We start from the raw sequence: 57,671 nt of genomic DNA on the forward strand, positions 1-57,671 counted from the left end.
TCCGACAGCCATGATCCGAGCGACGACGCCGACATGCCGTCCGACCCGGACTCCGATCCGACGGCCGACAGCGACGAAACCACGCAAACAGCCGGCACCGCGGCGAATATGGACGATGCGTCGGCGCGCCAACTGGCGTTCTCCGCGTACCCCCTGCCCGACTTCATGACAGACAACGCACACGGTCCGTCCCCCACGGAACTTGGCGTGGCCGTACACAACGCGCTCGAACTGTTCGACTGGAACACTCCCGCCGACGGCGACGCCTGCACGACGGAACTACACGGCGTGATCGACCGACTGGCCGATCAGGAGATCATTTCACGCGCCGCCGCGAAACGCATCCATGAAGGCCGACTGTTCGACGGCATGATATGGCTCGTTTCCGGCGACGAAAACGCCGACCCGTCCGAACCTGGCAACGGCGTGTTCGCGCACGGGGGCATACGCGGACATCGTGCGCGGCTGAAGCGCGAGGAGCCGTTCTCGCTGCTGGTCTCGGCTGGAGAACTGCGCGATTTGGTCGCGAACAGACCTGCCGATATCAGCGGCGTGGATGTCGAGTCCGCGGGGGAGCGGATCGTCGTGCGCGGCGTGATTGACGGCTACTACGTTGACGACGAAGCCAAGCGGATTGTGCTGTTCGACTACAAAACCGACGCCGTGCGCGACAGCGAACGCGCCGATGGCGAGGCTGGACTGGAACGGTGGAAGCGTCGGTTGCGCGACGACTACTACGGCCAGCAGGCGCTGTACGCCGAGGCGTTGCGGCGGCTGTACCCGGGATATTCGGTTGCGGAGCGCTGGCTGATCGGCCTTGCTGGGCAGCGGTTGATCGACGTGTCCGATGATGGTTCGGACGATCTCGCCGGTCCCGTATCGGGTCTCGGCGAGCCCGATGCTGCGTCGGACGGGGACACGACTGCGCGTGACCACGACACGCCGGATATAGATTGTCCGGTTATGAAGGGTGTCCTGGAAACGCCGGGACGCGACGGGCTAGGCATCCGGACGGACGCCGGAAAGCCCGATACGCAGGCCAGCATCTTGGAAAGGATCAGCGACATGGCAACCATGAACGACAATAACGACATCACCGGCAACGACGAGGCACAGGACGGCGTGATGATCCGCTTCGACAGCCCCGCCCGTCAGACGGTCGGCGGCATCACGAAAATCACTGGACTGGTGCGTGCCAAGTACCTCATCGGCATCATCGACAACCTCAACCTGCAAGCCAACCCGCGCAACGCGAAAACCGGACAGGTGACCAGCGCCATCCAGGACTCCATCGAGCATGATCCGATGCTGTTCCCGTTCAAGACCAAGGGTCTGCTGCTTGCAGCAAGCACCTACAAGGAATTGGAGCGAAACCGGTTCCTGCTCACCTTTGACGAACCGGACGTGGAGGGCATTCTCGACGGCGGTCACAATACGCTGGCCATTGGTCTGCTCATCCTTCGTCACGCTATGGAACATGCAGGCTTGAAGATGCCGCGCGGTGCAAAGACGTGGGCGGACTTCAAGCAACTGTGGTGGGACAACCGTTCCCTGGTTTCCGACTATCAGAAGGCTGCCAAGCAGGATCCGGCAGTGTTCAACGATCCGAACAGCCCGAACGGCGAACTGTCGTTCTACGTGCCGGTCGAGCTGCTGGTGCCCGCCGACCCGGACGACGAATTGTGCGTGGGTGACTTCCGCACCAACCTGCTGGAGATCTGCGAGGCCCGCAACAACAACGTGGAGCTGACCGCCGGCACCAAAGCCAATCAGAAAGGCTATTTCGACGATTTGGCCAAGTTGCTGGTGGAGGAGAACCTGCCGGTGGCCCAGCGCGTCGAATGGAAATCCAATGACGGCGGCGAAGTCAAGGTGCAGGACATCATCGCCCTGTCCTGGATCGTGCTCCGCCTGCTGACCCCGGTCACGGACCCTGACGGCAAGACCGTCGAGACTCCGGCACCCACCAAACTGTACAGCGGCAAGGGTGGATGTCTTGACCTATTCGTGCGGTTTATGAGCTCGCCGGAAGTCACCGCGTCCTCGTCCGGGGACTATCGCGCGGAAATCCGCAACGTGCGCGTGCATAAGGCCCTTGCCCTCGCCGTGCAGCTGCCGGCCCTCTACGATGTCATCTACGAGCGATTCCCGAAGCTGTACAACGAGGCCAACGGCAAGTACGGCCGCATCGCCGCGGTGAAGAACCTGAACAAGCCCACCAAGTCCGGCCTAGCCAAGACCACGCCGTTTGCCGGCAACACGGTCGACATTGCCAGTCCTGAAGGGTTCATCATGCCGCTCGTGTACGGGCTCACCGCACTGGTGAACCCGGACACCGTGGAATGGCGTGTGGATCCGAACGAATTCCTTGACCAATGGTTGCCGAAGATCGTGAAGAACTACGTGCAGGTGTTCTCCGCATGCAACTATGACCCTCAGAAAGTGGGCAAGGAGCCGCTGAGCTACACCACCGCGGAGACTGCGTACCGTATGGCGCTTGTGGGCATGCTGTCCTGATCTGCGTGGTGCGGTTCCCGCCGTCAGGTTCGGGTTCCGCCGTCCACCCTTTCCTTCGTTGTTCCGATCGCGCATGTGGCCGGAACGACGAAGGTGAGAGCGTGTTGTAGGCTCGTTACGGTTTTGACGGACGCGATGCGAATGAGGGGAGCGGCTCGATGGAACTGGCGCTGGAGAGCAATGCCTTCTTCATGGGGGTCGAATATCTGGCCGTCTTCTGCTGCGGACTTATGGGCGGATTGTGCGCGGTACGCAAGAACTACGACCTGATCGCCATGCTCATCACCGCATGGCTGACCGCGCTGGGCGGCGGCATCGTGCGCGACATCGTGCTCGGCTCGCTGCCGCCCGTCGGCATCTCCGACAAGGGATTCGTGATCACCGCGCTGGTTTCCGGACTGGTCGTGGCGGTGTTCCATCCTGAAGTCGACAAGCTCAAATGGTCGATGCTCACCATCGACGCGCTCTCGGTCGGCCTGTTCGCGGTCAACGGCACGTCCAAGGCCATGATCCTCGGGATGTCCGGCATGACGTCCGTGTTCCTCGGCGTGATCACCGCGTTGGGTGGGGGACTGGTTCGTGACATGCTGCTCAACGACGTGCCCATGTTCATCCGCGACAAGCACTGGTACGCCATCCCATCCGCGGTCGGCAGCGTGCTCACCGTATTCGTGTGCAAGGGTGTGCAGGCTCACGTGCTTAACTTTAACGCCGAAGTTGTGCTGGACGTGTCGATCGTCGTGCTCGTCGTCGTCATGCGACTGCTGTCCGTCAAATTCAACATCACCATGCCGGGTGCGATGGTGAGGCACGAGATCTTCCTACCAAGCCAGTCGAAATACCTGCAGCGGCCCGTCATCCACCCCCATGTGGAAGACGACGATCGGCGGGACGGTGGCGACTGACGGTCGTACAATCCAGTAGTAACAAAAATCCCCGCGAACCACGAACGGTTCACGGGGATTTCTCAAAACCCTAGCGGGCTATGATCACATGGCGTTGATCGCGACAGCCAGACCGGACTTGCGGTTCGCGGCCTGGTTCTTGTGGATCACGCCGGCGCCGGCAGCCTTGTCGAGCTTCTGGGCGGCGACCTTGTAGGCGGCCTCGGCAGCGGCCTTGTCACCGGAGGCGATGGCCTCGCGGGTGGCGCGGACGGCGGTCTTGAGGGCCGACTTGACGGCCACGTTGCGGATGTGCGACTTCTCGTTGGTCAGCACGCGCTTCTTCTGCGACTTGATGTTTGCCACATTTACTCCAAACGACGTTTGCTATAAGGACATACAAACGGTCATAATAACATGCCGTGCGGATAAAACACAGGCCGCTTCAGGAGTGTCGCCAAGAAAAATGCCGATAGGCACCGGTAGACTAGAGTATTTGGCGAACAGGACCGGCCAGCCGGTGCACATGCGTCGCGTGTATAAACGACGACGCGCCGAGTACGGACCGACACAGCCGGCCACGAATATACACGACGACCGTAAGGAGACGGATCAGGTGATCGAACCGAAGAACAAGCCCGGATATACCGACCAGTCGCTGATCCGCAACTTCTGCATCATCGCGCACATCGACCACGGCAAGTCCACTGTGGCCGACCGTATCCTCCAGCTGAGCGGCATCGTGCCCGAACGCGAGATGCGCGACCGCTTCCTCGACCGCATGGACATCGAGCAGGAGCGTGGCATCACCATCAAATCGCAGGCCGTGCGCGTGCCGTGGACGTTCGACGGCACCGAGTACACGCTCGGCATGATCGACACCCCCGGCCACGTCGATTTCACGTACGAGGTCTCCCGCGCGCTCGCCGCATGCGAGGGCGCGGTGCTGCTCGTCGACGCCACGCAAGGCATCGAGGCGCAGACCCTCTCCAACCTGTACATGGCCATCGACCACGACCTGACCATCATTCCCGTGCTCAACAAGATCGACCTGCCGAGCGCCGAGCCAGACAAGCACGCCGAGGAAATCGCCGGACTGATCGGCTGCGAGCCGAGCGACGTGCTGCGCGTGTCCGGCAAGACCGGCGAGGGCGTGGCCGAACTGCTCGACCGCATCGTTATGGAGGTGCCCGCGCCGCACGGCGACCCGAAGGCCCCGGCCCGCGCGCTCATCTTCGACTCCGTGTACGACTCGTACCGCGGCATCGTCACCTACATCCGCATGGAGGACGGCGAGCTGCACGCCCGCGAGAAGGTGCACATGATGGGTATTGGCATGACGCACGACCCGATCGAAATCGGCGTGATCAGCCCCGACATGATGCCCACCAAGGCGCTCGGCGCCGGCGAGGTCGGCTACATCATCACCGGTGCGAAGGACGTGAGCCAGTCGAAGGTCGGCGACACGCTGACCTCCGCCGTGCGTCCCGCCACCGAACCGCTGCCCGGCTACCGCGACCCGCAGCCGATGGTCTACGCCGGCCTGTTCCCGATCGACAACGCCCAGTTCCCCGACCTGCGCGACGCGCTCGACAAGCTCAAGCTCAATGACGCGGCGCTCATCTACGAGCCGGAAACGTCCGTTGCGCTCGGATTCGGCTTCCGATGCGGCTTCCTAGGGCTCCTGCACATGGAGATCGTTTGCGAGCGTCTCGACCGCGAGTTCGGCCTCGACCTGATCTCCACCGCGCCGAACGTGCCGTACGACGTGACCGCCGAGGACGGCAGCGAGCACCACGTGACCAACCCGAGCGAATTCCCTGACGGCAAGATCAAGAAGATCGTCGAGCCGATGGTCGCTGCCGACATCATCACACCGAAGGAGTTCATCGGCGCGGTCATGGATCTGTGCCAGGACCACCGCGGCATCATGGGCACGATGGAATACATCTCCGCCGACCGCGTGGAGATGCACTACCGCATCCCGCTTGCGGAGATCGTGTTCGACTTCTTCGACCAGTTGAAGTCCCGCACCAAAGGCTACGCGTCGCTCGACTACCACGAGGACGGTGAGCAGGCCGCCGACTTGGTCAAGGTCGATATTCTGATCCAGGGTGAGAAGGTGGATGCGTTCAGCGCGATCGTGCATCGCGACAAGGCGTACAGCTACGGCGTGATGATGACGAAGAAGCTGCGCGAGCTGATTCCGCGCCAGCAGTTCGAGATTCCGATCCAAGCGGCGATCGGTTCGCGCATCATCGCGCGCGAGAACATCCGCGCGCTGCGCAAGGACGTGCTCGCCAAGTGCTACGGCGGCGATATCTCCCGCAAGCGCAAGCTGCTCGAAAAGCAGAAGGCTGGCAAGAAGCGTATGAAGATGCTCGGCCACGTCGAGGTGCCGCAGGAAGCGTTCATCGCCGCCCTGTCCACCGGCGACGCGGGCAACGATCGCGACACCAAGGACAAGATCCGCGCCGCGCAGAAGACGGAAGGCTGATTTTTCTCTTAGCCCCCTCGGCTGAGGGGGCTGTCAGCAAAACTGACTGAGGGAGCGTCGAAGGTCGGAGTACGGAAATCTTTGACTGCTCTTCAACGTGTCGTGTCTGATTATTCCAAGTAGGTTGGCTCTCCGTTCCGCGGAGATCCGTTTGGATAACCGAGGAGAGTGCTGCAGAATGACCTACGAAATCTACATCCACGTTCCATTTTGCCTCCGGCGTTGCGGATACTGCGACTTCAACACGTATACGGCCGTTGACCTCGGCGCGGGCGCATCCCGCGGCAACTACGCCAACATGGTCATCCGCGAGATGGAGCTGACCAAGCGATGGCAGCTCGACCACGGCATCGAGGAGCCGGCGGCCGACACCGTGTTCTTCGGCGGCGGCACGCCCACGATCCTCTCCGCGGACGATCTCGTGGCCATACTGGACGCGATCCGCCGCATCTGGGGCATCACGCCGGGCGCGGAGATTACCACCGAAGCCAACCCGGACACCGTCAACGAGTATTACATTAACCGGCTTGCCGAAGGCGGCTTCACGCGCATTTCCTTCGGCATGCAGTCCGCCGTGCCGCATGTGCTGCGCACGCTCGACCGCACGCATACGCCTGCCAACGTGGCTGACGGCGTCGAGGCGGCGAACAAGGTTGGCCTGCGTTCCAGCGTTGACCTGATCTACGGCGCGCCGGGGGAGAGCCTCGACGACTGGCGCACCTCGGTGCGCACGGCCATCGACCTTGGCGTCAACCATATCTCCGCGTATGCGCTCACCGTCGAACCGACCACGAAAATGGGACGGCAGATCGCCGCCGGCACCCTGCCCAAGCCGGATGACGACGACGAGGCCGCAAAATACGAGATCGCCGACGACCTGTTCGAGGCCGCCGGCCTCGAATGGTACGAGGTATCCAACTGGGCGTGGCCGGGTTACGAGAGCCGACACAATCTCGGTTATTGGCGCAACGTCGACTGGGCCGGACTTGGCCCGGGCGCGCACTCGCACTACAACCACGTGACCAGCAGCGATGCAGATGATGCTACGAATGTCACAAACGATGCCACGGTCAGTGCTGCGGATTCGCATGACATGCACGGCCTGCGCAGCTGGGATATCACCCACCCGCGCCTATGGGGTACCGCCATCAACGAAGGCCGCATCCCGTGGGGCGGCAGCGAAACCATCACGCCTGGCGAAAACCTCGAGGAACTCATCATGCTCGGGCTGCGCCTGCGCGAGGGACTTGACCTGCACCGCATCAACCAAGCCGTCATCGAGGCCGAATCCAAGGGCACAACCGCGCCGTTCCGCCGCATTGACTTGACCGAACTCCAGCCGATGGTCGACGACGATCTCATCGTCATCGACCCCGCGGCTAACCGTGTCATCCCCACGCGCAAAGGCCGTCTGCTCAATGACGTCGTCATTGAACGCTTCTTCGATCTCGCCGGTGTCTGACGAGTACGGCACGCTTGCGTCGGCCGCATGCGGTCCGACGGAGCATTCGTCTGGGGGGAGCACGCGGATCTATTGGACATACATGGCGTTTTCGTCGATTCGGCGGGATAATAGGGTCGTAAGTGCATGGTTGCAATGCCTGCGGTGGTCCTCGTATCCGATACAGGTGCGAACTGTCGCCGCCCGGCGTCGGACACCGAATGCGGAAGGGGAACGCGATGATCATCGCAGGGTTGTTCATCGTCATCATCGTGCTGTACGCCATCATGCTGGCCGTCATGACGGTCGAGCTGCTGGCATTGGGGGTCGCCGCGGCGCTGGCGGTCGGCGCGGGAATCTGCCTCGGCATCGCCTTCGTGCTCGCCGTGGAAGGGGCGGCCATGCTCGCATGGCATGCCTGGCGTACACATCAGGGGAAAACCGTGGCGTCATGGTGCAAGCCGATCGGTACGGGTGTGGCCGTGGTGGGCGGCGTATGGTTCGTCGCCTCCTGCGCGCTGCTCATCCTGCTCACGACGCAGATGATCGGCCTGTTCGCCTGACGGTCATCGGGCGCAGGCGCCGGTCGGACGGTCTGGCGGCATGACCGTTATTATGCGTTCTGCCGGTGCGATCGATGCGTATGCGTTGGTTCGCTGTTGATGACGTCGACTTGCATTTTGCTAGGTACCTTGTATTATTTGCTAGGTACCTAGCAATTTTATGTTTATGGGGAGAAGGCGGCGAACCATGACGATGAGCGATCGGGAACTGGTGGAGCTGTTCCATGATGTGGCGCGCGTCAGCCATCAGAGGGAAGTGCGCAACAACGACACACTCGCGCATGGCAGCGGGCAGTCGCGTTGTCTGCTCACCCTGAGCGGTCTCGGCCCAGTCAGCCAGCGCAGGCTCGCCGCAATCCTAGACATACGTTCGGCATCGTTGAGCGAACTGCTCGGCAAGATGGAGGCGCGCGGCTGGGTCTCGCGCACCCCGCATCCGGAGGATGGACGCACCTACATGGTCGCGCTCACCGAGGAGGGCAAGGCCGAGGCGATGCGCCGACGGTCGGTCGGCAACGGCGCCTCCGGCGAACTACTCGCGGCGCTCACCGAAAGCCAACGCAAACAATTCGGCGAGATACTCGCCACGATCAAACGTCACTACCAAGAGCTTGACCAGAGCGATGCGCATCGGGCTGGCTTGCGATGATATGTCATTTCGACCGAGCTGCAGCGAGCGGAGAAATCTTTCCTATCGGTCTTTGCGTGTGAAAATTTCTCGACTCGGCTTCGCCTCGCTCGGAATGACATGGCAAACAGACGCGAGACGTCTCGTCGATTTCATGAACGGCTAGCAACAGGAAGCGTCAATCACATAAGGCAACAACCATGTCCAATTCCGTACAACTCTCATTCAACAATCGCCGTCGCGCACTCATCTTCGTCAACATCATGCTCTCATGCATCGCCACCACCATCATGGCGACTGCCCTCACCACGGCCCTGCCGCCCATCGTGGCCGACCTCGACGTCGACATGCAGACCGGCCAATGGCTCACCAGCGGCTACTCGCTCGCCATGGGCATCGTCATGCCGCTCACCGCGTTCCTCATCACCCGGTTCCCGACCAAACCGCTGTATCTTGCTGGCGCAGCATTGTTCATTGTTGGCTCGCTGGTCTGCGTGGCACCGGTGCCGTTCGCCGTCATTATGATCGGCCGCGTGATCCAGGCGTGCGGCAACGGGCTGCTCATGTCGATGGCGCAGGTCGTGCTCATGACCATCTATCCGGACAATCGCGGCACGATCATGGGCTGGTACGGCCTCGCCGTCGGCGTCACGCCGGTGATCGCGCCGACATTGTCCGGTCTGATGGTCGACGCGTTTGGCTGGCGGTCGATCTTCTATCTGGTGATCGCGGTGATGGCGATGTCGCTGATCGCGGCGTGCTTCGTGTTCGGCAACGTGCTCAAGACCTCGCGGCGGTCCTTCGACGTGCTGTCGTTCGCGGTGAGCATCGTCGCGTTCGGCGGCGTGACGCTCGGCGTCGGCAACATCGGCTCCATGCCGTTCGTAAACACAGCGGTGCTGCTGCCGCTGGTACTCGGCATTGTGGCCTCCGTATGGTTCGTGATATTGCAACTCAAGCGGGAACGTCCGTTCCTCGACGTGCGCATCCTGTGCAACCGTGGATTCGCGTTGAGCGTGATCGGCAGCATGCTGCTGTACTTCGCGATGATGGGCTCGTCGGTGATGCTGCCGCTCTACGTGCAGACCATCAAGGGAGGGTCCGCGTCGATGGCCGGCTTGGTGAGTCTGCCCGGCTCGCTCGCCATGGCGATCATCAGCCCGATGGCCGGCCGACTCTACGACCGGTTCGGCGTGAGGCGGCTGTTCCTCATCGGCGGCATCTGCCTGACTGCCAGCAACCTGTGCATGGGACTGTTGCCATTGGCGGCGTCGATCTGGGTGGCCGCCGTGATCAACGTGGCGCGCTCGCTCGCGATCGGCTGCCTGATGATGCCGTTGGTCACCTGGGGTACGAGCGCCGCGGGCGAGGGGCGACTGGCGGATGCGAACGCGCTGCTCACCGCGCTGCGCACCATCGCCGGCGCGATCGGTCAGGCCGTGTTCGTCGGGATGATGACCGCGCTGGCGGCCTCCGCGCACGCAGGTGGCATGGACGTGGCTGCGGCGAACATGCGCGGTATGAACCTGACATTCTTGGCAATGGGCGCGTGTGCGGTCCCGCTGATCATCATCCCGCTCGTCTTCCTTCGCGGCGACCGGATCGTGCGATAACGGAACCGTCCAGACGGTACGCGTCAAGAATCGTGGCGATTGACTTCGAGTGCTCGAAGTTGGTATATCTGCTGATGATGCAAGGCATTCACCAGGAGGTGGCCGGATGATATCCAATGAGAGCATAGATCACGGCGTCCCCTTTGATTGGGGACGCGTATCAGACGAATACGCGCGATATCGCGACATTTATCCGGCGCGGTTCTACCAGAAAATTCTTGACCGCGGTCTGTGCTGTGACGGGCAACATGTTCTTGATCTGGGCACCGGTACAGGTGTGATTCCGAGAGCGATGGCTCGATATGGGGCAACATGGGTCGGCGTCGATATCTCCGAACAGCAGATCGCTCAAGCGCGGCGGCTTTCCGAAGGTATGGGCATCGAATATCAGGCTATGCCGGCGGAGCATATCGATTTTTCCGATGGCGCATTCGACGTAATTACCGCGTGCCAATGCTTTTGGTATTTCGACCATGAGGCGATTCATGACATCTTGCATCGCATCCTTAAGCCGAATGGACGCATCCTTGTGCTGTATATGGCATGGCTGCCGTTCGAGGATCCGATCGCGGAGGCAAGCGAACGACTGATTCTGAAATACAATCCGAACTGGAGTGGTGCCGGGGAGCGCATGCATCCGATCGACATTCCTGCCTGCTATGCGGACGGCTTTGAACTCGTTCATCATGAGGAGTACCGGCTTGCCGTGCCGTTCACGCGCGAAAGCTGGAACGGACGAGTGAAGGCATGCCGTGGCATCGGCGCGTCTCTCCCGGTACATGAGATCGCTGCGTGGGAGCAGGAGCATAAGGCGCTGCTCGGCCGCATCGCTCCGGAACGGCTCGATGTGCTGCATTATGCTGCAATGGCGGAGCTGAAACGTATTTGAACGGCGATAATGGTCATAGATAAATCTGAAACGAATGGCGGCGACATCATGAACGAATCAGCATCAGCATCAGCGGCATCATCGACTACGTCGTCAAATCGTATGCTGCTCGATTGGGGCAAGGAATTGCAGGCTCTGGCCCAGACAGGGTTAATGTACAGTCGGGATCCGTTTGATCGGGAACGGTATGAACGGATACGTGCTATAGCGGTTGACATGCTCGCCCTGCAGACCGATATGCCGGCCGAACGCATACGCGGTCTGATCAACGCCGGATACCCGACACCGAAGCTTGACACCAGAGCCGTGATCTTCGATGCGGACGGTCGGATCCTGCTCACGCACGAAAACAGCGGCGAATGGTCGCTGCCCGGCGGCTGGGTCGATGAGAATCAGTCGGTGCGGTCCAACACGATCAAGGAAGTCAAAGAGGAGACCGGGCTTGACGTGACCGCCGACCGGCTCATCGCAGTGCAGGATTGCGCTAACCATAACGGCCTGTCCTTCCCGTACGGGGTGATCAAGTTCTTCGTGCTGTGCACCCGCATCGACGGGCGGTTCGAGCCGAACATCGAAACGACGGAGATCCGCTACTTCGACGAAGACCAGCTTCCCCGACTCTCCACCACGAGAAACACCTCGGAGCAGATCGCCATGTGCTTCGCCGCCCGCCGCGACCCCGACTGGACGACGCTGTTCGAGTAGAAGGTAATGGTGATGTGATTGATTTGGTGCAGGAAGGGCGGCTGATCGCGCGCCAACAAACCACGAACATGGGCATTATCGTCGGTGCGCACGCGCAAAGTGCTGAGGGTGTGCGACGCGCGCTCAAAGCAGGCGTGGATACGATCGAACATGGCAGCGAGCTGGATGATGAGCTGATTGAACTGTTTCGTCATAACCCCAATTCGTTGCGCGGATATTCGGCTTTGGTCCCTACCCTGTCTGCAGGGCTTCCGCTGACGATGATCGATCAGAAAACAACCGGCATCACGGACATCCAACTCGAAAACTCGAAGACCGTGGTCTCAGGCATGGTTGCTGGCGCGCGTCAGGCGTATAAGGCCGGACTGACAGTAGGCGTCGGTACGGATACGGACATGACGTTTGTGTCGCAATATGCTACATGGCGAGAACCGGCATTATTGGTGCGGTTTGCCGGTTTTACTCCCGCTCAGGCGATCCATGCGGCCACGCAAGTCAATGCGCGAATACTCGGCGTGGACGATGTCGCTGGATCATTGGAAGCTGGCAAATCTGCCGATCTGCTCGTTGTGGATGGTGATCCTCTGAAGGATCTGCGCACGTTGGAACGCCCAGCGTTAGTAGTAGTCGCGGGTCACCCAGTATTCCGTCCCAAAACAGAGCAGTTCCTTGAGATCAACGAGCTGCTCGACAGCGTAATTTCCTAACCGAATGTTTGACGGCCGGACGCGGCGGTCTCGTTGCGCTTGCGTTTGCGATAGACGAGCGGCGGCGCGCCGACGATCTTTCGGAATGTGCGCGAGAAGAACCCGGGGGAGTGAAAGCCGCTTCGGGAGGCAATCTCGGCGACTGGAAGATCGGTTTCGATCAGCAAGCTGACGGCCGCGCGGATGCGCACGTCGGTGACATATTCGATGGGTGATTGGTTGAGATAGTCGCGGAAGATCGACGCGCAGCTGCTGCGCCCGATTGAACCGGCGTTTGCAATATCGTCCAATGTCAGTGATTGCGTGAAGTGCTCCTGAATGAAGTCGATCATCGTGGTCAGCGAGACAATCCGATCGGTCGCATGATGATGTCGTCGTACGGAAGATACGTCTGCGCGTCTATGTTGCGCATCGCCGCAGGTGTCAACGGCGTCCATCATCGATATCAGTTGTCGAGCGATCGTATAGAGCCCGCTTAATGCCACTAGCGGTGCGGTTGGCTCCCCGTTCTTGCGTGCGGCCGCGATGTCGTTCAACGTATGCAATATCACGTTTGCATGAGCGTCGGTGCCATCAAGCAGCAGGTACGACGGCCGTGATGTGTCGCCGATCGGTAGCATGTATTTCTCCAGTATGTCCTTGGTTGCTCCCGCGCGCATCGGGTTAAGTAGTACACACAAGAATTCGCAATCCGAGCCGTCCGTGGAATATCCGTAATGCAGTCGTCGCGCGTTGACGAAAATCCCCTGACCTTCGTCAACGGTTACATGTTCGCCGTTCACGAAATATGCCAGATGACCCTGCTTGGCGACGAGAAACTCCCAATCGTCATGCCAATGGCATTGTGCGCGCATCAGCGGATAGGAAGAAAGTTTGCCCTGCCTCGCGTATGAGAACAGCGACGGATAGTCATATCGCACCCGTTCCGAGCCGTCCACGCGCACGATGGTCGGCCCTGCGGCTCCCGTATTGTCTGCATTCATGGCATCGCCACCCACGCAATCCATCTATTTGGTAAATAGTACAAAAATTAACGAATATTCTACCAGCAAGTATGTCTCGTACGGCATATGCGTCATGTGTAATGGACGATGACGAATACAGTTGCAAGAAGGAACGGGACGATCGCATGACGAGAGATACGACGATGGATACCGGCGCGGCCGACGACCGGTTGACGTTGCGCATGTTCATCTCGCAGCTGCGACCATTGGCTTTGCCGATCGCATTCCAGCAATTCGTATTGGTGTTGTCCAATGCATGTGATGTGTTCATGCTCGCGTCGGCTGATCAGAACGCGTTGTCTGCTGTATCGCTGGCCGCGCAGTTCCAGTTCGTGTTCGACTTATTTTTGCTCGCGTTCACGATCGGCGCGAGTACGCTCATCGCCCAGTATTGGGGCAGGGGTGATGCCGGTGCGGTTGGCCGCGTTATCTCGTTTGTGATGGGTTACACGGTGGTGCTATCCGTGATGTTCGTTCTGCTCGCTGCCGCGATTCCCATGATGCTGATGCGTGTCACTACGAATGATCCACTGTTAATCGACCTTGGAGCACAGTACCTATCAGCAGGTGCGCCGGCGTTCCTGCTGATAGGTATCAGTCAGATCAACCTGTGCTTGTTCAAGAACACTGGGCGCGCGTCGACCGGTACGTTAATCAGCGTGGCTGGCGTATTCGTGCATATCATGGCCAGCGCCATGTTCATCTTCGGTTTGCTCGGATTACCGCGACTTGGCGTGATGGGCGCCGCAATATCTACGCTGATATCGCGTGGCGTTGAATGCGCATGGTCCATGATCGTCGCCACGTCGGATGCTCGACGCCGGCGGGCGATGCCGAGCGTGCACTGGCGTTATATGAGACAGCCGGATCATGCGCTTATGCGCGACTATTGGCGTTACACGCTGCCAGTGCTCGGCAATGAAATCGCTTGGGGTGGAGGATTCGCTACATATACGATCATTCTGGGTCATCTTGGTTCGGCAGCGGTGGCTGCGAACTCTGTAGCGAACATTGTCAAGGATCTACTCGTCTGTTTCACCGCCGGGTTGGGAAGCGGCGGCGGCATTCTTGTTGGCGGCATGATGGGCGCGGGAATGCTCGACCGTGCACGCAAGGCCGGCGGCTGGCTCGTGCGCAGCGCGTTTGTGGCTGGTGTGGCGATCGGCGTCGTAATTCTCGCGATACGTCCGCTGGTACTGCACTGGTCCCAATTAGATGCGCGGGCAAACGCGTATTTGTCGCCGATGCTGATCGTGTGTGCGTATTACGTGATTGGCAAAGCGGTTAACTCCACGACTGTTGGCGGACTATTCCCGGCCGGCGGTGATGCACGGTTCGGCCTGATCTGCGACGTGGTGACGATCTGGCTGATCGTGGTTCCACTGGGTTTGTGTGCTGCGTTCGTCTGGCATTGGCCGGTGATGGCCGTGTACGTGCTGCTCAGCGCCGACGAGTTTATTAAGATGCCAGCCGTGTTCGCCCATTACCGCACCTACCGGTGGTTGAACAACGTGACGCATGACGAGCCGCAGTGACGGCCGCATTGCGTACGAGGTTTGCATCATGAAAACTGTGTGGAAAGGAAGTCCATTATGAAGGAAACCATGCGCCAACGCATCGCCGCGGGCAAGCTGTTCACCGATTATTGCGAAGGGTTGCCGGAGGATCGTCTCGCGGCCAAACGTCGCATGAAGCGATTCAACGAACTCGATCCGGGTGATACGAAAGGCCGCGCAGCTCTGATAGGAGAGATTCTCGGTGCGCCATCGGACGCGTGGATCGAGCCGCCGTTCTATTTCTGCTACGGTACGAACATCACGCTCGGTGCCGGTACATACATCAACGTCAACTGCTCGTTCATCGACGACGGTCGCATCACCATCGGCAAGCGCGTCATGTTCGGCCCGTCGGTGAACATCGCAACCGTCAGCCATCCGATCAACCCGGCCATGCGCGGATTCATGTTCGCCGATCCGGTCGCGATCGGCGACGACTGCTGGATCGGCGCGAACGTGACGATCTGCCCGGGCGTGACCATCGGCGAAGGCACGACGATCGGCGCGGGTTCGGTCGTCACGCATGACATCCCCGCGCACGTCGTCGCGGTCGGCGTGCCCTGCCGCGTACTGCGTGAGATCAACGAACGCGACATGGCCGAATACCGTCCCGGCATGACCTTCGCCGACGATGAACTCGTGTGCGAGACTCGCGGCAAGTGATCTCTGGTGTGGAGGAGAATGGCGTGATCTACGCGGCCTCCACGCCGCGCAGCAGGGTGTGCACGTAGTCGTGGAGCTGTTCGCGGGTGAGTGGGTGGCCGCGCAGATACGCCCAGTCGAGCACGAGCATCACGGTGTTCGCGTAATGGTCGGCGATCAGATCGACCGGCAGCGTGAACCGGTCCCGGTCGATGCAGGTGCGGATGATTTCGCGCGCCTGACGTTCGATGAACGAGCGGAGGCTGGCGAACATTGGGCCTTCGGGCGGGTTGTTCTTAAGGATCACGGCGAGTCGCGACGCGTGTGATTCCAGCAGGTCGGCCATTGCGTCGAGCGCCGTGTCCACGCGATGTTCCGGGTCGGTTGACGCGAGATCTGCAAGGTCGGCCTGTTTGGACAACGCGATCCAGCAGTAGTTCAGCAGGTCGTCGCGATCCTCGAAATAGTTGTAGAACGTGGCGCGCGGATAGCCGGCGCGTTCGCACAATTCGTTGACGCTGATGTCGGCGAACGACTTGGCTTGCAGCAGTGCCGTCATCGCATCAAAGAACGCGTCGAGCGTGCGCTGCGTGCCGCGCGTGATCTTGCCGGTGATGTCTTTCTTCATGGCTGTCAGCATAGTCTAACGTCCATAATTTTGCAGATGTCTAAAAATATGTTATTTTTTACAACTGTATAAATATGGACGTTTGGAAAGTTGGATATCATGACAAATGACACGACTATGACGACTGCGACCTCGGCGGTGCCGACCGCCGAACCGCTGACCCTGCCCTGCGGCGTAACGGTCAAGAACCGCTTCTACAAATCCGCGATGAACGAGGCGCTCGCCGGACGCGACTGCGCGCCGACCGAAGCGCACGTGCGCCTGTACCGTGCATGGGCGCGGGGCGGTGCCGGCGTGCTCGTTACCGGCAACGTGATGGTTGACCATACGCAGCTGGGGGAGCCTGGCAACGTCGCCGTCGAGGACGAACGCGACCTTGTGATGCTGCGCCGCTGGGCGGCGGCCGGCACCGAGAACGGAACGCACTGCTGGATGCAGATCAACCATCCCGGCAGGCAGTCGCCCGTCACCATCAACCCGCATCCACTCGCACCGAGCGCCGGCAAAATCGACGGCGAATACGGCCATTTCTTCGCCGAACCGACCGAACTGACCCGCAATCAAATCCGCGACATCATCCGCCGGTTCGCCAACACCGCGCGCATCGCCCAAAAGGCAGGCTTCACCGGTGTGGAGATCCACGCGGCGCACGGCTACCTCATCAACCAGTTCCTCTCACCGCTCGACAACCATCGCACCGACGAATACGGCGGTAGCCTCGCCAACCGCGCCCGATTCTTGTTCGACGTGTTCGACGCGGTGCGCGAGGCCGTTGGTCCGCAATTTCCGATCGCGGTGAAGCTCAACTCGTCCGACGTGCCGATCGCCGTCAAGGTCAACGAGCGCAACGACGCGCCGGGCGGCTTCAGCGAAGAGGAATCCATCTGGGTCATGAAGCAGCTCGAGGCGCGCGGTGTCGATCTCATCGACATCTCCGGCGGCACCTACGCGAAACCGGTCATCCAGACCAACGGCGGTGCGGTCGAAGACCGCCGGCGCGGCGTCTACTTCACCGATTTCGCACGCCGAGTCAAAGGCGAACTGAGCGTGCCGGTCACCTTGACCGGCGGCTTCCGCAACGCCGCCGACATGAACCGCGCGCTGAGCGAAGGCATCACGCAGATGATCGGCATCGCCCGTCCGCTCGCGCTCGTGCCCGACCTGCCAAACTGCATCATCCGCGACGGCTGGCAGGGCTCCGTCGACCTGCCGCGCGTCACGACCGGCATCAAACCGCTCGACAAGGCGTTCGGCGGCATCCTCGTCATCAGCTGGTTTGAACTGCAGATGCACCGCATCGCGCGCGGCCACCGCCCTAACCCGCATATCGGCGGCATGCGCGCGCTGTTGTTTGCCATCAAGCAGCACGGTCCCGCCGCGCTCGCCCCGCGCCGCCGCAAAGGGCGGCAGTAAGTCGTCGATGACTGCCGGCCATGAATTCACGAGGGTCATCTAACACGCCGCCGCCCGCCATGCGGACGTCATGATGGACGCGAGTCGCGCGCGGGACTAGCGTGAAGCGCATGGTCGTATGGGATTCCCAACAGTATCTGCGATTCAACAAGGAACGCACGCAGCCGTCACGCGATCTTGCCGCGCAACTGCCACCGGACGACGGGACGGTCGCGCGCGTGCTCGACATCGGCTGCGGGCCGGGCAACAGCACTGCCGTGCTGCGCGAACGCTACCCGCACGCGACGATCCTCGGCATCGACAATTCGCCCGAGATGATCGACGCGGCGCGCGCCGCCCATCCCGACATCGACTTCGCGCTGTGCGACGTGTCGAAGCCGGACGAACTGGCCGCGTTGCCGCACGATTTCGACGTCGTGTTCTCCAACGCGTGCATCCAATGGGTGCCCGACCATGAGCGTCTCGTCCCCGCGATGCTCGGCCTGCTACGGTCGGGCGGCGTGCTGGCCGTGCAGACGCCGATGAACTACGAGGAGCCGATCCACCGCATCATCAAGGAGCTCGTGCACTCGCCGGCCTATGCGGACCGGTTGCCGCAAAGCCGCGAGTTCTACAACCTCACGCCGCCCGAATACTGGGAGCTGCTGCACGCGAACGCAGAAACGTTCCGCATCTGGAAAATCACATACATGCACACGCTGCCCTCGCACGAGGCCATCATGGACTGGTACCGCGGCACCGGGCTGCGCCCGTACCTGCAGGCGCTTGCAGACGACGGCGAACGAGCGGCATTCGAACGCGCGGTGTTCGAGCGGGTCCGCGAGGAGTATCCGACGCAGTCGGACGGCAGCATCATCTTCCCGTTCCCGCGATTCTTCTTCACTGCCGTCCGGTAGCTATTCCGGATGGCGACAGCGTTGGGGCTGCCGATCGACGATCATCAATCGGCAGCCCCAACGTGCTTTCGACAATTGGCAGGAACTTATTCCGCGATCAGCGCATCTTGATAGCGGCGTCCGACATCGGCGAGCGCTGCATCGTCCAGTTCCATCGACTCGAACACGACGAACGGTTTGCGCCACACGGCGTGCGTGTACCGGGCCATCATGCGGTACGGCGAAAGCACTTCGTCGATCGTCGCGCCCTCGTCGACCGGCTGGTATTCGGTCTCCGGGCCGCCCGCGGTCGTGGCTACCATGATCTGCTTGCCGCGAAGCGCCTCGCCGTCCGGTCCGTACGCCCAACCGAACGCCAGCACCTTGTCCTCCCACTCCTTGAGCAGCGCGGGGGAGGAGTACCAGTACAGCGGAAATTGCAGCACGATGCGGTCGTGATCCTCGACCAGCCGCTGTTCGATGGCCACGTCGATCGCACCGTCCGGATAGAGAGCGTACTCGTCGCGCACGGTCACCGTGTCGGCCGGCAGTTCGCGCGCGGCCCGGACCAGCGCCGCGTTCGCGCGCGACTGACCGGCAAGATTCGGATGGAACACCAGCACCAGGGTTTTCATAAGCGATCTCCTTTACGTCCGTTACGCCTTTACGGCGATGTGAAAGGCCGTCACTTACGCATGGTACCGCCGGCCTCGGGCATGTTCCGGAGGGTTATGCCCGACGTGGGATGTGTCGCTTCGGCCGATCGATGATGGCGTGCGGTGCATCCACTGTGCTTGAGGTGCGACGCAAGATCTGATGAGGACGGTCACCACGGCAGCGGCTTGCCGTCGCGGAAGAAGCCGCCGGTCGGGCCGTCGTCGGGCAGTGTCGCCGCCCAGGTCACGCTTTTGGCGCTCACCTCGACCGGTCGGCCGAACATGCCGGATTCGTATGTGTCGGTGATGTCCGGGCAGACCGCGTTGACGAGGATATGGTCGGCGGCGAGCTCCTTCGCCGTCTTGATCGTCAGCCCGTTGAGTGCGAGCTTGGAAATGCCGTAGCCGGACGCGGGAATGCCCATGCTGCCGTGCAGGAAGCCGTACTGCGGGTCGCCGTACGAGCCGGCGCCGCTGGACACGTTGACGATACGGCCGTGATCCGACTTGCGCAGCAGCGGGATGAACCGTTGGGTCACGATCCATGTGCCGATGACGTTCGTGTCGAGCACGGCGCGCATTTCGGCGATGTCCTGTTGTTCGACGGACGCGCCGGCGCGCATGGACGCCGCGTTGTTGACCAGCACGTCGAGCCGGCCGAAGCGACGGTCGACTTCCGCGGCCGCCGCAGCGACGGACGCCTCGTCCGTGGTGTCGAGCCGCACGCTGCTTGCGGAAATGCCCTGATCGGTCAGTTCCTGCGTGAGCTGCGCGAGCTCCGGCCGGCGTGCGGCAAGGATGACGTGATAGCCGGCCTCGCCGAGCTGGCGGGCGGTTTCGTATCCGAGTCCGCCTTTGCGGTCCGAGCCGGTGATGAGTGTGATCTGCATGATGATGCTCCTTGGTGGTGTGTTTGTTGGCGTGTTTGGTGTTTTGTCGGGTTTGCACTGCTGCATCTTCTTCAGTTCCCCTTATCGGGGGGTGGTCGCGAAGTGACTGAGGGGTAGTCAGAACCCATCGCATTAAGTCCGACAAAGTGCCAGTGACGTGCCGTACGGTTCGGAACGCGCGAGTCAGAACTCGCGGCCGAGTTCGCGCGCCTTGTCGAGATACGGGGTGCCGGCCACCTGGCCGGGCGCGAACACGCCGGCCGCCAGCACGGAGCCCTTGATCTTCCAGCCGAGGCTTTCGCCGAAGCACATCTGGTAGTAGCCGAGCACGTTCTTGGCGAGCACTTCCTCCGGGCTGGCGCCGGCGACCAACAGCGCCGACTCCTTGCAGGCCAGATCGTCGTGCGCGTCGAACGGCAGACGGTCCATCATCGCCTTGATCTGCGCCGAGAACTGCATCCAGTAGGTCGGTGTGGCGATCACGATGCCATCTGCCGCCTTCATCTGCTCCATCACCTGCGTCATGTCGTCGGCCGGCTGGTCGTAACCGGTGAACGGCGCGATGTTCATGTTCGCGAGCGTGAGCTTGGTCGCGGTGTTGCCGGCTGCTTCGACGCCTTCGATGAACGCGTCGGCGAGCATGTCGGCGTTGCCGCCCTTGGTCGGGCTGCCCTGGATGACGAGAATGTGCTTGGCCATGATCTGTCCTTTCGGTCGGTTGCTGGTTGTGTTGGCCGTCTTGCCGTGGCGGTCGTTATGCGCTCCGCCACGATCCGATAAGGACAGTATGCATGAGTACATATACTTTTCGTTCTTAGAATAAAAAACTGATTTTTGGAATATGGCAACGATGTTAGGATGGGAAACCATGAGTGAGCAAGTTGAATCCAATGCAACGGCGACGCCACGCGACGTGAACACCGCCGCAGATGACATCGCATGCGCATCCGCGGACGAAGACGCCGGGACTGCGGCGCATATTCAGGCGCATCCCGTGTCGGCCGCTTCCGACACGGCCGTTTCCGTAGGGGGCGGCGCAAGTCTCACCGCGCCCACCTGCGCCATCGGCTACGCGTTCAAGGCGATCGAGGGCAAGTGGAAGCTGCCGGTCATGTACGTGCTGTCCGTGCGCGGCGCCGCCCGCTACAACGAGATCAAACGTGAGCTTGGCATCACCAACATGATGCTCACTAACACGCTGCGCGACCTCGAGGAATACGGGCTCGTCAGCCGCACCCAATACAACGAGGTGCCGCCGCGCGTCGAATACGCGCTCACCGCCAACGGTTACGCCATCATCCCCGCCTTGAAGGAATTCGAAAAATGGGGCCAGCGCCTGCTCGACGCGCGCGATCCCACTGGTGGTGATAGTTCGGCGGAGTAAACAAGTCTGCGCTGAACTCGCTCCTTGGCATCTTTCCAGATCTTCATTCTCTGTATGTTCGCGCATGTACGGTATCTGCGCGAATATACAGACGTTTGAGGTGCGTCTATCCTCTGTATGTTCGCGCGGCTCACGTGATTACGCGAACATACAGAGAACGTGGGATGGCTGTAACGGTCATATACCATAATTCGTCGCAAAAGAACAGTCTGTTGCGGAACGGACCAGTCCCGTATGCTGTGTATGCGTGAACGAACATGTTATGGACGAACAGACAGAACGTGCCGCAAAGGCGACGGATATCCCGGCATCCTGTTTGCCGCAATCCGACCGTGACGTGGAGCATATGCAGGGGCACTGGGTGCTGGCCCGACTTGGCAAACGGGTGCTCAGACCGGGTGGCGAACGACTGACCAAGCGCATGCTCGCGCAAGTGACGATCACCGGACGTCGCGTGGTGGAATTTGCGCCGGGACTGGGACGCACCACGCGTCTGATCATGGCGGCCGGCCCGTCGGCATATACCGGTATCGATCGGGACGAACGGGTGGTGGACATCATCAAACCATTGGCGGACTCGGTGAATGGCACTTGCGTGCAGGCCGACGCCGCGAGCACGGGATTGCCGTCCGAATCCGCGGATGTGGTGATCGGCGAGGCCATGCTCACCATGCAGTCCGAACGTGGCAAACGGGCGATCATCGCCGAGGCGCATCGACTGCTCAAACCGGGCGGCCTGTACGCGATCCACGAGATGGGACTTGCACCGAACGATCTCGACGAATCGGTCAAGGACGCCATCCGCAAGGATCTCGCCCGGGCCATCAAAGTCAACGCACGACCGCTGACCGATGCCGAATGGCGGTCGCTGCTCGAATCCGAGGGATTCGAAGTGCTGCGGAGCGGCAGCGAGCCGATGGCGTTGCTCAAGATGCGTCGCAATCTGGCGGACGAGGGCGTATCCGGCGTGCTGCGGATCATGCACAACGTACTGGCCCACCGCGATTTGCGGGCTCGCGTATTGCAGATGCGGCGCGTGTTCAATGAGTACGGCGACAAGCTGACCGGCGTCGCGTTCGTGGCGCGCCGAAAGTAGCGTCCGGTCGGGAAGTGGATACGCTTAGAAAGACATGCGCGGTGAAGCGGCCGTCGCATGATGGATGCCCTTGCATCGCAATGGTGCCGACGCGTACGTGCGGTTGCGCCGCAAGGACAATGGAATATGAAGGAGTTCGATGATGAGCGAACAGACGAACGAAACCCAGCCGTCCGATGTGATGGAGTTCATCGGTGATCTAGGATCACTGGTCGAAGTGCAGCCAGAGGCCACGGTTTCGCGCACGGTGATGCAGGTGGAGGGCGCCAACGTGGTGCTCTTCTCCTTCGACAAAGGGCAGGAGCTGAGCGAACATACCGCCGCCATGCCGGTGCTCGTGCAATGCCTTGAAGGACATCTCAAGATCACTGGCGGTGGCAAGACCGTGGATCTCGTGCCGGGCGGCATCCTGCATTTCCCGACCCGACTGCCGCACGCGGTCTATGCGGAAGAGGCGTCGAAGATGATGCTCATTATGATGCGACGCTAAGCGCGCACCGCCGATTCCTTTGTCGGAATTCTCCGTTTGTTCGCGCGATCGCAATGTCGGCGCGAACAAACGGACGTTGAAGCCGTATCCATCCTCCGTATGTTCGCGTGGCTCAGGTGATCGTGCGAACATACGGAAGATACGGGCATGCTGATCGACGATTCGTTCACATTGGGGGAAACTCGGACATCCGGCGTGGCTTCCGATCGTCTTTCGCGCCGACGCACGATCGGGTCTCGCCATCAGTGCGCCGCGTCGCGGGCGGCGATGCGCTCGCAGAAGCCGGTCTTGTCCGCGTCGGTGATCGGACGCAGCACGCAGGCTGGATTGCCGACGGCGATCACGCCGGCCGGAATGTCATGCGTGACGACCGAGCCTGCGCCGATCACTGCGCCGCGGCCGATAGTCACGCCGCCGAGCACGGTCACATGGCCGCCGAGCCACACGCCGTCTTCGATCACGATCGGCTTGGCTTGGCATGCACCGTTCTTGCGCTCCTCGAAGTCGAGCGCATGGTTCGTGGCGAACAGGCCGACCATCGGCGCGATCCACACGTAATCGCCGATCGTGATCGGCGCATTGTCAAGCATCACGCAGTCGAAGTTGATGTACGCGTGCGAACCGATCGAGATGTTGCGGCCCATCTCGCAGCGGAAGTTCGGCTCGATGAACACGTCGTCGCCGACCTCGGCGAACAGCTGCTCCATGATCGCGCGGCGTTCGGCCTCCTGATCGTAATCGAGCGCGTTATAGGCGCGGAACAGCTTCTTGGCCTCCACTCGCTTGCGTTCGATCTCCGGATGCGAGTCCTGATAGACCTCGCCGGCCACCATGAGATCCCATTCGACGCGCCCTTCGGGCGTGAGGTCGGCGGTGACGTCGTAGTTGTTCTGGGTCATGGTTGTTCGCTCCTTTGCTGCTGATGCTGCGTATACGATATTGTGTACGATCGTACATTATAGATGGCGTGTACGATGTATCCGAATCGGATCGCGTGCACCGATGTCGGTCCGGGACTCGCATGGTCACTGTCCGGCCCGTGGATCGAACAGTCGATGGTCGAGGATCTCGAAGTCGGTGAAGGTGCGTGTGCCGCCTTCGCCGTTTGGGGACTGGGCCTCGAACCCAACCTTGAGCAGCCGGTCAAACGACATGGAGGAACATAGGCGCGACATGAACCACTGCATGCCGTCGAAGGAGTAGTGGATCGAAAACACGTCGTCGGTGCGGGCAAGCTGCAGCCAGACGAAATCGCCGTGGACGGTGACGTCGTAGCAGTCGTCCGAAACGCCGTCGGTCGCCACGGTGACCACCGACTTGAACCCGTAGTCGCCCTGCTCGAAGCACGCCTTCACCCAATGCGTGTCGTCCTGATAGGCGAACAGCGCGCCGCCATCGAACTTCGCCTTGTGCTCGAGCGAGATCTTGGCACGGCAGACGAAGTCGCCCACGACCGGACGATAGACGAAGGCCGCGTCGGCGACCACGCTGTCGTCCACCGGGTTGACGAAGAAGTCCTTGCCCGGTATGGATTCTATGGTCAGCACGTTGCCGCTGATCTTGAATGTGACGTTGTTCGAGTTTGCATACAGCATGATGGAATTCCTTTCGGTCGATGGCCCGGGTCGAGTCCTGCTCCGGTCTGTGCCGGTGTGTTCGGGATTGGTGCCCGGCGTTGTGTATTCCCGTTTGACTGGGGTAATTGATTATGATGATAATTCCGTGCACTCTTCAGAAAAGCGTTTATTATGGCGAAATATTGGTATGATAATTCCTGAGTATGGGAGAATCGTTCCATGATGGCGGATTCGATATGTAAAGATGCATGGAGGTGGGATGCATGGCGAACATCGCGGTCCGGGTGAACTCCGACTATCTGGAGGACGTGCGGTACGACGATCCCACTCTGCCGATCCACTTCTGCATGGACTACTTCGACACGCTCGCCGGTCATGAGATCAACGTGCACTGGCATCGCGATTTCGAATTCGCGATCATGCTGCGCGGCGGATGCGACTATCATCTCGCCGGCGGCGACGCGATACGACTCGAACAGGGCGACGGCATCTTCGTCAACTCCGAGGCGCTGCACTCGGCCGACAATCCCACTCCAGGTGCGATCATGAGCTGCGTCACGTTCTCGCCGCTGTTCTTCACCGGGCAGCCGTCCGGCACGATCTACGGCCAGTATGTCCTGCCTGTCGCGAACCGGCCGCTCGTCGGATTGCATCTCGACGCGACCCGAGACCATGACATACTTGCGGAAATACTGACGGTTACGTCGATCGGTAAACGCGGGACGACCGCGCCGCTGGAATACGTCGAGCACGTGGCGAAACTGTGGCGACTGATGTTGTCGGTGCTCGACAAGGTGCCGGACGAGCGGCCTGACGAGACGGAACTGCTTCGTGAACGGCGCATGCGCACCATGATGACGTTCGTTCAGCGGCATTTCGGCGACGGCATCGATGTGGCCGACATCGCGGCCAGCGCCGGCGTCGGCCGCACCGAATGTTTCCGACTGTTCACGCGTCTCGCCGCAGTCAGCCCGGGGGAGTATCTGATCTCCTACCGTCTGCGCCGGGCTGCGGTGATGCTCGTCTCCGGCGACGATTCCGTCGCGCGCGTCGCCCATGTCTGCGGGTTCAACGACGCCAGCTATTTCGCCAAACGGTTCCGACAACGCTACGGATGTACGCCAAGGGACTATCGTGCCAGACAACGCGGCACGTCGGCGCAGAACACCGCAATGCCGTCCGGAGAGGACGTATGTGACGGATGAAGGATCGGAGGGATACGATGATATTGGTGCGATATCCGCAGACGGATTGCGGCACGGCGATTCGGGACTTGGAACGCACGGCATGGGATGACGACGGGTCGGACGGGGCGTTCCCGTCGGCTCCGGATACGTACGATACTTCGTTCGTCTGGATGGACGGCGACGTTGCGGTCTGCCACGTCGGCATCAGGAAAAGCGAGCTTCTTCACCGCGGACAACGCTATCTCGCCTACGGGTTGAGCGAAGTGGTGACACGGCCAGAATATCGGCGCCGGGGACTCGCGACCACGACCATTCGCCGAGCCGCACGGTACATTGCCGACCGGCAGCCGGACCTCAGCGTCTTTACCTGCGAGCCTGACAAGGTATCACTGTACGAATGCGGCGGTTGGAAAATCGCCAAGGACGCCTGCCTTGTCGGAGGCACCAGAGAGCGGCCATTCCGCAGCGACGGTCTGCACCTGACCACTATGATCAGATTGCTGTCCCCGCGTGCGAAGGCACATGCGGCCGACTTCGAGCATACGGACATCGTCCTCGAACTGGGGGAAGGCCAACTATGGTGATTGGTCCTGGTATGACGGACCGCTATCCGCGTGCGATCCGCGCCTGACGACAAGTCCGCGGTCGTGATCGCATGACTCGCACGTATTATTGTGCTCGCCAGACCATGATGACGTGGGAAATGCCGTCCTCGAGGAACTCGTCGGAGACCTGCGTGAAGCCGAACTGCTCGTACAGGCCGCGCGCGTAAGTCTGCGCCTCGATGCGCACGACGCTGGCGTGTGCGCGTTCCTGTGCCACGCGCAGTCCTTCGCGCACGATCCGCGTGCCAAGACCCTGCCGGCGGCGGGTTGCCAGCACGCGGCCGATCGAGACCTCCGGGAACGTGACGCCCGGGTCGACCACGCGGCAATAGGCGGCGATGCCATCCTCGTCGTGCAGGAACACATGCCAGCAATGCGGGTCCGCAGCGTCGATCTCCTGATAGGCGCACTGCTGCTCTACCACGAACACCGACACGCGCACGCGATAGATCTCGTGCAGTTCCGCCACGCTCAACTCATCAAACCGTTTCACCGTCAATTGCATGCGGCCATGATAAGGGCTGCCGGAGATTTCGTGCAGCCGTGGGCTGCCCACCGAGTCGCGACCATCGCGTCGCCGATTGGTATGCGGCTGATGAGCCGATCGGATTAGTCACGCACAGCAAAGCCGGCGTCCGCGATGCGTTTCTGCATGTCTTTGGCGACGGATAGGCAACGGGCGCGCGGGATGCCGGCCTTGACGCCGATGCCGGTCAGATCGGCGGGCGTCATGCCGTGCTCCTTGCGCCGTTTGACCATACGGTCGGCGATATCTGCCATCACGTCACCCGGCATAGGCTCATCAAGCAGATCAAACATACCCATATATTGGCATTATCTATAGTAATTCGGCATAATTACTACTATTTAAGTAGTTTTATATGTGCATATATATGCATATCTATGCTGGTTGACCGATAACCGAATTCGGTTTATCCGTCGTTCCGGCCGGTTTGAGGTTTGCACGCGAACCGTATGCCGACCCGGGCAAAAAAAGTGTCGCTCCGGACGCGCGGCTACGATGGACGCCATGAGCACACAGCGACATGGAGGAGGGAATATGGCGGTCACCTGGCTGCTGCTGTTCGTGACCATCTGTTGCGAGGTAGTGGCAACGTTGTCGCTGCGCGCGTCCGAAGGGTTCTCCAAACCCATTTGGGCGATCCCGGTGGTGATCGGCTACGTGATGTGCTTCTACCTGCTGTCCGTGGTGCTGGAACGCGGCATGCCGACCGCGCTCGCCTATGGCGTGTGGTCGTGCGTGGGCATCATCCTGACCGCATTCGCCGCACGCGTGCTGTTCCATGACCCGCTGAACTGGAAGATGCTGCTGGGCATGGCCATCATGATCGTCGGCATCGTCGTCATGCAGTGGGGCACGCACGCCGCGGCATAGTTGGAACGGAACGCATAACGAATACAAGTAATACAGATCAATGTGATCGGGTGATCCCTCGATCACATTGCAGATTGTCGCGGGTCGCGAATCGGTCTGCTGCATGCGGCCGGCCCGTCCAGCGCCGAGATCAGACGTGGCCGATGACGCGGGCCGGATTGCTGGCGACGATCGCACCGGCAGGCACGTCGTGCGTGACGATAGCGCCCGCGCCGACGATCGCGCCGTCGCCGACCGTCACGTGCTGCAGAATGATCGCACCCGCGCCGATCCACACGCGCTTGCCGATCGTGATCGGCCGGCTGACGGTGGTTGCGCGCTGCGCCGGATCCTTGAGGTGGTTGATGGTGATGAGCTGCACGTTGGGTCCGAGGAACGAGTCGTCGCCGATGCTGATGCCGCCGCGGTCCATGAGCGTGCACCCCCAGTTGATGAACACGTTGCGCCCGAGCGCGATGTTATGGCCGAAATCCGTGTAGAACGGCGGGTTGAGACGGAACGACGGGTCCACGCTATGACCGACGATCTGCTCGAAGAGTGCGTGCGTTTCGTCCGGCTCGTGCCAGCCGGTGTTCAGCTCGACGCACAGACGCTTCGTGGTGCTGATGATGGTGCCGATGACGGCGTCGTATCCGGGCTCGTGCGGGTCGACGGGTTCGCCGCCACGGTCGCGGGCGAGCAAGTCCGCGGCGGGGGAGAGCGGCGTCTCCGGTGCCCCTCCTCCGGCAATGGCTGTTGGCGCGGCGCGTGCGCTTATCGAGCTTGCCGACAAGACGGTGAGCGACGTAGCGAACCGTTCCGGAGAGGAGCTGAACGGTGAGATCGCGGTGTGCTGCGGCGAGCTGCGCGGCGTCGACTGGCTGGCCGAACGCATGGTCGCGTTTCGCGCGCGGCATCCGCATGTCAGGTTCGCGTTGTTCTCCGCGACGGCCGACGTGATGCAGGAGCGGCTGGAACAGGGACTGTCAGACGTCGCTGTGATGGGAGGGCCGATCGACGCGGAACGATTCGATTTCCTGAGCCTGCCGCAGCCGGACCGCTGGGGCGTGATGATGCGCGATGACGATGATCTGGCCGACCGAAACGAGATCACGCCAGCCGATCTCAAAGACCGGTATGTGCTGATGCAGTATCGCCCGCAGGTGCGCGGCATGCTGGACAACTGGCTCGGCGACGTACGCGACGAGATCACGGTTGCGGGCACCTACAACCTGCCGTTGAACGCGGCGATCGCGGTTCGGCATGGACTCGGCGTCGCCCTGTGCATCGACGTCGGACAGGTCGGCGAGGGATTGCGGTTCGTTCCGCTGTCGCCGTGCCTTGACGTGCCGTCGTTCGTCGCGTGGAGGCGCGGTCGCACGTTCAGTCCTTCGACCGCCGCATTCGTCGCCTTCCTGCGCGGCGATGACCGATAATCGTCCTCACGTGATCTGCGGCTTGTTCCAGTGGTCGCATGATCATTGGCGTTGACCGCAGCATTCCGTAACGTCCGGTTAGTTGTCAATGGTGGTTCAACGGTATGTCGATAGTTACCAAAACGTTGGAATCATGCGGTTTTTACCAGAGGATGTCGATGGGGGCGGTGACCTTGTTCTTTTCGATGATCAAACAGATTTCGTCGGGGGATTCCTGGCAGCCGCGGCGGATCCACAGCCAGATGATCGAGGAGACGGCGGAGACGAGGATTTCCATCGCGTAGTCGGCCGGAATGCCGTTGTAGGTGGACTGTGGTGTGGCTCCGAAGCGCTTGGCTTGCGTCATGATGAGCTTTTTGAGGACTTCCTTGAACCGATCGTACATCTGCATGTCGTTGCCGGAATTCGAGACGGCGTCGAAGAACGCGTAGTCGTTTTTCACGTAGCGCAGCGCCGCGGCGATGGCCCGCGTCTGGAACGCGTCGCACACGGACTTGCCGGCACGTGACATCACGCGGCCGTCCTCGTCGGCGTTGTCGAGGAGCAGTCCGGTCAGATCGTCGATCGCATCGTCGATGAGCTGCCGGCGCAGGTCGAATTTGTCGAGATAGTGCATGTAAAACGTGCCGCGGTTGATGCCTGCGGTGCGCGCGAGGTCGCTGACGGTGATCGCGTCGAAGCCCTTGTCCTGCACCAGCGTGGTGAAGGCGGCTTTGATCTTGGCTTCGGTCTGCGTGTTGCGTTTGCCGGTTACGGTGGCCATGTGCGTCTCCTGTGCGTGATGGCGCGGCGGTTGGGCGCCGCGGGCGGATGCTGCAACGATTATAACAACACGTTGTCTGTTTAGTGGCTAAAACGACCGTTTTCGGCAAAGTGTTTAATTTGAACAACATGTTGATAGTTGTCGGTTGACGCATACTTTTCTTCGTTCTTACCATCGAGGCAGTTAAATCAACATGTTGTTTATTCAAGGTGTTGATTGCTGGACGGATTGTGACACATGCAGCTGACGGCCTTGACTATCCGCTCCTCTGACAAGGGGAGCCAAGAAGGAAACAATGCCGACGGCGAAACACGGAAAGGCATAGGAACATGGCATACATCGAGATGGTGCACAGCTTCAAGCGGTACCACATGGGAGACACGACCATCACCGCCAACAACGACGTGAGCTTCGGCATCGAGAAAGGCGAGCTGGCGATCATCCTCGGCTCGTCCGGCGCGGGCAAATCGACCGTACTCAACATCCTCGGCGGCATGGACACGAATTCCGAAGGCCAGGTCATCATCAACGGCAGGGACATTTCGAACTACACCGCCCACCAGCTCACCGACTACCGCCGCTACGACATCGGCTTCGTGTTTCAGTTCTACAACCTCGTCGCCAACCTCACCGCCAAGGAGAACGTCGAACTCGCCTCCGAAATCGTCAAGGACGCGCAGGACCCGGTGCAGACGCTCATCGACGTCGGATTAAAGGACCGAATCAACAACTTCCCGGCACAGCTGTCTGGCGGCGAACAGCAGCGCGTCGCCATAGCACGAGCAGTCGCCAAGAACCCCAAGATCCTCTTGTGCGACGAACCGACCGGCGCGCTCGACTACAACACCGGCAAGCAAGTCCTCCAAATCCTGCAGGACCAGAGCCGCAAGAAGGGCGCGACCGTCGTCATCGTTACCCACAACTCGGCCATCGCGCCCATCGCCGACCGCGTCATCCACATGCACGACGCGCGCGTCAAATCAATCGACATCAACGAACATCCTATGGACATCAAGGACCTGGAGTGGTAACCATGACCGAGCTCACCGACTTCATTGAACCGGACGCGACGCGCCGTCCGAACTCGGACCCGCGCCGCGCCGCCAAACGCAAACGCCGTAGTGATGGCGGACTCGCTCGCAAGCACATGCTGTGGAAGGACATCCGCGTCACCCTCGCCAAATCCAAGGGCCGGTTCCTCTCGATTGTCAGCCTCATGATGCTCGGTTCGTTCGCACTCGTCGGCCTGTTCGCCACCGGCCCCGACATGCAGGCCACCGGCACCTCCTTCTACGGCGAACACAACCTCGCCGACGTGACCGTCATCAGCGACTACGGCCTCAGCAAAGACGACGAAACCATCATCCGCAACACCAACGGCGTACGCCAAGCCGAATTCGGCTACTTCAAGGACGTGACCATCACAGGCAGCAACCACAGCCTGCGCATCTACTCCAAACCGAACGCCGTCTCCGGATACCGAGTGATCGAAGGACGACTGCCAAACACCACCGGCGAAATCGCGCTCGACTCGGCCGAACGTGACCGATACGCAATCGACAGCACCGTACAGGTCACCGAACTGCCCGACATCGCCGGCGACACCATCCTCGAACAAACCAAGTACACCGTGGTCGGTTTCGTCGACGCCAGCGAAATCGTCTCCAACCTCAACATGGGCCAATCCACGGCCGGCACTGGTGAACTCGACGGCTACGGCGTGGTCGTGCCCGGCACGTTCGACTCGGACGTGACGATGATCGGCCGCGTCACCTTCAACGACACGCAACACGTCGACTACTGGACCAGCGAATACCGAGACCGCGTGCAAACGCACAAGGACATGCTCACCAAACGCCTCTCCAACCAGCCCAAAGCACGCGAAGCCTCCATACGCGAAGACCGCCGCCAGCAGATCAACAAGGCGCAAGCCAAAGTCAACGACGCGAAACGGCAACTCGCCGACGCCGAACAACAGCTCACGGACGCGAAAACCCAGATCGAAACCGCCAAGGACCAGATGACCCAAGGCGAAATCACCGCCATCGACCAAGGTTCCGCCACAGCCGCCGAACTGTCCGGCGCGCTCGCACAAATCGCCGCGGCCGACTCGCAGATCACCGCAGGCCAAACCCAGCTCATCGCAGCCACCCAACAGCTCACGCAAGGTCAGTCGCAACTCGACTCGTCATGGCAGCAACTCACGCAGGCCAAAACCCAGCTCGACGCGGCCCACACCGTCCTCGCATCGATCAAACCAGTCCTCGACACAACCGGCACGATCCTGACCGACTGGACCAACAGCGGCATCACCGGCAGCGTATACGACACCGTCAAAGCGCAATACGACAAGGCGCTCGCCGCCTACAACGACGCCGTCGCACAATACAACACCCAACTGAACACCTACCACAACGCACTCCAACAGTGGAACGACGGCGCCAAACAACTCAAAGAAGGCAGCAAGGAATACCAGCAGAACGCGGCCGCGCTCGCCGACGCGTCCAAGCAGCTCGCCGCCAAGCAGACCGAACTCGGGCAGGCCGTCTCCACCGCGCCGGCGGGTGCAACAAGCGGCAGCGCGTCGTCTGGCACCACGCAGCTCATCCAAGGCAGACGCGATATCGAAAAAGCCGAAGACCAGTACGCCGAAAAACTCCAGGAATTCAACGACGCGAAACCCGCCGCCGAACAGAAGATCAAGACAGCGGAGCATGACATCGCGCTTGCCCGCGAGAAGATCGACACGCTCGAGGTACCCGCCTATTCGATCGACGGCCGGCGCGAGGGGCTCACGTCCAACGGCTACCGCGTATACGAGATCATCGCAAACATCGTTGGCAAGCTCGCCATGATCTTCCCCGTGTTCCTCTACTTCGTTGCCGCGCTCGTCACCTTCTCCACGATGGGCCGCATGGTCGACGAGGAACGCATCAACTCCGGAACGCTCAAGGCGCTCGGCTACGGCAACGCCGATATTCTCAAGAAGTTCACGGTCTACGGCTTCGCCGCATCCACCGTCGGCACTGTCTTCGGCGTCGTCGCCGGCCACACGATTCTGCCGCTCATCGTCTACCATGCGTACCGCGACGGGTTTACCATGCCGGTCATCGAACTGAAGTTCCATCCCGTGGTTACCGTGGTTGCGTTCCTGCTCGCGTGGGTGAGCGCCGTCGTGCCTGCCATGCTCGCCGCCGCGCGCGAACTCAAAGACAAGCCGGCCGCGCTCCTGTTGCCCAAGCCGCCGGCGAACGGGTCGAAGATCTTCCTCGAGCGTCTCGGCTTCATCTGGAACCGGCTCAGCTTCACGCGCAAGGTCACTGCCAGGAATCTTTTCCGTTACAAGACGCGCGGATTCATGACGATCTTCGGCGTGATGGGCGCCGTGTCGCTGCTCGTCGCCGGACTCGGCGTGCAGGGATCGATCAACCAGATCAGCGAACGCCAGTTCGATGAGGTGATCCACTACGACATGATCGTCGCCGAAAAATCCGACGACAACGACGAACAGCGCGCCGCGGTCGCCAAGGACATGACCGACAAGGCCGTGGACGAGGCAATGCCGATCCGCTACGAGGAACTCACCAAAACCGCTGGCAAGCAGGGCGACAAGCAGTCGATCACGTTGCTCGTCACCGACGACGCGTACAACTTCAACGACTACGTGACCCTGCGTTCGCGCGTCGGCCACGAGCCGCAGATTCTCACCGACCGCGGTGCAGTCATCTCCGAACGCATGGCCTCGATGCTTGGCGCGAAGGCCGGCGACACGATCCGCGTCACCGGCGAGGACGGCGGGGAGCGTTCCGTGCGCGTCGACGGCGTGAGCGAAATGTATATCGGCCATATCATGGTCATGACGTCCGGCGGCTACGAGCACGTGTTCGGCGAGGCTTATCAGTCGAACGCCTACCTTGTCAGGCTCAAGGACAATTCCATCGCCAACGCCGAGAAGCAGGGTGCGCGGTTCATGGAGAACGACGGCGTGCGCGGCGTGGTGCAGAACACCACTATGAAGAACCAGGTCGCCACGATCGTCGACTCGTTGAACCAGATCATGGAGGTGCTCGTGCTCGTGGCTGGTATGCTCGCCGTGGTGATTCTGTACAACCTCACCAACCTGAACGTGTCCGAACGCATCAGGGAGCTGTCGACCATCAAAGTGCTCGGCTTCCATTCGAACGAGACGACCATGTACATCTACCGCGAAACCATCGTCCTGTCCGTGCTCGGCATCCTCGCCGGTTACGGGTTCGGCGCCGGACTCCACCGGTACATCATCACCGAGGTGCCTCCGGACGAGGTCATGTTCGATCCCATGCTCGGCTGGCCCGCGTTCGTGGTGCCCGCGCTGCTTGTCTCCGCGGTGCTGGCCGCGCTCGGCGTGGTCGTCTACCGGCAACTCCGGAACGTGGATATGCTCGCAGCCCTCAAGTCGGTCGACTGACAGTTCGGCTGTTGCTTCGATCCATTGAACTGCATGATTCGAACTTGGAGTCATGCTCTTGCATCAAGAAGTTCAATTCTTATAGCGCTCCTTTCGGTTCATATATTGAACCGAAAGGAGCGTTTCGTATAACCGGTACTGATAGAATGCTGAACCGTTGTCCGTGAGATTTGAACTACCGATAGACGAGAACGGGGGAGCGGCGTGGACGATTTTGCTACGCGGTTAAAAACCGCAATGAACGCGCGTCATCTCAAACAAATCGATCTCGTGCGGGCTGCACAGCAAGTCGGGGTCAAGCTCGGCAAAAGCCATGTCAGTCAGTATGTCAGCGGCAAAACCGTGCCACGCACCGAGATATTGAACTTTCTCGCGACCACGCTGGACGTCGACGAACAATGGCTGCTCGGACACGACACGACGGCGAAGACCGCAACGACACGAGTCGAACGGCATACGCCTTCATCGGCGTCCGGGAACGCGGAAGGCAGCGCCTCGGAGACCCGCACCGACCGACGCAACGAATCGTCACCCGCATCCATCCATCTGGAGGAAGAAGGAATCCCCATGCGCCAGTTCCACAAATCAACCAAGCTCGACAACGTGCTCTACGACGTGCGTGGCCCGGTCGTCGACGAGGCGGCGCGCATGGAGGAGTCCGGCATGCACGTGCTCAAGCTCAACATCGGCAATCCGGCGCCGTTCGGCTTCCGCACGCCCGACGAGGTCGTCTACGACATGGCCCGCCAGCTGACTGAGACCGAGGGTTACTCGGCCTCCAAGGGCCTGTTTTCCGCGCGCAAGGCCATCATGCAGTACGCGCAGCTCAAGAACATCCCCAACGTGGGCATCGAGGACATCTACACCGGCAACGGCGTGAGCGAGCTGATCAACCTGTCCATGTCGGCCCTGCTCGACGACGGAGACGAAGTGCTCGTGCCCAGCCCCGACTACCCGCTGTGGACCGCCTGCGTGAACCTCGCCGGCGGCACCGCCGTGCACTACACGTGCGACGAGCAGTCCGAGTGGTATCCGGACATTGACGACATGCGTGCCAAGATCACCGACCGCACGGTCGCGATCGTCATCATCAACCCGAACAACCCGACCGGCGCGCTCTATCCGCCTGAAGTGCTCCAGCAGATCGTCGACCTCGCGCGCGAGCACCAGCTCATGATCTTCTCCGACGAGATCTACGACCGACTCGTTATGGACGGGCTCAAGCACGTCTCCATCGCGTCGATGGCGCCCGACCTATTCTGCGTCACGTTCTCCGGCCTGTCCAAATCGCACATGATCGCCGGCTACCGCGTTGGCTGGATGGTGCTGAGTGGCAACAAGCACATGGCCAAGGACTACATCGAGGGCATCAACATGCTCACCAACATGCGCATCTGCTCGAACGTGCCCGCCCAGTCAATCGTGCAGACCGCGCTCGGCGGACACCAGTCGGTCAACGACTACATCGTGCCCGGAGGCCGACTCTACGAGCAGCGCGAGTACATCTATAATGCGCTCAACGCGATCCCCGGCGTCACGGCCGTCAAACCGAAGGCCGCGTTCTACATCTTCCCCAAGATCGACGTGAAGAAGTTCAACGTGCTGGACGACGAGCAGTTCGCACTCGACCTGCTGCATGACAAGCGTATCCTCATCACGCGCGGTGGCGGATTCAACTGGCAGGAGCCGGATCACTTCCGCATCGTGTATCTGCCGCGCATCGAGGTGTTGCGTGACGCGGTTGGCAAGATTACTGATTTCCTCTCGTACTATCGTCAATGAGTTCGGTGACAGTGCGTTTTGCACCAACGCATGTACATCGATAAAAGTTCAAGAAGTCGTGTCTGTTAGGCGCGGATCTGCATAGTTCAAAATAGTTCAACATGAACCTAACGAGAAGGGCGGAACGTCTTTGAACAGACGTTCCGCCCTTCTCGTTTGTTTTCGTTCGACTGTCGTTTGTATACGAATGATTGAACTTAGTTCGACGTTCCGGCATCCGGCACGTTGGCGAAGACCTCGTGATGCGAGTCGAGCACATGCATGCGCCCAACCGGCCAGAACGTGAACACGGCGACGCCCTGCACGTCGCTCAGCGGCACCTGCCCTCCGTGCGCGTCGGACTGATGCGCACGGCTATCCGCGCTGCCGGACCGGTTGTCGCCCATCACCCACATCATGCCGTCCTGCACGGTGACGCTGAACGCTTCGTCGGACGGATTCACGCCGGAGCGAAGATACGCCGACTCGTCGATCGCCTTGCCGTTCACTTCGACCGGAGCGCCGTTGCCCGCGCAGCTGACCGTGTCGCCCGGCAGACCGATCACCCGCTTGATCAGATCATTGCCCTCGCCGCTGGCCAGCCAGTGGTCCGGATCGCGGAAAACGACGATGTCGCCGCGCTGCGGCTTGATCACCTTCACCGCGGCCACGCGGTCCTTGAGCTGGATCGTGTCCAGCATGCTGCCGGACGGAATTACGTACAGGCCGATCAGGAACACGCGGATCAGCGCGAACACGACGATCGGCACCACGATCCACGGAATCAGCTCCAGCAGACTCTCCTTGCCGCCGTCGTTCCTGTCGTTCTTGTCGTTCCGGCCTTTCCGATCCGCATCAGGCTTTCGCTCGCCGTTCGCAACGTTCTCGGCATGGGTCATGTCTCGCAGCCCCGTTTCCGCCATCGCTGGCAATCGTGATATGTCGTATGTCCTGCCGAGCATCCTACTCGCAACGGTCGGTCCGTACGAGAGTCCGACGCGCTCCGCGCATGTCCGCTCGCAAAATCTCCTAAACTTGGGTCTTGACTTTTTTGCCGACTCGGTATATGGACAGCGAAACCTGTTTGACATACCTGAGCGGTACTCTGTCCTACGCACTAGCCAAAGAACCGCAGGATGTCAAGACCCTGCCAAAACGATATGAAGGTGGTTTCGGTGACTTTCCACGCCCCGCTCGATTTGAGCATACATAACAAGCAAGGTCTGTACGACCCCAGCGCAGAGCACGACGCCTGCGGCGTGGGTATGGTCACCACCCTCAACAAGCGACCCGAACGCAAGATCATCGACGACGCCATCGAAGTGCTCGTCAACCTCAACCACCGCGGCGCGGTCGGCGCCGAGGAAAACACCGGCGACGGCGCGGGCATCCTCATGAGCATGCCCGACGAGTTCATGCGCGCCACCGCGGGCGTGGAACTGCCCGAAGAGGGCCACTACGCCGCCGGCATCGCGTTCCTCGACCGCGACATCGCCACCTCCGGCCAGCAGGAGCAGGCCATCGCGAACATCGTGCGCGAGGAGGGCCTCGAAGTCCTCGCATGGCGCGTTGTGCCGACCAACCCGGACGGCCTCGGCCTGCAGGCCCTCGCCTCCATGCCGAGCTTTAAGACGCTCGTTGTCGCCTCTCCGGACGGTTCGCTCGCCGGCATCGACCTCGACCGCAAGACGTTCCGCATCCGCAAGCGCGTCGAGCACGAGGTCGGCATCTACTTCGCGTCGCTGTCGGCCCGCACCATCACGTACAAGGGCATGCTCACCACCATGCAGCTCACCCCGTTCTTCCCCGATCTGAGCAACCCGCTCATGAAGGCGAAGATCGCGATCGTGCACTCGCGCTTCTCCACCAACACGTTCCCGAGCTGGCCGCTCGCCCAGCCGTTCCGCCTGCTCGCCCACAACGGCGAGATCAACACCATCCAGGGCAACCGCAACTGGCTGTCCGCGCGCGAAGGCCGCCTGAGCTCCGAACTGCTCGGCGAGTTCAAGCCGCTGCTGCCGATCACCACGCCCGGCTATTCGGATTCCGGCACGTTCGACGAATGCCTCGAGCTGCTGCACCTCGCCGGCCGTTCCCTGCCGCACGCAATCTCGATGATGCTGCCGCCGGCGTGGGAGAACAATGACCAGCTCGACCCGGACGTGCGCGCGTTCTACGAGTACAACAACACGCTGATCGAGCCGTGGGACGGCCCGGCCGACATCATCTTCACCGACGGCACTCAGGTCGGCGCGCTGCTCGACCGCAACGGTTTCCGCCCCGGCCGCTGGCAGCTCACCGATGACGGCTATCTCGTGCTTGCCTCCGAGGCGGGCGTGCTTCCGGAGATCGACGATGAGCACGTCGTCGAAAAGGGTCGTCTGGAGCCGGGCAAGATGTTCCTCGTCGACACCGACGAAGGCCGCATCATCCCCGACGAGGAGATCAAGAAGAGCCTCGCCTCGCAGCACCCGTACCGCAAATGGGTCGAAGGCAACTCGGTCGAGATGAGCGACCTGCCGCAGCGCGAGCACGTGAGCCACTCCGGCCAGTCCGTGCAGCGCCGCCAGCGCGCGTTCGGCTACACCGAGGAGGACCTGAAGCTCCTGCTCGCCCCGATGGCCAACACGGGCAAGGAGCCGCTCGGCTCGATGGGCAACGACAACCCGCTGCCGGTGCTTTCCAAGCGCAGTCGCATGCTGTTCGACTACTTCCACCAGAAGTTCGCGCAGGTCACCAATCCGCCGCTGGACTGGGAGCGCGAGGAGATCGTCACCTCGCTCGAATCCGCCATCGGCCCGGAGCCGAACCTGCTCGAGGATTCCGAACTGCACGCTAAGAAGATCCTCATCCCGCTGCCGGTCATCAACTCCGACGAGATGGCCCAGCTCAAGAGGCTCGACAAGGCCAAGGTGCTCGGCGGCTACTACCGTCCGTTCGTCGTCAAGGGCCTCTATCAGGTCGCCGGCGGCGGCAAGGCGCTCGAGGAGCGTCTCGAGGAGATCTTCTCCGAAGTCGACGAGGCGATCGCGAACGGCAGCAACTTCATCGTGCTGTCCGACCGCGAGTCGAACCACACGTGGGGCCCGATCCCGTCGCTGCTGCTCACCGCGGCCGTGCAGCATCACCTGCTGCGCCGCCACACCCGCACGCAGATCTCGATGGCCGTCGAGGCCGGCGACGTGCGCGAAGTGCATCATGTAGCGCTGCTCATCGCCTACGGCGCGGCCTGCGTGAACCCGTACCTCGCGTTCGAGTCCGTTGAGAACCTCGCCCGCACCGGCTACCTCAAGGTCGACGCGCCCACCGCCGTGAAGAACCTCACCAAGGCGCTGTCCATTGGCGTGCTCAAGATCATGTCCAAGATGGGCGTCTCCACGATCATGAGCTACCGCGGCGCACAGCTGTTCGAAGCCGTGGGCCTCAACAAGGCGACCGTCGACAAGTACTTCACCGGCACCGTCTCCCAGGTCGGCGGCGTCGGCCTCGACGAGATCGCCGAGGAGGTTGCCATCCGCCACCGCGTCGCCTACCCGAACCAGTGGACGGCCACCCCGCACATGAACCTCGAAACCGGCGGCGAATACAAGTGGCGCCGCACCGGCGAGGACCACCTCAACGACCCGGAGGCGATCTTCCTGCTCCAGCAGTCGACCGCCCGCGGCGACTACAACATGTTCAAGAAGTATTCGGCGCACATCAACGACACGTCGAACCGCCTCATGACGCTGCGCGGCCTGATGAAGTTCAAGCACGACCGCAAGCCGATCGACATCTCCGAAGTCGAACCGGCCTCCGAGATCGTCAAACGTTTCTCCACCGGCGCGATGAGCTACGGCTCCATCTCGCAGGAGGCCCACGAGACGCTCGCCATTGCCATGAACACGCTCGGCGCGCGCTCCAACTCGGGCGAGGGCGGCGAGTCCGACGACCGCATCAACGACCCGCTGCGCTACAGCCGCATCAAGCAGATCGCCTCCGCGAGATTCGGCGTCACCTCTGACTACCTTGTGCACGCCACTGACCTGCAGATCAAGCTCGCGCAGGGCGCTAAGCCCGGCGAGGGCGGCCACCTGCCCGGTGCGAAGGTTCCGCCGTGGATCGCCAAGGTCCGCCACGCGACCCCGGGCGTCGAGCTGATCTCCCCGCCGCCGCACCACGACATCTACTCGATCGAGGATCTGAAGCAGCTGATCAACGACGCAAAGATGGCGAACCCGAAGGCGCGCATCCACGTCAAGCTCGTCTCCGAGTTCGGCGTCGGCACCATTGCGGCTGGCGTGGCCAAGTGCCATGCCGACGTGGTGCTGATCTCCGGCTATGACGGCGGCACCGGCGCGGCCCCGCTCAACGCGATCCGCCACGCGGGCACTCCGTGGGAGATCGGTCTGTCCGAGACCCAGCAGACGCTGATTCTGAACGGCCTGCGCTCCCGCATCGTCGTCCAGTGCGACGGCGAGCTGAAGACCGGCCGCGACGTGGTCATCGCCGCGCTGCTCGGCGCCGAGGAATTCGGCTTCGCGACCGCCGCACTGATCGTCGAAGGCTGCGTCATGATGCGCGCCTGCCAGAAGAACACCTGCCCGCAGGGCATCGCCACCCAGGATCCGGAGCTGCGCGCCCGCTTCCGCGGCAAGCCCGAGTCGGTCATCAACTTCTTCATGTACATCGCCGAGGAAGTGCGCGAGATCCTCGCCGAGCTCGGCTTCCGCACGCTCGAGGAGGCTGTCGGCCATGTCGAGTGCCTCGACCAGAACGAGGCCATCAAGCGCTGGAAGGCTGACGGCGTCGACCTGACCAACGTGCTCATGCAGCCCGGTCCGGTCCCCGGCACCATCCTGCACAACACCGAGCCGCAGAATCACGAGCTCGACAAGGCGCTCGACAACAAGCTCATCGAGCTTGCCCAGCCCGCGCTCGAGAACAAGGAGCCGGTGACGATCGACCTGCCGATCCGCAACGTGAACCGTACGCTCGGCACGATGGTCGGCTATGAGATCACCCGCCGCTACGGCGCCGAGGGTCTGCCGGACAATACGATCGACATGACGTTCCACGGCGCCGGCGGCCAGTCCATCGGCGCGTTCATCCCGAGCGGCGAAACGATCCGCGTGATTGGCGAAGTCAACGACTACGCCGGCAAGGGCCTGTCCGGCGGCCGCATGATCGTCCGTCCGAATGACGACGTGACGTTCGACCCGCATGAGAATGTCATCGCGGGCAACGTGACCGGCTTCGGCGCGACCTCCGGACAGATGTTCGTCGCGGGACGCGCGGGCGAGCGCTTCGCCGTGCGTAACTCCGGCGCGACGTTCGTCGTCGAAGGCGTGGGCGACCACGGCTGCGAGTACATGACTGGCGGCACGGTCGTCGTGCTCGGCCCCACCGGCCGCAACTTTGGCGCCGGTTTCTCAGGTGGCAACGCCTACGTGCTCGACCTCGACATGAACCAGGTCAACCCGGAGGGACGCCGGAACGGTTCGCTGCTGTTCCAGCCACTCGATGAGACGACCGCGCCGGTCGTGCGCGATCTGGTCGAGCAGCATGCCAAGGAGACCGGCTCCAAGTTCGCCAAGGAACTGCTCGAGAACTGGGACGAGAACGTGCTGCGCTTCACCCGCGTGGTGCCCGAACACTTCCTCGCCATGACCGCGGCCATGAAGCAGGCCGAAGAGGACAACATCGATTTCAATGCGCCCGGCGCCTGGGAACAGGTGTACGAGCACGTGATGGAAGGAGCGCGCTGACATGGGAGATCCTCGTGGATTCCTGAAGGTCCGTACCCGCCGAGAACTCGCCGAACGCCCGGTCGCCGAGCGTATCAAGGACTGGCTCGACGTGCACGCCGAATCCGGCCTGCAGCCGTGGACCACCGAACAGGCGGCCCGCTGCATGGACTGCGGCACCCCGTTCTGCATGACCGGCTGCCCGCTCGGCAACATCATCCCCGAATTCAACGACCTCGTGCGTCAGGAGAAGTGGGAGGACGCGTACAACCGCCTGTCCACCACCAACAACTTCCCCGAAGTCACCGGCCGTATCTGCCCGGCCCTGTGCGAGCAGGCCTGCGTGCTCGGCATCCACCAGCCGCCGACGATGATCAAGAACGACGAGTGCACGATCATCGATCAGGCGTGGGATCTCGATTATGTCAAGCCCCTGCCGCCGCAGCGCCTGACCGATCAGACGGTCGCGGTCGTCGGCTCCGGCCCCGCGGGCCTCGCCTGCGCCCAGCAGCTGACCCGCGCCGGCCATACCGTCGTCGTCTATGAGCGCGACGACGCGATCGGCGGCCTGATGCGTTACGGCATCCCGAACTTCAAGCTCGACAAGCGACTGCTCGACCGCCGCGTCAAGCAGATGGAGGCCGAAGGCACGCGCTTCCGCACCGGCGTGGAGATCGGCAAGGACATCACGTGGGACGACCTGCGCTCCCGCTACGATGCCGTCGTCGTCGCGATCGGCTCGCGCGTGCCGCGCGACATGAAGCTGCCCGGCCGCGAGCTCAAGGGCATCCACTTCGCGATGGACTTCCTGCCCGACGCGACCCGCCGCGTGTACGGCGTCAAGCCGGTCAACGACATCACCGCCAAGGACAAGCACGTCATCGTCATCGGCGGCGGCGACACCGGCTCCGACTGCCTCGGCACGTCTATCCGCCAGGGCGCGAAGGACGTGACCGTGCTGCAGATCATGCCGAAGGAGCCGAGCCAGCGACCGGACAACCAGCCGTGGCCGACGTTCGCGCGCCTCTACCAGAAGACCTCTTCGATGGAGGAGGGCGGCACCTACATGTACAGCACCGATTCGGTCAACTTCATCGGCTCCGAAGAGGAGCAGGCCAAGGTGCATGTCGAGAACTCGACCGCGACCGAAGGCTTCATCGCCGACGAGAATGGCCATGTGACCGGTCTGCGCGTCGTCGACGTGGCGCCGGGGGAGAACGGCCCGTTCACCCGCCAGCCCGGCACCGAACGCGTGCTGCCTGCCGACCTCGTGCTCATCTCCGTCGGCTTCCTGCACCCGGACACCGCCTCGCTCATGGATCAGCTGCCGGTCGAGCTCGACAAGCGCGGCAACGTGGCGCGTAACGACAAGTTCGCCACCTCGCAGGACGGCGTGTTTGTCGCCGGCGATGCGGGCCGCGGCCAGAGCCTCGTCGTGTGGGCGATTTCGGAGGGACGCTCCTGCGCCGCCGCTGTGGACGAGTACCTGACCGGCTCGACCGAACTCCCGGCACCGATCGTCGCCTCCCAGCGTCCGATGGCGCTGCCGCGCTGACGCCGACGGATATACGGATATATATGGCATATGGCCCGTTCTCTTCGCATTGAAGAGAACGGGCCATTGCCGTTTGACCGTGCACGTGTTGTTGCCAACGATGGCTGCGTTTGGGATTTGTCCATTCGTATGAGGACGCGCGGCGTAGCGACCGGCCGAACGTCATATCGTGATACGCACGAAGATGATTCGCACAAATAACGCGATAATGGAACACATGAGATCCGATTCAAAGCGGAGCGGATCGATTTGATTATTCACAAGGAGGAACAATGAATCTGAGAACATGGCAGGCACTGTACAATTCCCTTATTGCTTTGGGAATAGTAATGCTTGTAGTTGCGATCCTCATCAATGAGCGGCACGTGGTGATCATGATTGTTCTTGGTATTGGAGGATTGGTCATTGCGATTGCCGGGTTTATTCTCCAGCTTATATTTTGGAAATGCCCTCACTGCGATAAACATCTTCCCACTACAGGTACCTTCGGTATGATCCGTTGCCCGTATTGCGGAAATGATCTTTTTAAATAGTGGGAGAGTGGCTTCATTCTTGTGAATGAAGCCACTCTTTGCCGTGTATTAAGTTGATTGCTAATGGATTAGTATAAATTATGTGGCAGGGAGTATTGGTTTTTTTTTTATTGGAATAATTGCATTGTGACAATATTGAATGGTCTGGTGGGCGCAATAAAGGTGTAAACATGGTGAACTTGAATGAGTCAAAAATAAAAAGTTTTATTTTTGTATGTCCTCCATAACTATCTTATCTTTCTTGTTAAATTGGCTGACCATAATAAGCCCGACGATTGAAATCAACGGGATAAATTTTATTCGGGTTCTCCTTCTTGTACTCATTCCATTTCATCCGCCGGCGTTTGGCATCGCTGCTGCAGTTACTTCCATTACTGCTTATTGTTTTCCTGGGAATTATTTAGGGACGTATTATCTTTCGGCTGAGCCGATTTATTGTCCTGTGCGATATTTTGGGCAAAGAAATCAGGAAATTAAAGCCGTCGATTTTATTATTGGTGATTCTTTACATTACTGGTATATTCTCTTCTTTTTTATCTTTGGAGTTTATTTCTTCAATTTGCTTTACTTTGCAGCCTCTGGTCTTCTTTTGGGTTATTGGAACGCTAAAATGGGAGTGCACAGCCGCGCCGAAGCCATCCGCATCTGCGTCCGCGAGCATCTGCTCTGACGGCAATGTCGTTGCGGATACACCCCGTCCACGTATCGGGCGCGATTAGCTGGCGTGGCGCATGGACGCGGTGGATACCCTGGATATATAAGGGAAGGCGGTGCGCGATGAAGCGACGTGAACTGACCGTGATTATTGGCTTGCTGGCTGTCGCGTCGATGATGACGGCAGGCGGTGTGGCGTGGCACGCGGGGATGACCGGTACGAATCATCACGCGGCTCAGACGACGCCGTCGCCGCGGCGCGCGACCGAATCGAATCATGATGATCTTGACAGAACCAACGTGCCGCCGACCGAAGACATTCGCGCGGGGGATGTGAAGAATGCCACGGAACTGGTCGATCCGAGCGTGCTTGCAGGACTGAACATGGTCGTGGATGATTCGTATCCCGGCGACGCATGGTTCCGCGCAGCCAGTGGAGGGAAAACCACTGGTGCGCTGGACGAAGCCGCCCGACCATCGTCATCGGACGGTCAGGCGACGACGGGTGCGGTGAGCATCCGTCTCGACGTGCCGCAGAGCGTGCAGGAAACCGGGTACTGGTGCGTGCCGGCCGCCGTGTAGATGGTATTGCGGTATCGGGGGATCGACGTCAGCCAATCCGTACTCGCCGACGACATGAACGCCGATCCGCGGACCGGTACCGAATACGTCGATCTGGCGCGCGTCGTCAACAGGTATCTGTTCGGCGTCGACGACGCGAACCCGAACGATGCCGGTTATCGTGTGCAAACCATGGAAATCGGTGACACGGATCCCGCGACGGCCCGCACGTTCGCCGAACGCGCGACGGCCGATCTGGACAACGGCGACCCGGTGTTCACAGCCATCGACGTGCACGCGCTCTACCCGGCGTTTAGCCACGCCAACCACATGATCGTCATCACCGGATACGACGCCGACGCCAACGGCACCGTCACGCGTTGGACGTACCGCGACCCGTGGTATCGGGTGCAGGACGAAACGAGAGACGGCCTGAAGACGGTGACCGCCGACGCGCTGATCAACGCGATCATATCCAACGAGGAACCGGCCTACGTGTGGTGACGAAGGCCCGCGCACGCGCCGGTCCGTCCGCTGACGATTTACTGGTCGAATGCATTCAGGTCGATCCAATACCGGCGAACGTCGGGGAATCCGGGGTGTGGCACGACGCTTTCGAGAACTCCGTGGTTGCGTTCGATCACTTTCGCCGAGACTGCGTTGGGTTGGTTGCAGGTGATCAGGATGCGGTCGAATCCGAATTCCCGCGCCTTGAGCAGGGTGAGGCGCAGTATTTCGTTGGCGTAGCCGCGGCCGCGCGCGGACGGTCGGACGCTGTATCCGATCCGTCCTGCGAAGCGGTCGATGAAATCATTCGTTTCCAGACGCAGGTCGGAGATGCCGACCACGCGTCCGGTGCCCTCCGAGCGGCTCCGGTCGGCGAGAGATCGTCCGCCGGCTGAGGCGGCTGGGATGGCCGTGGTTTCGACCGCTAGGTACACGGCTTCCTTTACGGTCCCGTAGTGCGGCGGGTAGGTGCCGGCGAGCCAGCGGCGGTAGTCGTCGGCCTGTTCCAGTCCGCGTCCGCCGCTGACGCGTTCCCCGCGTTTGATGAACTCCGCGCGGAACGCCATGACGGTGTCTTCGTCGGCAAGGGTCGGTTCGATGAGTGTGAGTGCCATGTCCCGTCTCCGTTCCCGCGCTCAGTCCTGCGGGCTGTCGGCCCGCTGTTCCAGCCGCTCGTACGGGATCTTGTCGCCGGCCGTCACGGCGACGGGCAGCGTGTTCTCGAGCGGCGGCATCTCGCAGGTGCAGAAGTCCGTGTATGCGCAGAAATAGTGCGTGGCCCGGTTGAAGTCGATTTCGGTGACTTTCGCCGGGTCGCTGATCGGGAAGCGCAGGATTCGCCCGCCGCCGTACGTTTCCTTGCCGGACGTGGCGTCGCGGAAGATCACGAGTCCCTGCCCGTGCGTGTTGGCCTGGAACACGGTGAGTGGATAGTCGTTGCCGTCGATGGTGACGGTGAGCTTACCGACCACTTTTTCGATGTGCTGCAGGTTGGCCATGGATGCGCCGACCGTGGCTGTGTATGAGTGGTCGTACGGTTCGTAGGATGCGGGCACGACCCATTTGCGGTCCGGCGCGTAGTGTGGCGTGCCCCTGAAGTGCTGGCGCAATGGGGATTGCGGGTCGCGGACGCGCACGGCGTACTTGTTGAGCCCGCCGACGCGTTTGATGAGTTCGGCTTGCAGTCGGCCGAAGTCGATTTTCACGAGGTTGGCGTCTTCGTCGCCGGGGACGACGAAGACGCGCGGGCTGGACAGTTTGAGCAGGTTGATTTTGACGATTCTGCCGTCTTGCGGCGTGTATGTGACCTTGTTGCCTTCGACCAGCCAGGTGCCGGGGAAGTTGTCGAGCGTGCGCGCGACCCCGTCCTCGAGCCAGTCGATGCTCACGATGGAGAGGAAACCAAGCGGCGCGTTGACCGCGTCGTCCTTTTTCCGATGCCACGCGTTGAATTGTTCCGCGAATTCCTGGTCCGTTAGATTATCGGCTGAAGTCATGCGTCCCCCTTGTTGTTTGCACATTATCTGAGCACTGCTTATGTATCGTTATATCCAAAAGCCCAATAATCGTGGCTTGGCGAGTTTTTCGACCGTATGGCGCGTCGGCAACCTCGTCGAATATAGACATTAGCAACTCAATGCATTCATTGCAGAAGATACGTTATACGTATCGCCTATAAAGCGTGTATGTCTTTATTTATATCGTCATCAAATTTTTAACGTTATATAAAAAATGCCGATAACTGTGCGGAATGTCGCGCCGAGCGAACCGCATAGAGTCATAGTGCATTCGCAAGCGTGCCGGTTTGTAGGGGAGGCGCGCTCGTTCATTGGTCATCGATTCATAAGGGGGAACAACGATCATGCGACGTACAGGCATACGACGGATATTGGAAGCGGCCGCCGCAGTGACGGCGACGATCGGAGTGCTGATCGCCGCCGGCTGCGGCGCGACTGGTTCCGCGACCGACGCGGACGGCAACAAGATCATCAAAGTGAGCATCAGCGGTACCAGCTTCGAGCCGGTATGGAAACTGGTCAACGAAAACCTCAAGAAGGAAAAGGCCGGACTGCAGGTGAAAACGGTGTCCGTTGAAAAGGGCATCTACGGCAACCAGGCCCTGTCCCAGGGCGAAGTGGACCTGTCCGCGCAACAGAACTACGCGTTCCTGAACGGCGAAATCAAAGAAAAGGGCTATAAGTTCACGCCCATCGCCGAAACAATCATCAGCCCGCTCAACATCTTCTCGGACACGATCAGCAGCGTGGCCGACGTCAAGGACGGGGACAAGGTGCTTATCCCCAACGACCCGGTCAACATCGGCCGCGCCCTGGAAGTCCTGCAGGACGCCAAGCTCATCACCATCGACCCGGCAAAGGACGATCCCGCAAAGGGCCTGTACCCCCATGAGGACGACATCACCTCCAACCCGAAGCACCTGAACATCACCCCGGTCGACAAAAACATGGTCATGCCGTCATTAAAGGACGCGGCAATCGGCATCGCCAACGCCGACGCGGTCGTCGACTACGGGAAGAACCCGGTGACGGACGCCATCTACGCGGTCGAACCGGACCCGAAAAACCCGCAAAACAAGCCGTGGATCAACGTGATCGTCGCCCGCACCGAAGACAAGGACAATCCCGACTACCGGAAAATCATCACGGCATACCATCAGGACAACGTGAAGCAGCTGATCAACACATTGTTCAAGGGAGGCAACATCCCGGTATGGTGACCCGAACGCAACGTCCCACCGCAATCAGACAACACTCCACACATGACCATCAGGTGACGTTCCATGAATAACCCATCACCGGCAACCCCGCGCAACTTCGACCCCGCCGACACGCTCATCCCGCAACTGCGCGGCCTGCGCACCAGCATCATCAGATCGTTCGACACGGAAGTATCCGCAATCCCGGGAATCCTCAAACTCACGCTCGGCGAACCAGACTTCAACACGCCCGACTTCATCAAGCAGGCGGCCATCGACAGCCTACACCGCAACCGCACACACTACGCAACCAACGCCGGAACGCCGGAACTGCGCGAAGCGATCTCCGCCTACCTACTCCGACGCCGCGGACAACGCTACCCGGCTGAAGACATCATCGTGACGGAAGGAGCCAGCGAAGCCATCACCAGTTGCCTGACCGGACTGCTGGGCGACGATGCGGCACTGCTCTACCCGACGCCAAGCTTCGGCCTGTACGGCAACATGGCCACGCTCACCGGAGCCATGCCGGTACCGATCGACACATCCGGCACCGACTTCAAGCTCACCCCGGACGCTCTCGAACGGGCGCTGCGATCCGTACGCGGACGGGACGCGGTGCTGGTCCTCAATTCGCCGAACAATCCCACGGGAGTGGCGTTGAGCTCGGACCGTCTGCGCGCACTGGCCGAAGTCATCGAACGATACGACGTGACGGTGCTCAGCGACGAAGTGTACGCGGAAATCTTCTACGGGCACGGTCCAGCACCATCCATCGCCGATTACATCCCAGAACGCACCATCGTGGTGAACAGCACCTCCAAAAACTACGCGATGACCGGATGGCGGCTGGGATTCTTCGCCGCACCCCACGCGCTCGCCTGCCAACTGGCGAAAATCCATCAGATCCACGTCTCCACGGCCGCAACGTTCACCATGGACGCTGCGCAAGCCGCGTATGAACAAGGTGACGCGGCCATAGACTCGATGGTCGCCGAATACCGGCGTCGGCGAGACCTCCTCGCCAACGGTTTCACCGACCTCGGATATCAGATCGTACAACCCGACGGCGCCTTCTTCCTGTACGTGCGAGTGCCGGACGGTCACGAACAGGACGGGGGATTCGGCTACGCGCGACTGCTCGCCCGCAAGGCGAAAGTCGCCGGAGTGCCCGGCGAAGCATTCTCCGACAGCCCATCTCCATACGTCCGATTCAGCTACGCCGCCAACCCCGACACGCTGAACGAAGCCCTACGACGCATCCGAACCTTCCGGCACGCCGACTAAGAAAACAGCGACGTCGTCTAGAGCCTGCATCCCGCCACCGTATGAACACCACAGAGAAAGATTCCACCATGACATCCATAGCCTTCTACCACACGCTGGACGAAGAACGACCATTCGCTGAACAATGGGCCACAGACCACAACGTGCGCGTCGAATGCTTCCCGTTCGAACTGCACGACGACACCCTGGATGCCGTCCAAGGATTCGACGGCATCTCCTACAAGCAACGATGCGCCCCCAGCGACGACCCCGACTTCTACCGGCGGCTGCGCGCCTACGGCATCAGGCAAATAGCGCTGCGCTCCGCCGGATACGACACCATCAACCTCAACGCCGCCCACGCCAACGGCCTGCGCATCACCAACGTGCCCTCCTACTCACCAACCGCCGTAGCCGAACTCACCCTGACGCACATCATGCAGCTCATCCGCCACGTACCCCAATTCGACAGCAGAATGCGCCGGCACGACTTCTCCATCCAAGGACTCATGTCACCGGAAATCAGCGAACTGACCATCGGCATCATCGGCGTAGGACGCATCGGCTCCACCGTCGCCCGCATTTTCCACTCGCTCGGAGCAACCGTCATCGGCAACGACATCACCGAAAACCACAACCTCGACACCATCCTCACATGGACCAGCCGAGACAACCTCCTCGCCACAGCCGACGTCGTCACCCTGCACACCTGGCTCGACGACACCACACGACACCTCATCGACAAGCACAGCCTCAGCCTCATGAAACCAACCGCCTACCTCGCCAACCTGTCACGAGGCGCCGTCGTCGACACCCAAGCACTCATCGACGCACTACAAAACCACCGCATCGCCGGCGCGGCCATAGACGTACTCGAAAACGAAGCCGCCGTATTCGGCAACCGACTATCCGACGACAAGCCGGTCCCACACAACGCCTACAACACGCTACGAACCCTGCCCAACGCAATCATCACACCACACGTCGCATTCTTCACCGACCACGCGGTGCGCAACATGGTCCAACAGTCGCTAAACGACGCCCTGACCATCATCACCGGAGGAACAAGCCCCCACGAAATCCAACCAGAACGCTAACACGACACACCACGAAGACCATGAAGGGAAGGAACATGCCATGCCGGACACCGGCGAACCCATCATCACCATCACCGGACTAAACAAAACCTACGCCACGCCAAACGGCAGCCACACGGTCCTGAACAACGTAAACCTGACCATTCGGGAAGGCGCAATACACGGCATCATCGGCCTCAGCGGCGCCGGCAAATCAACACTGGTCCGCTGCATCAACGGACTGGAACACGCCACCGCCGGCACCATCCGCGTACTCGGCCAATCCGTACGCGACCTAAACCCGACATCACTACGAGCACTGCGCCGATCCATCGGCATGGTATTCCAGCAATATAACCTCATGCCATCCAGAACCGTCGAAGACAACATCGCCCTGCCACTGATGCGCTCGCCGCTGACGACGTCACAGCGGCGAGCGCGCGTCGCCGAACTGCTCGAACTCGTTGGGCTATCGGACCATGCGCGGTCGTATCCGTCGCAGCTGTCCGGCGGACAGCAACAGCGGGTGGCGATCGCCCGCGCACTGGCAAACCGGCCGAAGATACTGCTGCTTGACGAGGCGACCAGCGCACTCGACCCGGACACTACGTCCACCATCCTCGATCTGGTCAAGGATCTCAATGAACGGTTGCGTCTGACGATCGTCGTTGTCACCCATCAAATGGATGTGGTGCAGCGCATCTGCACGGACGTGGCTGTCATCGACAAGGGCACGATCGTCGAACAGGGCGACGCGTTCTCAGTGTTCTGCGATCCGCAAGCCGATCTGACGCGACGGTTCGTCGACAATTCAACCGGATTGAACCGCGTGTACGAACTGCTCCGTGAACGCTCTCCCTTGCTGCAGACCGGACCTGGAGAACGGCTCATTCATATGCGGTACATGGATCGGACCGTGTCCGAAAGCCTGGTATCGACCATTTCAACGCGATTCGGACTGTCGGTCAACATCCTGTTCGCGTCGCTCAGCATCGTCGACGGATACCCGTTGGGCAGCATCGTCGCAAAATATCACGGTTCATCGGAACGCATCGACGAGGCCTTGTCGTTCCTGGCCGGCAAAGGCGTGCGTGCCGTACCACTGACCGTGCCGGCCGCATCGACCGACAATCCGAATCTGCCGGCGGATGCCGCCGCAACAGCCGCAACAGGAGAGGAATAGTTGTCATGGAACTGATAGGTACGCTCTTTCCGCACGTCGTCGCTGAACCCGACGTCTTCGTCGACGCATTAGTCCAAACCCTGCAGATGTTCTTCACGGCGGTGCCGTTCTGGTTCGTGCTCGGCCTGTTCCTCGGCATGCTGCTCTCCGTGACCAAGCCGGGCGGACTGTTGGAATCGACGCCCGTGTTCGAACTGTTTGACAAGCTCATCAACGTATGCCGTTCCATACCGTTCGTCATCATGATCGCGCTGCTGTTTCCGGTCACCCGACTGATCGCGGGCACGACCATCGGCGTGGACGGCGCGATCTTCCCCCTGATCGTCGGCATCACGCCCTTCTTCTCCCGGCAAGTGGAATCCGTGGTCAACGGGCTGAACCATACGCTGACCGAATCGGCGCAGGCCATGGGCTTCAGTCCGATCGAAATCATCTGGCACGTGTACCTGCGTGAAAGCATCCCCGGACTGGCGCGCGTCACCACCATAACGTGCATCAGCTTCAATGCGCAGATCGCGGTCATCGGTGCCATCGGAGCCGGCGGCCTCGGCGACTACGCCAACCGGTACGGCTTCGAACGCAACCAGCTCGACGTCACCGTCGCCGCAGTGCTCGCGCTGCTGGTCTTCGTTACCATCATCCAAACCGTCGGCTCCCTCATCGGCAGAGCAAGCCAGCACTGACCGTTAGACGACCGTAGAAACGGACGGGCGACCGCGGGCGTATCTCGTACGTTTGGCCAACTCTGGGGTACAGTAGTGCCCAGTGTCATCCACCGATTGTCAAAGGAGTGAGAAGATGGCGAACCGTGCAGAGCGGCGCAAGGCCGCGCGGGACCAACGCAGGGGCATCCCGTCGCAGTACGACCAGACGAAGGGCCGCGCCCGAGGCGGCATGATCGACGAGTACGCGCTGCAGGAGCGTTCCCGCCGCATCCAGGAGGGCACGCTGGACGACGGCCCGTGGAAGCCGACCGCGCACTTCGACACTGACGAGACGGAGACGATGCTCGACACGAACCCGGATTACCGCGATCCGAAGGCGTTCAAGGCGCCGCACTCTGTACACCAGTGGTTCCGCGTGGTCAGCTGGCTGCTCATCGTGCTCGCCGGCATCGCGTTCTGCGTGATTATGTGGCTGCCGAGCCATCCGACGTGGCTGGTGATCACCGTGTCCGTCGTGTTCATCATCGGCGTGGTGAGCCTGTTCTTCACCGCCGGCAACGCGAAGGACAATCCGAACCTCGACCAGAACGGCACCGCCGTCTGATCGGACGTTGCGGGCGCGGCCAGAGGCGCCGCGGTCAAAAACAGCCGAAGCAAGCTGGCAAAAACGCACAACTCGCCGTGGAAGAAACACGGGGGGTTGTGCGTTTTGCGTTTCCGGATGGCCTAAAGTTGGCAGTGGTGACAATCAGTTGATCGACAGATTGGAGAGGTAACCGATGAAGGTTGACATTCTTACCCGCGAATACCCGCCGCACGTCTATGGAGGCGCCGGCGTGCACGCCGAACAGCTGTCCAAGGCGCTGGCCGAGCGCATCGACGTAACCGTGCGCGCGTTCGACGGTCCCCGCACTGAAGCCGACGTTCCCGAGATTCCGAACGCGGCCGAAGCCAAGGGCAGCCTCAAGGTCGTCGGATACAACACGCCCGCCGAGCTCAAGGACGCGAACCCGGCGCTCAAGACTTTCGGCGTGGACCTGCAGATCGCCAACGACGTGGACGCGGACATCATCCACGCGCACACGTGGTACGCCTGCCTTGCCGGTTATCTCGCGAAGATGCTGCACGGCACGCCTCTGGTCATCACCGCGCACAGCCTCGAACCGTTCCGCCCGTGGAAGCGCGAGCAGCTTGGCGGTGGCTACAACCTGAGCTCTTGGGCCGAAAAGGACGCGTACGAGCACGCCGACCGCGTGATCGCCGTCTCCAAGGGCATGCGCAACGACATCCTCACCGCCTACCCGGACCTCGACCCGGACAAGGTCGTCGTCGTGTACAACGGCATCACCATGTCCGAGTTCGCGACGCCGGCCGCCGACGATCCGGGCTGGGGCGTGTTCGACCGCTACCACATCGACCGCAGCAAGCCGACCCTGCTGTTCGTCGGCCGCATCACCCGCCAGAAGGGCCTGCCGTACCTGCTCAAGGCGCTGCACTTCGTCGACCCGGGCGTGCAGGTCGTGCTGTGCGCCGGCGCGCCCGACACCCCGGAGATCATGGAGGAGGTCAAGAACTCCTTCGCCGAGCTTGACAAGAAGCGCGGCAACATCATCTGGATCGAGGAGATGCTGCCGAAGAACGAGCTGTCCGCACTCGAGCACGGCTGTGACGCGTTCATCTGCCCGAGCATCTACGAGCCGCTCGGCATCGTGAACCTCGAGGCCATGGCCTGCGGCCTGCCGGTCGTCGCCTCCGCGACCGGCGGCATCCCCGAAGTCGTCGTCGACGGCGAGACCGGCTATCTGGTGCCGATCGACCAGCTGCACGACGGCACCGGCACGCCGACCAATCCGGACAAGTTCGTGCACGACATGGCCGACGCGATCAACAAGGTCATGGCCGATCCCGAAAATGCCAAGAAGATGGGCCAGGCCGGCTATGAACGCGCCCGCGACGTGTTCAGCTGGGAGTCGATCGCCGACGAGACCGTCAAGGTCTACCAGTCCGTGCTCGACGAGCAGAAGTAACCAACGACAATAAAGCGACAATAATCGGTACACGATACGCGCACTATCGTGACGGGCCCGTTTCCCGTCGCATGTTTTGATCGCATGCGGGGGAGCGGGCCCGCACATATCGACGCAGGTCGGCACCGCACTTCGACAAGCACCGCAAACGCAAGGAGCTGAACAACCCCATGCCCACCGAAGTCCTCAAACTGGAAAACGTCGAATTCCGCCGCAACCGGCGCGTCATCATCACCGACGTGAACCTGACAATCAACGCCGGCGAACGCTGGGTGCTGTTCGGGCCGAATGGTATCGGCAAATCGACCGCCGTGGGTATGCTCGCCACGCGCACCTTCCCGTCCGAAGGCCGTGTGTTCATCCTCGGCCACCAACTCGGCAAATACGACGTGTTCAAGCTGCGCACGCGCATCGGTCTCGCCTCCGCCGATCTTGGCCGGCAGTTCCCCGAATTCGAGGATCCGCTCGACGCGGTCGTCACCGGACTGTCCGCAGTGACCGGACGCTGGCACGACACATACTCCGAGGCGGACTATGCGCGCGCCCGCGGACTGCTGCGCGACTTCCGCGTCGGATACCTCGAGGGCAAACAGATGTGGCGCCTGTCTGAAGGCGAGCGCACGCGCGTGCTCATCGCCAGAGCGCTTATGGGCGACCCAGAACTGCTCATCATGGACGAGCCGACCACCGGTCTCGATCTGGGTGGCCGTGAACAGGTCATGCGCACGCTGAGCCGTATCGGCGAGGAAAATTCGGATCGCGCCGTCGTACTGGTGACACACCGGCTTGAGGAAATCCCGGCCGGCTTCGACCACATCGCCATCATGGGCCGCAAGCCCGTGTCCGCCGAGGACGCCACCGAGGACGGCATCGACGCGATGGGCAATCCGTCGGCCGGCACCATCGTCTACACGGGTCCGCTCGAAGAAGGTCTGACCGACGAGCGGCTGTCCGGTCTGTTCGGCATGCCGATCGAAGTTCAGCACACGCACGGCCGCTGGGCCGCGTACGCCGTGTGAGACGCAACCGACGCACGGCAGCGGGCGCAGGCAATGCGCGCCGCACACAACGCATCCGACCATCGCAGGGAGGCATCATGGTTTCAGCCAAACTCGTGTTCATCGACATCGACGGCACGCTGGCGGACGAGCACCACCGCGTGCCCGAATCGGCGCAGACCGCATGCCGGCAGGCGCAGCGCAACGGCCATAAGCTGTTCATCTGCACGGGCCGGTCGTTGCCGAAAATCGAGCGCAGCATTCTTGATCTCGGATTCGACGGCGTGGTCTCATGCGCGGGCGCGCAGGCGAATGTCGGCGACAAGGTCCTATTCGAGCATCTCGTGCCGGCCGAGGCGATCGACGCGGCGATGGCGTACTTCCGCAAGCATCACATAGAAACCTACCAATGGCAGGGCGCGGACGGCATGTACATTTCGGAAGGCTACCTGCGTCATCTTCAGAACGGACACACCGCGTGGGGCAGCGACGAATTCGCCAAATACTGGCACATGATCGACGACGTCGAGATCCCGGAAGGCTCCACGCTCGGGCAGGTGCTCAAGACCAGCAAGGGATCGTACTTCACCGGCCCCGACCCGGACGTGACGTTCGAAGACGTCAAACGCGACATGTCGCCGTGGTTCGAACTCGTGCACGGCTCGTACGACAAGATCTCGCCGAACAACGGCGAACTGCTCATCAACGGCGTCGACAAGGGCAGCGCGGTACGCGACGTGGCCGCGGCGCTCGGCTACGACATTACGGACACGATCGCGATCGGCGACTCCGACAACGACACGGCCATGCTCAAAGCCGCCGGCACGTCCGTCGCCATGGGCAACGCGACGCACGGCATCGAACAGTTCTGCGACATCGTCACCACCGACATCCACGACGACGGTCTGGCGAACGCGTTCGTGACGCTTGGCCTAGTGTGACGGGCCGGTGCCGCGACGACGTTGCTGCGCTGCGTTGGTCGACATCGTGCAAATTGCGGTGATGCCGACCAACATGCGGATAGTAGCGCTCATGCCGTGCGAATCATGAGCGCTACGGCGATGTTTAGTACACGGAGTATCCGCCGTCGACCTGCAGGTTGGTGCCGGTGACGTAGCTGGATGCGTCGCTGGCGAGGAACAGGACGGCGGAGGCGATCTCCTCGTTGGTGCCGAAGCGGTGCATGGGCACGGGCGCGACCATCATGTCGTGCGCTTCGGGCACGATGCGGCCCTCGAAGATGCCGGACCACACGTATCCGGGCGAGATCGCGTTCGACCGGATGCCGTACGGAGCGAGCGCCGCGGCCAGATAGCGCGCGTACTCGTAGATGCCGGCCTTGGTCGCGCCGTACGCGGCGACCGGGGAAGGACCGCCGGCGATGAAGTTCGCATTGTGCGCGGACAGCGACGACGTGAAGATCAGTGAACCACCGTGGTTGTGCTCGCGCATGATGTGCTGGGCGATCTGCGCGGTCAGGTATGCGCCGGTCAGGTTGATGTCGATGGTTTTCCGCCACACCTCGTACGGTTCGTCCGCGTCGTCGCCGGGCACGTTCACGCCCGCGTTGAGGAATGCGACGTCGACGGTGCCGAGCTTGTCGACCAGCTGGGTTTTCAGTTCGTCGACCTGCGCCTTGTCGGACACGTCGCAGTACAGCGGCACGACGTTGGTCCCGTATCGTTCGGACAGTTCGGCCGCGAGCGGTTCGAGCGTCTCCTTGGCGCGAGGCAGGTCGACGATCGCCACGTCGGCGCCGGCCTCGGCCCACGCGGCGGCCGTGTTGCGGCCCAATCCGCCCGCACCGCCGGTCACGAACCCCTTCTTGCCCTTCAACGAGAACCGGTCCATGATGCGATGCGCCGGATCCTTCCACTGGTCGAGCGGATACTGGTCGAAAATCGTGGCGTCAGCCATGCTGATCCTCCGTTCTGTCGGTGAAGCGGCACCGTCGCCGCCATCGTCACAGCGAGCC

54 protein-coding genes and 1 pseudogene (1 of these 55 only partly in view) are annotated in these 57,671 nt (G+C 61.3%); 39 read left to right on the forward strand and 16 right to left on the reverse strand.

Annotated features, from left to right (window positions below; genetic code table 11):
- Together BBIA_RS13185 and BBIA_RS03050 are read left to right on the forward strand one after the other, a co-directional pair.
- Window positions 1-2,517: the 3' end of a UvrD-helicase domain-containing protein gene (locus tag BBIA_RS13185; RefSeq protein ID WP_051923705.1), read on the forward strand. 3,648 nt of this gene lie to the left of the window's left edge; 2,517 of the gene's 6,165 nt are visible here — the last part of the coding sequence; its start codon lies beyond the left edge, outside the window; its stop codon occupies window positions 2,515-2,517.
- 158 nt (window positions 2,518-2,675) lie between these two features.
- A complete protein-coding gene (locus tag BBIA_RS03050) occupies window positions 2,676-3,422 on the forward strand; it encodes a trimeric intracellular cation channel family protein (protein WP_033494288.1) in 747 nt (248 codons plus the stop codon).
- 84 nt (window positions 3,423-3,506) lie between these two features.
- On the opposite strand, the gene rpsT is transcribed toward BBIA_RS03050, so the two are convergent.
- Complete coding sequence (gene rpsT / locus BBIA_RS03055; RefSeq protein ID WP_033494286.1) at window positions 3,507-3,767, reverse strand: 30S ribosomal protein S20; 261 nt, start codon at window positions 3,765-3,767, stop codon at window positions 3,507-3,509.
- Window positions 3,768-4,017: 250 nt separating this feature from the next.
- On the opposite strand from rpsT, the gene lepA reads away from it, so the two are divergent.
- The 8 genes and pseudogenes from lepA to BBIA_RS03095 form a co-directional block, all read left to right on the forward strand.
- Window positions 4,018-5,898, forward strand: a complete 1,881-nt coding sequence (lepA, locus tag BBIA_RS03060) for a translation elongation factor 4 (RefSeq protein WP_033494285.1) — start codon at window positions 4,018-4,020, stop codon at window positions 5,896-5,898.
- A 178-nt stretch (window positions 5,899-6,076) separates the two neighbouring features.
- A complete protein-coding gene (gene hemW, locus BBIA_RS03065; protein WP_033494284.1) occupies window positions 6,077-7,360 on the forward strand; it encodes a radical SAM family heme chaperone HemW in 1,284 nt (427 codons plus the stop codon).
- A 218-nt stretch (window positions 7,361-7,578) separates the two neighbouring features.
- Entirely contained in the window at window positions 7,579-7,902 is a 324-nt protein-coding gene (locus BBIA_RS03070) for a hypothetical protein (protein WP_033494283.1), read from the forward strand.
- A 187-nt stretch (window positions 7,903-8,089) separates the two neighbouring features.
- Window positions 8,090-8,551 (forward strand): MarR family winged helix-turn-helix transcriptional regulator, encoded by a 462-nt coding sequence (locus BBIA_RS03075; protein ID WP_238548412.1) that lies wholly within the window; start codon window positions 8,090-8,092, stop codon window positions 8,549-8,551.
- A gap of 179 nt (window positions 8,552-8,730) precedes the next feature.
- Window positions 8,731-10,143 (forward strand): DHA2 family efflux MFS transporter permease subunit, encoded by a 1,413-nt coding sequence (locus tag BBIA_RS03080; protein ID WP_033494281.1) that lies wholly within the window; start codon window positions 8,731-8,733, stop codon window positions 10,141-10,143.
- Between the two features lie 106 nt (window positions 10,144-10,249).
- Complete coding sequence (locus tag BBIA_RS03085) at window positions 10,250-11,032, forward strand: class I SAM-dependent methyltransferase (RefSeq protein WP_033494280.1); 783 nt, start codon at window positions 10,250-10,252, stop codon at window positions 11,030-11,032.
- A gap of 102 nt (window positions 11,033-11,134) precedes the next feature.
- Window positions 11,135-11,737, forward strand: coding sequence for an NUDIX hydrolase N-terminal domain-containing protein (locus tag BBIA_RS03090; protein WP_033494279.1), 603 nt, complete (start codon window positions 11,135-11,137; stop codon window positions 11,735-11,737).
- 71 nt (window positions 11,738-11,808) lie between these two features.
- Window positions 11,809-12,444 (forward strand): annotated as a pseudogene (locus BBIA_RS03095) (amidohydrolase family protein); the annotation flags it as partial.
- Here the strand turns inward: BBIA_RS03095 and BBIA_RS03100 are convergent.
- Window positions 12,441-13,442, reverse strand: coding sequence for an AraC family transcriptional regulator (locus BBIA_RS03100; RefSeq protein ID WP_162179162.1), 1,002 nt, complete (start codon window positions 13,440-13,442; stop codon window positions 12,441-12,443). The pseudogene BBIA_RS03095 and the gene BBIA_RS03100 sit on opposite strands and share 4 nt — an antisense overlap.
- A gap of 131 nt (window positions 13,443-13,573) precedes the next feature.
- Between BBIA_RS03100 and BBIA_RS03105 the strand changes: the two genes are divergently transcribed.
- Both BBIA_RS03105 and BBIA_RS03110 read left to right on the forward strand, forming a co-directional pair.
- Entirely contained in the window at window positions 13,574-14,983 is a 1,410-nt protein-coding gene (locus BBIA_RS03105) for an MATE family efflux transporter (RefSeq protein ID WP_238548414.1), read from the forward strand.
- Window positions 14,984-15,040: 57 nt separating this feature from the next.
- Window positions 15,041-15,667, forward strand: coding sequence for a sugar O-acetyltransferase (locus BBIA_RS03110; protein ID WP_081891903.1), 627 nt, complete (start codon window positions 15,041-15,043; stop codon window positions 15,665-15,667).
- Between the two features lie 28 nt (window positions 15,668-15,695).
- Here BBIA_RS03110 and BBIA_RS03115 read toward each other — a convergent pair whose 3' ends face one another.
- Entirely contained in the window at window positions 15,696-16,286 is a 591-nt protein-coding gene (locus BBIA_RS03115; RefSeq protein WP_051923708.1) for a TetR/AcrR family transcriptional regulator, read from the reverse strand.
- Window positions 16,287-16,391: 105 nt separating this feature from the next.
- Here BBIA_RS03115 and BBIA_RS03120 point away from each other — a divergent pair, with 105 nt between their 5' ends.
- Together BBIA_RS03120 and BBIA_RS03125 are read left to right on the forward strand one after the other, a co-directional pair.
- A complete protein-coding gene (locus BBIA_RS03120; protein WP_033494277.1) occupies window positions 16,392-17,687 on the forward strand; it encodes an NADH:flavin oxidoreductase/NADH oxidase family protein in 1,296 nt (431 codons plus the stop codon).
- Between the two features lie 110 nt (window positions 17,688-17,797).
- Entirely contained in the window at window positions 17,798-18,583 is a 786-nt protein-coding gene (locus tag BBIA_RS03125) for a methyltransferase domain-containing protein (RefSeq protein ID WP_033494276.1), read from the forward strand.
- An 86-nt stretch (window positions 18,584-18,669) separates the two neighbouring features.
- On the opposite strand, the gene BBIA_RS03130 is transcribed toward BBIA_RS03125, so the two are convergent.
- From BBIA_RS03130 to BBIA_RS03140, 3 genes are all read right to left on the reverse strand, one after another.
- Entirely contained in the window at window positions 18,670-19,197 is a 528-nt protein-coding gene (locus BBIA_RS03130; protein ID WP_033494274.1) for an NAD(P)H-dependent oxidoreductase, read from the reverse strand.
- Between the two features lie 191 nt (window positions 19,198-19,388).
- The gene (locus tag BBIA_RS03135) at window positions 19,389-20,108 is read right to left on the reverse strand and encodes an SDR family NAD(P)-dependent oxidoreductase (protein WP_033494273.1); all 720 of its coding nucleotides are present in this window, start codon (window positions 20,106-20,108) and stop codon (window positions 19,389-19,391) included.
- 183 nt (window positions 20,109-20,291) lie between these two features.
- A complete protein-coding gene (locus BBIA_RS03140) occupies window positions 20,292-20,807 on the reverse strand; it encodes a flavodoxin family protein (RefSeq protein WP_160268248.1) in 516 nt (171 codons plus the stop codon).
- Between the two features lie 169 nt (window positions 20,808-20,976).
- On the opposite strand from BBIA_RS03140, the gene BBIA_RS13680 reads away from it, so the two are divergent.
- The 3 genes from BBIA_RS13680 to BBIA_RS03155 all read left to right on the forward strand — a co-directional run bounded on the left by BBIA_RS13680 (window position 20,977) and on the right by BBIA_RS03155 (window position 23,078).
- The gene (locus tag BBIA_RS13680; protein WP_081891937.1) at window positions 20,977-21,492 is read left to right on the forward strand and encodes a winged helix-turn-helix transcriptional regulator; all 516 of its coding nucleotides are present in this window, start codon (window positions 20,977-20,979) and stop codon (window positions 21,490-21,492) included.
- A 262-nt stretch (window positions 21,493-21,754) separates the two neighbouring features.
- The gene (locus BBIA_RS03150) at window positions 21,755-22,588 is read left to right on the forward strand and encodes a class I SAM-dependent methyltransferase (protein ID WP_033494270.1); all 834 of its coding nucleotides are present in this window, start codon (window positions 21,755-21,757) and stop codon (window positions 22,586-22,588) included.
- A gap of 139 nt (window positions 22,589-22,727) precedes the next feature.
- Window positions 22,728-23,078 (forward strand): cupin domain-containing protein, encoded by a 351-nt coding sequence (locus BBIA_RS03155; RefSeq protein WP_033494269.1) that lies wholly within the window; start codon window positions 22,728-22,730, stop codon window positions 23,076-23,078.
- A gap of 242 nt (window positions 23,079-23,320) precedes the next feature.
- Here the strand turns inward: BBIA_RS03155 and BBIA_RS03160 are convergent, their stop codons facing one another.
- A complete protein-coding gene (locus BBIA_RS03160; RefSeq protein WP_081891907.1) occupies window positions 23,321-23,977 on the reverse strand; it encodes a sugar O-acetyltransferase in 657 nt (218 codons plus the stop codon).
- 126 nt (window positions 23,978-24,103) lie between these two features.
- Complete coding sequence (locus BBIA_RS03165) at window positions 24,104-24,673, reverse strand: DUF1349 domain-containing protein (RefSeq protein WP_051923709.1); 570 nt, start codon at window positions 24,671-24,673, stop codon at window positions 24,104-24,106.
- A gap of 245 nt (window positions 24,674-24,918) precedes the next feature.
- On the opposite strand from BBIA_RS03165, the gene BBIA_RS03170 reads away from it, so the two are divergent.
- Window positions 24,919-25,860, forward strand: coding sequence for a helix-turn-helix transcriptional regulator (locus BBIA_RS03170; RefSeq protein ID WP_033494268.1), 942 nt, complete (start codon window positions 24,919-24,921; stop codon window positions 25,858-25,860).
- Window positions 25,861-25,877: 17 nt separating this feature from the next.
- The gene (locus tag BBIA_RS03175) at window positions 25,878-26,426 is read left to right on the forward strand and encodes a GNAT family N-acetyltransferase (RefSeq protein WP_033494266.1); all 549 of its coding nucleotides are present in this window, start codon (window positions 25,878-25,880) and stop codon (window positions 26,424-26,426) included.
- Between the two features lie 85 nt (window positions 26,427-26,511).
- Here BBIA_RS03175 and BBIA_RS03180 read toward each other — a convergent pair whose 3' ends face one another.
- Both BBIA_RS03180 and BBIA_RS14770 read right to left on the reverse strand, forming a co-directional pair.
- The gene (locus tag BBIA_RS03180; protein WP_202962026.1) at window positions 26,512-26,940 is read right to left on the reverse strand and encodes a GNAT family N-acetyltransferase; all 429 of its coding nucleotides are present in this window, start codon (window positions 26,938-26,940) and stop codon (window positions 26,512-26,514) included.
- Window positions 26,941-27,056: 116 nt separating this feature from the next.
- Window positions 27,057-27,272 carry a hypothetical protein gene (locus BBIA_RS14770; protein ID WP_238548415.1) on the reverse strand — a complete coding sequence of 72 codons (216 nt, stop codon included), beginning with the start codon at window positions 27,270-27,272 and terminating at the stop codon, window positions 27,057-27,059.
- A gap of 235 nt (window positions 27,273-27,507) precedes the next feature.
- Here BBIA_RS14770 and BBIA_RS03190 point away from each other — a divergent pair, with 235 nt between their 5' ends.
- Window positions 27,508-27,843 carry a DMT family transporter gene (locus tag BBIA_RS03190; protein ID WP_033494263.1) on the forward strand — a complete coding sequence of 112 codons (336 nt, stop codon included), beginning with the start codon at window positions 27,508-27,510 and terminating at the stop codon, window positions 27,841-27,843.
- A gap of 130 nt (window positions 27,844-27,973) precedes the next feature.
- Here the strand turns inward: BBIA_RS03190 and BBIA_RS03195 are convergent, their stop codons facing one another.
- Window positions 27,974-28,525 (reverse strand): sugar O-acetyltransferase, encoded by a 552-nt coding sequence (locus tag BBIA_RS03195; RefSeq protein ID WP_033494262.1) that lies wholly within the window; start codon window positions 28,523-28,525, stop codon window positions 27,974-27,976.
- Window positions 28,526-28,571: 46 nt separating this feature from the next.
- On the opposite strand from BBIA_RS03195, the gene BBIA_RS03200 reads away from it, so the two are divergent.
- Complete coding sequence (locus BBIA_RS03200; RefSeq protein WP_206538633.1) at window positions 28,572-29,258, forward strand: substrate-binding domain-containing protein; 687 nt, start codon at window positions 28,572-28,574, stop codon at window positions 29,256-29,258.
- A 142-nt stretch (window positions 29,259-29,400) separates the two neighbouring features.
- Here the strand turns inward: BBIA_RS03200 and BBIA_RS03205 are convergent, their stop codons facing one another.
- Window positions 29,401-30,021: a TetR/AcrR family transcriptional regulator gene (locus BBIA_RS03205; RefSeq protein WP_033494260.1), complete on the reverse strand. Its 621-nt coding sequence runs from the start codon at window positions 30,019-30,021 to the stop codon at window positions 29,401-29,403.
- Window positions 30,022-30,350: 329 nt separating this feature from the next.
- On the opposite strand from BBIA_RS03205, the gene BBIA_RS03210 reads away from it, so the two are divergent.
- The 3 genes from BBIA_RS03210 (at window position 30,351) to BBIA_RS03220 (ending at window position 36,250) form a co-directional block, all read left to right on the forward strand.
- Entirely contained in the window at window positions 30,351-31,052 is a 702-nt protein-coding gene (locus tag BBIA_RS03210) for an ABC transporter ATP-binding protein (RefSeq protein WP_033494258.1), read from the forward strand.
- Window positions 31,053-31,054: 2 nt separating this feature from the next.
- Window positions 31,055-34,468, forward strand: a complete 3,414-nt coding sequence (locus tag BBIA_RS03215; RefSeq protein WP_238548421.1) for an ABC transporter permease — start codon at window positions 31,055-31,057, stop codon at window positions 34,466-34,468.
- A 237-nt stretch (window positions 34,469-34,705) separates the two neighbouring features.
- On the forward strand, window positions 34,706-36,250 hold the full coding sequence (locus tag BBIA_RS03220; protein ID WP_081891913.1) for an aminotransferase class I/II-fold pyridoxal phosphate-dependent enzyme: 1,545 nt from the start codon (window positions 34,706-34,708) through the stop codon (window positions 36,248-36,250).
- 197 nt (window positions 36,251-36,447) lie between these two features.
- Here the strand turns inward: BBIA_RS03220 and lepB are convergent, their stop codons facing one another.
- On the reverse strand, window positions 36,448-37,128 hold the full coding sequence (lepB, locus tag BBIA_RS03225; protein WP_081891915.1) for a signal peptidase I: 681 nt from the start codon (window positions 37,126-37,128) through the stop codon (window positions 36,448-36,450).
- 276 nt (window positions 37,129-37,404) lie between these two features.
- Between lepB and gltB the strand changes: the two genes are divergently transcribed.
- From gltB to BBIA_RS03245, 6 genes are all read left to right on the forward strand, one after another.
- A complete protein-coding gene (gene gltB / locus BBIA_RS03230) occupies window positions 37,405-41,976 on the forward strand; it encodes a glutamate synthase large subunit (RefSeq protein WP_033494318.1) in 4,572 nt (1,523 codons plus the stop codon).
- Between the two features lies 1 nt (window position 41,977).
- A complete protein-coding gene (locus BBIA_RS03235) occupies window positions 41,978-43,510 on the forward strand; it encodes a glutamate synthase subunit beta (RefSeq protein ID WP_033494256.1) in 1,533 nt (510 codons plus the stop codon).
- A gap of 272 nt (window positions 43,511-43,782) precedes the next feature.
- Window positions 43,783-44,043 carry a TFIIB-type zinc ribbon-containing protein gene (locus BBIA_RS03240; RefSeq protein ID WP_033494255.1) on the forward strand — a complete coding sequence of 87 codons (261 nt, stop codon included), beginning with the start codon at window positions 43,783-43,785 and terminating at the stop codon, window positions 44,041-44,043.
- A gap of 214 nt (window positions 44,044-44,257) precedes the next feature.
- A complete protein-coding gene (locus BBIA_RS14105; protein ID WP_152600555.1) occupies window positions 44,258-44,713 on the forward strand; it encodes a hypothetical protein in 456 nt (151 codons plus the stop codon).
- A gap of 107 nt (window positions 44,714-44,820) precedes the next feature.
- Window positions 44,821-45,279 carry a hypothetical protein gene (locus BBIA_RS13190; RefSeq protein ID WP_051923712.1) on the forward strand — a complete coding sequence of 153 codons (459 nt, stop codon included), beginning with the start codon at window positions 44,821-44,823 and terminating at the stop codon, window positions 45,277-45,279.
- Entirely contained in the window at window positions 45,280-45,762 is a 483-nt protein-coding gene (locus BBIA_RS03245; RefSeq protein ID WP_051923713.1) for a C39 family peptidase, read from the forward strand. It abuts the gene before it with no gap.
- Between the two features lie 38 nt (window positions 45,763-45,800).
- On the opposite strand, the gene BBIA_RS13195 is transcribed toward BBIA_RS03245, so the two are convergent.
- The gene (locus BBIA_RS13195; RefSeq protein WP_051923714.1) at window positions 45,801-46,379 is read right to left on the reverse strand and encodes a GNAT family N-acetyltransferase; all 579 of its coding nucleotides are present in this window, start codon (window positions 46,377-46,379) and stop codon (window positions 45,801-45,803) included.
- Between the two features lie 21 nt (window positions 46,380-46,400).
- The gene (locus BBIA_RS13200; RefSeq protein WP_051923715.1) at window positions 46,401-47,261 is read right to left on the reverse strand and encodes a DUF1684 domain-containing protein; all 861 of its coding nucleotides are present in this window, start codon (window positions 47,259-47,261) and stop codon (window positions 46,401-46,403) included.
- A 365-nt stretch (window positions 47,262-47,626) separates the two neighbouring features.
- Here BBIA_RS13200 and BBIA_RS03260 point away from each other — a divergent pair, with 365 nt between their 5' ends.
- The 9 genes from BBIA_RS03260 (at window position 47,627) to BBIA_RS03300 (ending at window position 56,637) form a co-directional block, all read left to right on the forward strand.
- On the forward strand, window positions 47,627-48,502 hold the full coding sequence (locus BBIA_RS03260; RefSeq protein WP_033494254.1) for a MetQ/NlpA family ABC transporter substrate-binding protein: 876 nt from the start codon (window positions 47,627-47,629) through the stop codon (window positions 48,500-48,502).
- A gap of 63 nt (window positions 48,503-48,565) precedes the next feature.
- The gene (locus BBIA_RS03265; protein ID WP_051923717.1) at window positions 48,566-49,768 is read left to right on the forward strand and encodes a pyridoxal phosphate-dependent aminotransferase; all 1,203 of its coding nucleotides are present in this window, start codon (window positions 48,566-48,568) and stop codon (window positions 49,766-49,768) included.
- Between the two features lie 68 nt (window positions 49,769-49,836).
- Window positions 49,837-50,844 carry an NAD(P)-dependent oxidoreductase gene (locus BBIA_RS03270; RefSeq protein ID WP_033494252.1) on the forward strand — a complete coding sequence of 336 codons (1,008 nt, stop codon included), beginning with the start codon at window positions 49,837-49,839 and terminating at the stop codon, window positions 50,842-50,844.
- 40 nt (window positions 50,845-50,884) lie between these two features.
- Window positions 50,885-52,006 (forward strand): methionine ABC transporter ATP-binding protein, encoded by a 1,122-nt coding sequence (locus BBIA_RS03275; protein WP_051923718.1) that lies wholly within the window; start codon window positions 50,885-50,887, stop codon window positions 52,004-52,006.
- Between the two features lie 5 nt (window positions 52,007-52,011).
- Entirely contained in the window at window positions 52,012-52,689 is a 678-nt protein-coding gene (locus BBIA_RS03280; RefSeq protein ID WP_033494251.1) for a methionine ABC transporter permease, read from the forward strand.
- Window positions 52,690-52,804: 115 nt separating this feature from the next.
- The gene (locus tag BBIA_RS03285; protein WP_033494250.1) at window positions 52,805-53,275 is read left to right on the forward strand and encodes a hypothetical protein; all 471 of its coding nucleotides are present in this window, start codon (window positions 52,805-52,807) and stop codon (window positions 53,273-53,275) included.
- A 175-nt stretch (window positions 53,276-53,450) separates the two neighbouring features.
- Window positions 53,451-54,698 carry a glycogen synthase gene (gene glgA / locus BBIA_RS03290; RefSeq protein ID WP_033494249.1) on the forward strand — a complete coding sequence of 416 codons (1,248 nt, stop codon included), beginning with the start codon at window positions 53,451-53,453 and terminating at the stop codon, window positions 54,696-54,698.
- 170 nt (window positions 54,699-54,868) lie between these two features.
- Window positions 54,869-55,717: an ABC transporter ATP-binding protein gene (locus tag BBIA_RS03295; protein ID WP_033494248.1), complete on the forward strand. Its 849-nt coding sequence runs from the start codon at window positions 54,869-54,871 to the stop codon at window positions 55,715-55,717.
- A gap of 77 nt (window positions 55,718-55,794) precedes the next feature.
- A complete protein-coding gene (locus BBIA_RS03300) occupies window positions 55,795-56,637 on the forward strand; it encodes a Cof-type HAD-IIB family hydrolase (protein WP_033494246.1) in 843 nt (280 codons plus the stop codon).
- A gap of 124 nt (window positions 56,638-56,761) precedes the next feature.
- Here the strand turns inward: BBIA_RS03300 and BBIA_RS03305 are convergent, their stop codons facing one another.
- Window positions 56,762-57,613, reverse strand: coding sequence for an SDR family NAD(P)-dependent oxidoreductase (locus BBIA_RS03305; protein WP_051923719.1), 852 nt, complete (start codon window positions 57,611-57,613; stop codon window positions 56,762-56,764).
- Window positions 57,614-57,671 lie beyond the last annotated feature (58 nt).

It is taken from the genome of Bifidobacterium biavatii DSM 23969 (assembly GCF_000741165.1).
GTDB classification, from domain to species: domain Bacteria; phylum Actinomycetota; class Actinomycetes; order Actinomycetales; family Bifidobacteriaceae; genus Bifidobacterium; species Bifidobacterium biavatii.

Bases quoted from the DNA above. Each gene is read 5' to 3' on its own strand.
- BBIA_RS03050 (WP_033494288.1), top strand. From the start codon at position 2,676: ATGGAACTGGCGCTGGAGAGCAATGCCTTCTTCATGGGGGTCGAATAT.
- hemW (WP_033494284.1), top strand. From the start codon at position 6,077: ATGACCTACGAAATCTACATCCACGTTCCATTTTGCCTCCGGCGTTGC.
- BBIA_RS03070 (WP_033494283.1), top strand. From the start codon at position 7,579: ATGATCATCGCAGGGTTGTTCATCGTCATCATCGTGCTGTACGCCATC.
- BBIA_RS03075 (WP_238548412.1), top strand. From the start codon at position 8,090: ATGACGATGAGCGATCGGGAACTGGTGGAGCTGTTCCATGATGTGGCG.
- BBIA_RS03080 (WP_033494281.1), top strand. From the start codon at position 8,731: ATGTCCAATTCCGTACAACTCTCATTCAACAATCGCCGTCGCGCACTC.
- BBIA_RS03085 (WP_033494280.1), top strand. From the start codon at position 10,250: ATGATATCCAATGAGAGCATAGATCACGGCGTCCCCTTTGATTGGGGA.
- BBIA_RS03090 (WP_033494279.1), top strand. From the start codon at position 11,135: ATGCTGCTCGATTGGGGCAAGGAATTGCAGGCTCTGGCCCAGACAGGG.
- BBIA_RS03105 (WP_238548414.1), top strand. From the start codon at position 13,574: ATGACGAGAGATACGACGATGGATACCGGCGCGGCCGACGACCGGTTG.
- BBIA_RS03110 (WP_081891903.1), top strand. From the start codon at position 15,041: ATGAAGGAAACCATGCGCCAACGCATCGCCGCGGGCAAGCTGTTCACC.
- BBIA_RS03115 (WP_051923708.1), bottom strand. From the start codon at position 16,286: ATGCTGACAGCCATGAAGAAAGACATCACCGGCAAGATCACGCGCGGC.
- BBIA_RS03120 (WP_033494277.1), top strand. From the start codon at position 16,392: ATGACGACTGCGACCTCGGCGGTGCCGACCGCCGAACCGCTGACCCTG.
- BBIA_RS03125 (WP_033494276.1), top strand. From the start codon at position 17,798: ATGGTCGTATGGGATTCCCAACAGTATCTGCGATTCAACAAGGAACGC.
- BBIA_RS03130 (WP_033494274.1), bottom strand. From the start codon at position 19,197: ATGAAAACCCTGGTGCTGGTGTTCCATCCGAATCTTGCCGGTCAGTCG.
- BBIA_RS03135 (WP_033494273.1), bottom strand. From the start codon at position 20,108: ATGCAGATCACACTCATCACCGGCTCGGACCGCAAAGGCGGACTCGGA.
- BBIA_RS03140 (WP_160268248.1), bottom strand. From the start codon at position 20,807: ATGGCCAAGCACATTCTCGTCATCCAGGGCAGCCCGACCAAGGGCGGC.
- BBIA_RS13680 (WP_081891937.1), top strand. From the start codon at position 20,977: ATGAGTGAGCAAGTTGAATCCAATGCAACGGCGACGCCACGCGACGTG.
- BBIA_RS03150 (WP_033494270.1), top strand. From the start codon at position 21,755: ATGGACGAACAGACAGAACGTGCCGCAAAGGCGACGGATATCCCGGCA.
- BBIA_RS03155 (WP_033494269.1), top strand. From the start codon at position 22,728: ATGATGAGCGAACAGACGAACGAAACCCAGCCGTCCGATGTGATGGAG.
- BBIA_RS03160 (WP_081891907.1), bottom strand. From the start codon at position 23,977: ATGACCCAGAACAACTACGACGTCACCGCCGACCTCACGCCCGAAGGG.
- BBIA_RS03165 (WP_051923709.1), bottom strand. From the start codon at position 24,673: ATGCTGTATGCAAACTCGAACAACGTCACATTCAAGATCAGCGGCAAC.
- BBIA_RS03170 (WP_033494268.1), top strand. From the start codon at position 24,919: ATGGCGAACATCGCGGTCCGGGTGAACTCCGACTATCTGGAGGACGTG.
- BBIA_RS03175 (WP_033494266.1), top strand. From the start codon at position 25,878: ATGATATTGGTGCGATATCCGCAGACGGATTGCGGCACGGCGATTCGG.
- BBIA_RS14770 (WP_238548415.1), bottom strand. From the start codon at position 27,272: ATGGGTATGTTTGATCTGCTTGATGAGCCTATGCCGGGTGACGTGATG.
- BBIA_RS03190 (WP_033494263.1), top strand. From the start codon at position 27,508: ATGGCGGTCACCTGGCTGCTGCTGTTCGTGACCATCTGTTGCGAGGTA.
- BBIA_RS03200 (WP_206538633.1), top strand. From the start codon at position 28,572: ATGGCTGTTGGCGCGGCGCGTGCGCTTATCGAGCTTGCCGACAAGACG.
- BBIA_RS03205 (WP_033494260.1), bottom strand. From the start codon at position 30,021: ATGGCCACCGTAACCGGCAAACGCAACACGCAGACCGAAGCCAAGATC.
- BBIA_RS03210 (WP_033494258.1), top strand. From the start codon at position 30,351: ATGGCATACATCGAGATGGTGCACAGCTTCAAGCGGTACCACATGGGA.
- BBIA_RS03215 (WP_238548421.1), top strand. From the start codon at position 31,055: ATGACCGAGCTCACCGACTTCATTGAACCGGACGCGACGCGCCGTCCG.
- BBIA_RS03220 (WP_081891913.1), top strand. From the start codon at position 34,706: ATGAACGCGCGTCATCTCAAACAAATCGATCTCGTGCGGGCTGCACAG.
- lepB (WP_081891915.1), bottom strand. From the start codon at position 37,128: ATGACCCATGCCGAGAACGTTGCGAACGGCGAGCGAAAGCCTGATGCG.
- BBIA_RS03235 (WP_033494256.1), top strand. From the start codon at position 41,978: ATGGGAGATCCTCGTGGATTCCTGAAGGTCCGTACCCGCCGAGAACTC.
- BBIA_RS03240 (WP_033494255.1), top strand. From the start codon at position 43,783: ATGAATCTGAGAACATGGCAGGCACTGTACAATTCCCTTATTGCTTTG.
- BBIA_RS14105 (WP_152600555.1), top strand. From the start codon at position 44,258: ATGTCCTCCATAACTATCTTATCTTTCTTGTTAAATTGGCTGACCATA.
- BBIA_RS13190 (WP_051923712.1), top strand. From the start codon at position 44,821: ATGAAGCGACGTGAACTGACCGTGATTATTGGCTTGCTGGCTGTCGCG.
- BBIA_RS03245 (WP_051923713.1), top strand. From the start codon at position 45,280: ATGGTATTGCGGTATCGGGGGATCGACGTCAGCCAATCCGTACTCGCC.
- BBIA_RS13195 (WP_051923714.1), bottom strand. From the start codon at position 46,379: ATGGCACTCACACTCATCGAACCGACCCTTGCCGACGAAGACACCGTC.
- BBIA_RS13200 (WP_051923715.1), bottom strand. From the start codon at position 47,261: ATGACTTCAGCCGATAATCTAACGGACCAGGAATTCGCGGAACAATTC.
- BBIA_RS03260 (WP_033494254.1), top strand. From the start codon at position 47,627: ATGCGACGTACAGGCATACGACGGATATTGGAAGCGGCCGCCGCAGTG.
- BBIA_RS03265 (WP_051923717.1), top strand. From the start codon at position 48,566: ATGAATAACCCATCACCGGCAACCCCGCGCAACTTCGACCCCGCCGAC.
- BBIA_RS03270 (WP_033494252.1), top strand. From the start codon at position 49,837: ATGACATCCATAGCCTTCTACCACACGCTGGACGAAGAACGACCATTC.
- BBIA_RS03275 (WP_051923718.1), top strand. From the start codon at position 50,885: ATGCCGGACACCGGCGAACCCATCATCACCATCACCGGACTAAACAAA.
- BBIA_RS03280 (WP_033494251.1), top strand. From the start codon at position 52,012: ATGGAACTGATAGGTACGCTCTTTCCGCACGTCGTCGCTGAACCCGAC.
- BBIA_RS03285 (WP_033494250.1), top strand. From the start codon at position 52,805: ATGGCGAACCGTGCAGAGCGGCGCAAGGCCGCGCGGGACCAACGCAGG.
- glgA (WP_033494249.1), top strand. From the start codon at position 53,451: ATGAAGGTTGACATTCTTACCCGCGAATACCCGCCGCACGTCTATGGA.
- BBIA_RS03295 (WP_033494248.1), top strand. From the start codon at position 54,869: ATGCCCACCGAAGTCCTCAAACTGGAAAACGTCGAATTCCGCCGCAAC.
- BBIA_RS03300 (WP_033494246.1), top strand. From the start codon at position 55,795: ATGGTTTCAGCCAAACTCGTGTTCATCGACATCGACGGCACGCTGGCG.
- BBIA_RS03305 (WP_051923719.1), bottom strand. From the start codon at position 57,613: ATGGCTGACGCCACGATTTTCGACCAGTATCCGCTCGACCAGTGGAAG.